The organism is Microbacterium sp. ARD31 (assembly GCF_031844425.1).
In genome coordinates, this window is record NZ_JAUZVE010000006.1 from 55,879 (window position 1) to 111,088 (window position 55,210).

The window sequence follows — 55,210 nt, forward strand, 5'->3', positions numbered from 1 at the left end:
CCTCCACCCTCCCCGCCGGCACGGTGGTCGCCGAGGTCACCACGGCCTGGGGCGCGAAGACCACGCTCGTCACCGACGAGGACGCCGAGCTGCACCTGTGGAACGGTGCGACGGCAACGGCCGAGGCATCCTTCGACATCGAGGCGGATGCCGCGGCCGGAGCGGATGCGGGCACGCTCGTCCTCTCGGGGCCGGCCGACCAGGTCGAGGTGCCGGTGAGCGTGAAGACCGCGATCTCCGGCCCCGACCCGTGGTGGCGCCTCACGCACCCGATGCAGCTCGTGCGCGGCGGCGACTGAGACTCAGGCGAAGCGGACGGTCTGCTGCAGTCGCGTCCGCACGTCGAAGAGCTCGTTGCCGCCGATGTCGCGCGCACCGCTGACGCCGCGGCGGAGGACCGTCGCGAGGACGCTGCGGGCGACGACGGCGACGGGCAGACCCTTCACCTTGCCGAGTTCCTCCACCGCCGTCGTGACGTCGTCGTCGGGGAGGACGACGAGCGCGGCGCTGAACCGCACCTTCGCCGCACGGCCGAGCGCGCGCGCCGCGAGCACGAGCTGCGCGACGGGAGCGCCGACGACCGCGTCGCCCTCGAGCTCGCCGCGGCGGGTGCGCACCGGCGCGCCGAAGTCCTCCGACAGCACGGCGTAGAGGCCGCTCGGCCCCAGCACGATGTGGTCGAGCTTCACGTCCGGGTTCCGCGCATCGGCCGCCACGTCGTGCCACACGGTGTACCCCATGCCGAGCTCGGCGACGATCCGCGCCGTCGCCTCCTCGGCGAGCGCATCCGCGAGCAGGCGTCGCACCTCGCGCGGCGCGCTGCGGACGAGGGCGCGATCGTACGGGTCGGCGAGGTCCACCCCGCGACCCGCCCACTCGCGGATCAGGTCGAGGTACCGCTCGCGACGCCAGCCGCCGGGCTGTCCGAACGAGCGGGCGCGCGGCCGGGTGTCGGCCTGCCGGGCAGGGGGCCGCCACATCGGGGCCGACGGATCCGGGCCGTACGAGGCGGTCTCGCCGAAGCCGTGGCCGCAGTCGTACGCCGCGCGGGCCTCGGCGGTCCCCACGAGCTCCCACGCGCGCTGCACCTGCACGAACTGCGCGGCGTCGCCGCCGGTGTCGGGATGCGTCTGCCGCAGACGCAACCGGTAGGCCTTGCGCAGGTCGTCGTCGCTCGCGTCGGCGGCCACGCCGAGGACCTCGTACGCCGACGCGGAGAGGGGACTGTCGAACACGTCAGCTCCAGAGGGGGACGCTCGGGCGGAACGCGAGCGCGGTGTCGGCGGTCTCAGCGGGGACCTCGTGCAGGCGGGCCGGCTGCCAGCGCGGCGCCCGGTCCTTGTCGACGAGTTGCGCGCGGATCCCCTCGACGAGGTCGGGCTGGGTGCGGCCGAACCATTCGACGAGCGCGTACTCCTGCGCCAGGGCCGCGCGCAGGTCCGGCAGCCCGCGCGCCGAGCGCACGGCGGCGAGGGTGACGGTCAGCGCGGTCGGAGCCTGGGTCTCGAGCAGGTCCGCCGTGGCCGCGGCATCCGCTTCGGGTCGCTCGCGAAGGCGGGCGATGATCTCGGCGACCGTGTCGGCGGCGAACGCATCGTCGATCCACGCGCGCGAGGCGGCGAGACGACCGGGTTCGGGGGTCTCGTCGAACAGCATCGCGATCTCGGTCGGTGTGTCGGGGTCGGCCCGCGTGACGAGGGCGTGCCGCACGTCGCCGAGGCGGTTGGCGGGCACGAGGTGGTCGGCGAATCCGGCGTGGATCGCGTCGGCGGCATCCATCGTCCCGCCCGTGAGGGCGAGGTACTCGCCGACCCGTCCCGGCGCGCGGCCGAGCAGCCACGACCCGCCCACGTCGGGGGTGAAGCCGATGCGGGTCTCGGGCATCGCGAGTCGGGAGCGCTCGGTGACCAGGCGCACCGAGGCGTGTCCCGCCAGGCCGATGCCGCCGCCCATCGTCACGCCGTCGGCGAAGACGACGACCTGCTTCGGGTACTCCGCGATCCTCGCGTTCAGCGCGTACTCGTCGCGGAAGAACGCCATCGCCGCCTCGGCCTCGCCCGCCAGGATCTGCTCGCGCAGCGCGCGCACGTCGCCGCCCGCGCAGAAGCCCCGCTCGCCCGCGCCGTCGAGCAGGATCAGGCGGATGTCGGGGTGATGCTCCCACGCGTCGAGCGCGTCGGCGATGCCGCGGATCATGCCGTGGTCGACGGCGTTGATCGCCTCGGGCCGGTTCAGCGTGATGCGTCCGACGCTCCCCTCCGCACGGACGAGCAGACGGGATGCCGCGGGTTCACTCACCCGGGCAACGTTACCGGCCGGATCCTTGGTGCCGGCCGAGCGCGTCAGGCCTGCGCGGGTCGTGGCGCCCGGCGACGCGGCGCCCGCACGGGCCCGTCCGCCGCGGCATCCGGTCGCTGCACCGGGATCTCCGTCGTCACGAGCTCGACGACGTCGACCGGCTCATCGTCGGCTTCGAGGCGCAGGGCCTGGACGAGGGCGAGCCCGTGTCGCGTGGTGATGACGAGGCGCTGGAACTCGGGGTCGCCGTCGAGGTCGATCACGACCGAGGGGCGCCGCCGCCGCACGAGCACGAAATCGTCGCCGCCGGCGGAGCGCCACCGCCCCATCGCGACGGTCCGCGGGATGACGGTGCCGGGGGTCGGCACCCCGCGCAGCCAGGTCCACGGGTCGTCGACGAGCTGCACCTTCGCGATGTGGGTGCGCTCGACGCGGACGGCGTCCTTGCGGAACGACAGCGCACGCTCGGTGGCCGAGAGCGCGACCTCCAGTCGCGACGAGTCGAGCAGCAGCGTCACCATGGGATCAGTCTGCCAAACGCGTCCCGTACGACGGATGCCGCATCCGCAACGATCCGGTCTCGGCCATCCGCTTCAGCCCTGGATGCGGGGGAACGAACCGGTCGGCGGGGCGAACTCGTCGATCGCGTGCGGCAACGGGAACTGGGCCACGGCGGCGATGAGCCCGGCGACCGTCTGCTCCTTGGCGATCACGCTGACCCCCAGCCCGGCGCGGCGGGCGTCCTTCGCCGTGCGGGGACCGATCGCGGCGATCACGGTGCCCGCCGGGATCTCGGGGAACTGCTCGTGGACCTGTTGGGCGACGGAGCCACTGGTGACGAGGATCGCGTTGATGCGCCCGGAACGGACGTCGGCGGCCACCTTCTCGGTGACCGGCACCCCGACGGTGCGGTACGCCACGACACTGCGGACGTCGTGCCCCGCCTCGACGAGCAGCCGCGTCAGGACCGGCTTGGCCAGTTCGCTGCGGAGCGTCAGCACCCGCATGGGCTTCGGCTCGAGGGCGATGAGCTGCGCCGCCATCCCCGCAGCCGAGTTGTCGTCGTCGGGGACCAGGTCGACGCGGTAGCCGACGGCGCCGAGCGCCGCGGCGGTCGTCTCACCCACGGCGGCGACGCGGGTGGTGGGAGGGATCACCGCACGGTAGGCGTGGAGGACGTCGACGGTCGTCGAACTCGTGAGGGTCACCCAGTCGAAGGCGCCCGACGCGAGGTCGCGGAGCGCCGACTCGAGGTCGGTGGGGTCCTCGGACGGGGCGAAGTTGATGAGCGGCGCGATCACGGGCGTCGCCCCCTGCGCGCGCAGCGCCGCGGCGACGCTGTCTCCCCAGGGACCCCCGCGCGGGACGAGCACCCGCCAGCCCTTGAGGGGCTTCGGTGCTGCCGCAGCAGGTGTGTTCATGGTTCGACTCTCGTGTCGGCGGTGGCCGCCCCCGAGCGAGACGGCCGACGCTCAGCGGAGGGATGCGCGCAGATGCGCACGTTCGGGACCCTGTCGTCGGCAGCATCTGCACCATCGCCGCTGCCTGCTCCGAGCATACCCCGGGTCGTCAGCGGCGACGCGGCGACGGGGTCCGCCGCACCGATCAGCGCGTGTACAGCCGGACGGCTCCCCAGACGACGAGCCCGATGGCGGCGGCGACACCGACCGCGGCGACGACGGCACCCGAGGGGTTGCGGTCCGCGAACTCGCGGGCCGAAACCTGGGCGCGCCGGGTGGCGCGGGCGGCCCGCTTGGGGACGTTCGCCTTCTCCTCGATCGCGGCGAGCGCGGCCTTCAGCTCGGCGCGCGCACGCTCGACGGGGTCCGTGATGCCGAGCGGAACGGCGGTGCGGGGCAGGTCAGAACTCATCGGCCACTTCCTTCACGATTCGGGCGTCGGTCGACAGGGCCTTCGCGGGGTTCTCACGGTTCTTCATGCGCTTGATCCGCAGCATCCCGAGGATCCCGAAGATCACCACGAGCAGCAGACCGAGCACGACGAGGATGAGCGCCGCCAGCCAGGGCGCCATCCACGAGGACAGACCGATGACCGTGAATGCACCGATCGCCGGGAGGGTCCAGAACAGGACGAACAGCGCCAGGACGAACCAGAGGCCGACGACGCCGGCATCCTTCCCGGTCCGCGTCGCCCAGGCCTTCGCGGCGTTGATCTCGGCGACGATGAGGTTCTTGACGAGCTCGGGGAGCTCACCGACGAGACCGAGGAGGCTGTCGTCACCCCGGTCGCGGAATCCGCGAGGCGTGCTCATGAGGCGGACGAGGACTTCTTGGTTCCGGTGCCGGAGGAACGCTTCGCGGTGCCCGAGCCGGTCGACCGCTTCGCGGAGCTCGACACGGCGTCGGCGGTCGTCTCGGCGGCGTCCTTCACGTCGTCCGCGGCGTCCTTCGACGCGTCGAGGGCGGCGTCGAGTTTGTCTCCCGCGGTGCCCTTCGTGGTGGCGGCGCGGGTGATCTTCACCGCGCTGCTCCACAGCACGCTCGGCAGGGCGAAGGCCGCCGACTTGCCGAACTCGCCGACCTTGTCGACCTGCTTCTGGACGGCGGGGGTGTTGTAGACCCGCAGGTACGCGTCCTTAATCTGCTCGTAGCGCTGGCGGCCCGCACGGGCCCCGAGCACGTAGCCGGCGGTGAGCCCGACGACGATTCCGATCTTGCCCTTCATGGCGATTCCTCACGTTCGAAGCGATGTGATGCCGAGGACCCAGCGTAACGGCGCATTCCGTTCGCGGCATCCACCCTTGACAGGCGGCTCAGGTGGAGGCAGCCTGCCCGCCCGCGTGCCACAGCAGGCCGGATCGGATGCGCTCCGCTTCGTCCTTCGCATCGGCGACGACGCGCGTGAGGCCGGTGCCGTCGACCCACGCGCCGACGACGCCGAGCCGATCGTCCTGCCGGACGGCGCGGCGGACCTCGTCCCGCGCGGGTGACAGGGCGGAGGACGGCAGCGACCGCGACCAGCGGGCGCGGTGCGTCCCGCGGACGGTGCCCAGGTCGACGCCGAGCAGCTCGGCGGCGGCGGCGGTGGACGCGGCGATCGCGTCGCCGTCGGCCAGGTCGCTCGCCGATGTCGTCACCCGGACGATGTGCGGCTCGCCCGCGCGGTGCGGCCAGGTCGCCGTCGCGTGCACGACCGCGATCGCCGCCGCGGCGCCCGGAGCCGCGTAGACGGCGTGACCGCGCGGGCGGGCGTCGAGGGCGGGGGCATCGAGGACGAGCGTCACGACGTCGACGTCGTCGGGCGAGAGGACGGCGCCGTCGAGGCCGGGCAGGTGGGGCGCGAGCAGTCGCCGCGCGGGCCCCTCCGGGGTCGCGACGATGACCGCGTCGACGTCGAGGGTCTGCTCCTCGTCCTCCGCCGTCCACGTCACGGTCCAGCCGTCGTCGGTGCGCCGCAGCCCGGTGGCCGCGGTTCCGGTGCGGACGTCGACCTCGAGGTCGGCGAGGCGTTGCGCGATGGCGTCGACGAAGACCGCCATGCCGCCCTCGATCGTGGCGCGCGAGGGGCCGGCGTCGCCGTCGGGCAGCTGCTGCGCGACGGCGCCCGAGAGCGAACCGGTGCGCGTGAGCGCGGCGTTGAGGCCGCGGGCTGCCCGGTCGACGTCGACCTCCTCGGGAGGGACGCCGTGGATGCCGAAGGTCAGCGGCGCGACCATCCGCTCGAGGACCCGCGGACCCATGCGGCTCTCGACGAGGGCCCCGAGGCTGCGCTGGGCGCCGATCGTCAGCGGCGGCCGCAGCCGGTCGACATAGGCCCGCCAGGTGCCCGACCATCCGATGATCCGGCGCACGCGGGCGTCGAAGGGGTTGGCCGGGATGCCGAGGATCGACGCATCCGGCAGCGGCGCGACCCCGTGAGGGCCGGCGACCCAGGTCTCGGCCTCGCGTGCGGGCACGACCGCGTCCCGGAGGCCGAGGTCGTCGAGGAGCTCCTGCAGGGCACCCGGGGCGACGCGGAAGCCGTCGGCGGCGACGTCGACCCGCTGGCCGTCGAGCTCGGCGGAGGCGACGATGCCGCCGAGTCGGTCCTCCGCCTCGAACAGGGTCACCCGGATGCCGAGCTTGGCGCACTCGAGCGCTGCGACGAGCCCGGCGACACCGCCTCCGACGACGGCGACGCGCGCACGTCGCGCCTGCGAGATGAGATCGGGGGCGGCCGCGGCATCCATGGTGTCCATCCTCCCCCACCGCGCGTGAGCCGAGAGTGGGAACATGGACGCATGGCCCTCCACATCACCGGCGACGAGGCCGCCGACGCGCTCCTCACCGACGAACCGCTTGCCCTCCTGATCGGCATGCTGCTCGACCAGCAGATCGCGATGGAGACGGCCTTCGCCGGGCCGCTGAAGATCCGCGATCGCACGGGCGGGCTCGACGCCGCCGGCATCGCCGCCGCAGACCCCGAGGAGTTCGCCGCCGCGTTCGGTCAGACCCCGGCCGTGCACCGCTTCCCCGGGTCGATGGCCGGTCGCGTGCAGGCGCTGTGCCAGGCACTCGTCGACGAGTGGGGCGGGGATGCCGCTGCGCTGTGGACCGAGGGCGACCCGGACGGCGCGACCGTGCTGAAGCGGCTGAAGGCGCTGCCGGGTTTCGGTGACCAGAAGGCGCGGATCTTCCTGGCGCTCCTGGGCAAGCAGTACGGTTTCACGGGAGCCGGCTGGCGCGACGCCGCCGGCGCCTACGGGGAGGAGGGCTCGTTCCGCTCCGTCGCCGACATCGTCTCGCCGGAGTCACTCGCGAAGGTCCGCGAGCACAAGCGCGCCGCCAAAGCCGCCGCGAAGGCCGCGAAGGGCTGAGCCGTGGAGCGCACGGGGCGGGACGTCGGCGAGTTCGTCGCGCAGGTCACGCCCGCGACGCGTCGCTCGGATGACGAGACCCTCGTCGCGCTGCTGCGGGAGCTCACCGGGCGCGAGCCGCAGATGTGGAGCGGGTCGATCATCGGCTTCGGCGCCTGCCGTTACCGCTACGCGACCGGCACCACGGGCGAGATGCCGCTGCTCGGCTTCTCGCCCCGCAAGGCCGCCACGACGATCTACCTCGACCGGACCGACGCGCACACGGAGGCGCTCGCGAGGCTCGGGCCGCACACGACGGGCGCCGGCTGCCTCTACGTGAAGCACCTCGCGGCGGTCGACGGGACCGTGCTGCGCGGCATCCTCTCCGACACCCTGCGCCGGGTCGTCGACGACGAGCTGCCGGGCGCGACGATCACCGTCCTCGACTGACAGGCCCTTCGCGGGACGGAACGCCTTTCAGCGCTTCCGCGCACCCGCCGAGCGTTCGACGAGCACCGCAACGATCCGCACCGCGCCGCGCCCGACTCAGGCGCCGCGGAGGCGCGGAGCGAGGTAGGCGTGCAGCTCGGTCAGGGCCACGCGCTCCTGCGCCATCGAGTCGCGGTCGCGGATGGTCACGGCGTCGTCGTCGAGCGAGTCGAAGTCGACCGTGACGCAGAACGGCGTGCCGATCTCGTCCTGGCGGCGGTAGCGGCGGCCGATCGCGCCGGCGTCGTCGAAGTCGACGTTCCAGCCGTTCGCGCGCAGGTCGTCGGCGACCTTGCGAGCCAGTGGCGACAGGCGCTCGTTGCGGCTGAGCGGCAGCACCGCCACCTTGACGGGCGCGAGGCGCGGGTCGAGGCCGAGCACCGTGCGGGTGTCAGTGCCGCCCTTCGCGTTCGGCACCTCCTCCTCGCGGTACGCGTCGACGAGGAAGGCCATCATGGCGCGGGTCAGACCGAACGACGGCTCGATGACGTACGGGACGTAGGTTTCGCCGGATGCCTGGTCGAAGTAGGTGAGCTTCTGCCCGGAGGCCTCGATGTGGCTCGACAGGTCGTAGTCGGTGCGGTTGGCGACACCCATCAGCTCGCCCCACTCCTTGCCCGCGAACCCGAAGCGGTACTCGACGTCGATCGTGCCGGCGGAGTAGTGCGCGCGGTCCTCCTCGGGCACGTCGAACTGGCGCATGTTCTCGGGGTCGATGCCGAGGTCGATGAACCAGTTCCAGCAGGCCTGCACCCAGTGGTCGAACCACTCGCCCGCCTCGGCCGGCGGCGTGAAGAACTCGATCTCCATCTGCTCGAACTCGCGCGTGCGGAAGATGAAGTTGCCGGGGGTGATCTCGTTGCGGAACGCCTTGCCGACCTGGCCGATGCCGAACGGCGGCTTCTTGCGGCTCGCGGTGAGGACGTTCGAGAAGTTCACGAAGATGCCCTGCGCCGTCTCGGGACGAAGGAAGTAGAGGCCGCTCTCGTCGTCGACGACACCGAGGTAGGTCTTCACGAGACCCGAGAACGACTTCGGCTCGGTGTACTGGCCCTTCGTGCCGCAGTTCGGGCAGGGCACGTCGCCGAGACCGTTCTCGGCCGTGCGTCCCTTGCGCGTCTCGAAGTCCTCGATGAGCGTGTCCTCGCGGAACCGCTTGTGGCACTGGAGGCACTCCACGAGCGGGTCGGTGAAGGTCGCGACGTGACCCGACGCCTCCCAGACGCGCTTGGGGAGGATGATCGACGAGTCGAGCCCGACCATGTCGCCGCGACCGCGGACGAAGGTCTGCCACCACTGCTGCCGGATGTTCTCCTTCAGCTCCGTGCCGAGGGGACCGTAGTCCCACGCCGACCGCGACCCGCCGTAGATCTCGCCCGCCTGGAAGACGAACCCGCGGTGACGGGCGAGGGCGATGACTTTGTCGAGGCGGGACTGCTCGGCCACGGTGGCTCCAATGGTCGTCGTGAAGAGGGTGCGCGAGGGCGCGGACGCCGCGACACGCGGCATCCCTCAGTCTATCCGGGCCCGTTCCGGCGCTCGACGAGGGTCAGGAGACGAAGCGGATGCTGAGGGGCGGCGTGTACCACTGCCCCTGGCTCGCCTTCACAGCCGCGACGATCTCGATCACGAGGGCGTAGACGCCCACCGCGAGCAGCAGCAGGAAACCGATTCCGATGAACGACAGCGGGATGCACACGAACGCGGCGATCAGCACCGTGAGCTGGAAGTTCAGGGCGGCGGCGCTGTGGGCGCGGATGAACGGCCCCCGGTCGCGCAGCACGAGGTAGATGACGAGCGCGCCCACGAACGAGAGGAAGATGCCGCTCAGATGGGTCAGCGTCGCCCACAGCTTCTCGTCCTCGGGACGCAGCGGCGGCGCGACCGGGTAGGGCTGCGCGGGCGGCGGGGGCGGCGGCATCGTCATGGCGTCAGCGTAGGGGCAGGGGCGGGATGCCGCGAACCTCGTCACGCGGCTGGAGTAACCGATACGTTCGACGTGGGCACGTTCGCCGTGCCGCACGAAGGACATCGAGACTCACGGGGGAACTCACTTATGGATGCACTCATCGCGGGAGGCGCGTTCGTGGTCGGCGGCATCATCGTCGTCGCCGTCATCGTCTTCATCGTCATCTTCATGGTGGTGCTGCGGGCCTGGTACAAGGTCGCGAAGGCCGACCAGGCGCTCGTCATCGTCGGTCGCAATCAGAAGAGCGCCTCGGGGGACTCCTCGCGCATCTCCGTCATCACCGGCGGCGGCGCCCTGGTCAACCCGCTCACGCAGCGCGCCGAGATGATCTCGCTGCGCGCGCGCCAGATCAAGATGGAGCCGACGGCACAGGCATCCAACGGCGTCACCGTCAACGTCAGCGGTGTCGCACTCGTCAAGATCGGCTCCGACCCCGAGTTCGTCCGTCGCGCCGCGGAGCGGTTCCTCTCGCAGGACGGCGCGATCGAGCAGTTCACCACCGAGCAGCTCGAGGGTGCGCTGCGCGGCGTGGTCGCAACCCTGACCGTCGAGCAGCTCATGAAGGACCGGCAGAAGCTGTCGGACCAGATCGCCGAGGGCATCAAGAGCGACCTGCTCGCGCAGGGCCTCATCCTCGACTCGTTCCAGATCCAGGGCGTCACCGACAAGAACGGCTACATCGACGCCCTCGGCGCCACCGAGGTCGAGCGCGTGCGCCGCGAGGCCGAGGTCGCCCGCATCAACGCGGCCCGCGAGGTCAAGGCGCGCCAGATCGCCACCGACGAGGCGAACCTCATCGAGCAGACCGCGTACGACCGCAACACCGCCCAGGCCTCCGCCGAGGTCGGTCGCGCCCGCGCCGAAGCCGAGCAGGCCGAGGCCCTCGCCCGCGCCGAGCGCGAGCAGGCCGTCCTCCTGCAGCAGGCCGAGAACCGTCAGGCCCAGCTCGACGCCGACGTCAAGAAGGTCGCCGACGCGTCGCTCTACGAGCGCCAGCGCTCGGCGGACGCCGACGCGTACACGCAGGTCAAGGCCGCCGAGGCCCGCGCGCAGATCGCGGCCCAGGAAGCCGAGGCGACGCGCCTTCGCGCCCAGGCCGAGGCCGACGCGATCCGGCTCGAGGGTGAGGCCCGCGCCGAGGCGATCAAGGCCGAAGCCGCGGCCATCGCGCAGAACCAGGAGGCGCTGCTCGCACAGCGAGCGATCGAGGCCCTCGTGCCGCTCATGACCGAGTTCGCCCGCGGCTTCGACAAGGTCGGGTCGATCACGGTCCTCGGCGGCGAGGGCGCGTCGAGCCACATCGCCGGCGAGAGCGCCTCGAGCATGCGCGCCACGTTCGACGCCGTTCAGGCGGCGACGGGCATCGACCTGCGCGGCATCATCCAGGGCCAGGCCACCGGCCGCGGCATCGCCCAGGGGCTGCAGCAGGAGCAGGACGCGCAGGCTTCCGCCCCGCTGCGCCGCCGTGCGTCGGCGGAGCCCGCGGCGCCGGTCGCCGAGTCCGCGACCGCCCCGGCCGCGCCTGCCGCGCCCGCCGCGCCGTCCCCGGACGCCGTGTGACCTCAGCCGAGGGGGGCAGGTCACTCGTCGTCGACGAGCACCTGGCCCCCCGACTGGCGCGCGGGTTCCTGCGCTGGCAGCTTCGTCGCCCGTCGTGGATCCTGCTCCTGAGCGTGACCGCCGTCGTCGTGGCGCTGAGCGTGTTCCTCACCGCGACCGGCAGCGACGGTGCCGCGTGGGTGGGCGTCGCGCTCGTCGTCCTCACCAGCGCGACGGTCATCGTGTCGTGGCTGGCGGTGCGATCCTCCATCCTCCGGGCGTACCCGGTCGGCTCCGTCGCCACCGCGACCCTCACCGACGACGCCCTGCACGCCACGTCGGCGCTGGGGACGAGCGAGATCCGGTTGGCGGCGTTCCGCCGGGTGGACGCGGTCGGCGACGCGCTCCTGCTGAAGGTCGGCTCGTGGGCCGGCGGGGTCGCGGTCATGCCGCGTGCACTGCTGTCCGAGGACGAGGTCGCGCGCCTGCAGGCGGCTGCGAGGAGCTGACGCGGACGCGCGTTGCGGGGCGGCCCGCCGCTGTCAACCCCGCCCCCTGTCCGCGGCGCGGTCCGTAGCGTCGGCCGCATGACCTTCACCCCTCGCCGTGCCATCGTGACCGCTTCCGACTCCGGCATCGGCCGGGCGACCGCCCTCGCCCTCGCCGACGCCGGCATGGACGTCGGGGTCACGTGGCACTCCGACCAGGAGGGCGCCGAAGAGACCGCCGCCGAGGTGCGCCGCCGCGGCCGGAACGCCGTCGTCGCCCAGTTCGACGCGACCGACCTCGACTCGGTGCCCGGCGTCATCCGCGGCCTCGCCGCCGAGCTCGGCGGGCTCGACGTCTTCGTCAACAACGCCGGCGGCGGGACCGGCGGCCCCTTCCTCGAGATGGACATCGAGGGCTGGCGTCAGGTCGTCGGCCTCAACCTCGACGGCGCGTTCGTCGGGATGCACACGGCGGCGACGCTGATGGCGGATGCCGGTCAGGAGGGACGCATCATCGCGGTGACGAGCGTGCACGGCTCGCAGCCGCGGGTCGGGTCGGCCGCGTACGTCGCGTCGAAGCACGGCCTCGAGGGTCTCGTGAAGACGATGGCGCAAGAGCTCGGCGCGAAGGGCATCACGGTCAACTCGGTCGCCCCCGGCGAGATCGCCACACCGATCAACGACATGGATGCCGAAGACGCCGAGAACACGCATCGCCCCGGCATCCCGATCCCGCGTCCGGGTAAGCCGGAGGAGATCGCGGACGTGATCGCCTTCCTGGCATCGCCGGCGTCGTCGTACGTCACCGGGGCGACGTGGGTCGTCGACGGCGGGATGCTGCAGATGGGGCCGCAGGCCGGGTCGCACCTCGAGTCCGACGCCTGGCGCAGCGCGGGCTGAGCGCCTCCGGCAGCGCGCGCCGGGGATAGCGTGGAGGGATGGCCCCGGACGACAGACGCGGACTGACCCGGATGCCACGACAGGGCGCGATCGTCGCGGTCCTGGCGATCGCGGGTCTCGCGTCGTCGTTCATGTTCACCCTCGTGGTGCCGATCCAGTCGAAGCTGCCCGAGCTGCTGAACGCGAGCCGCGAGGACACGGCGTGGGTGGTGACGGCGACCCTGCTGGCCGCGGCGGTCTTCACCCCGATCGCGGGGCGCCTCGGCGACATGTACGGCAAGCGCCGCATCGTGCTGGTGCTGCTCGGCCTGCTCATCGTGGGATCCGTGATCGCCGCCCTCTCCCCCGGGATCGGCGGCGTGATCGTCGGTCGTGCCCTCCAGGGTGCCGTCACGGGTGTCGTGCCGCTCGGGATCTCGATCATGCGCGACGTGCTGCACGAGGACCGGGTGGATGCCGCGATCGCCCTCATGTCGGCGACGCTCGGTGTCGGCGGCGCGGTCGGCATGCCGGTCAGCGCGATCATCACCGAGACGAGCGACTGGCACGTGCTGTTCTGGATGGCTGCGGGGCTCGGCGCGGTGGTGTTCGTGCTCGTCGCCCTCATCGTGCCGCCGAGCGTCCTGCGCACGGCGGGGCGCTTCGACTTCGCCGGCACCGCCGGGCTCGCCGTCGGCCTCACCGGTGTGCTGCTCGCCGTCTCGCGCGGCAACGAGTGGGGCTGGACGTCGCCCGCGACCCTCGCGCTCGGCCTCGGCGGGCTCGCGGTCCTGCTGCTGTGGGGCTGGTTCGAGCTGCGCATCCGCGAACCGCTCCTCGACCTGCGGGTCGCAGCCCGGCCGGCCGTCCTGCTCACGAACCTCGCCTCGGTGGCGATGGGCTTCTCGCTGTTCGGCTCGAACGTGTCGTATCCGCAGATGCTCGAACTGCCGGCATCCGTCGGCGGATTCGGGCTCACCCTCTTCCAGGCCAGCCTCATCGTCATGCCCGCGGGGCTCGTGATGATGGTGCTGTCGCCGTTCTCAGGACGCCTCGCCCGCGCGATCGGACCGCGCGTGCTGCTCATCATGGGCGCGAGCGCGCTGATCGTCGCCTACGCGTACTCGTTGCTGTGGGCGTCGGAGGTGTGGCACATCCTCGTTGCGAACCTGCTCATCGGCGTGGGCATCGGGTTCGGGTACGCCGGCATGCCGATGCTCATCATGCGCTCGGTGCCGCAGAGCGAGACGGGTGCCTCGAACGGGCTGAATGCGCTGTTCCGCTCGCTCGGCACGTCGATCGCGGCGGCCGTCGTCGGCGCCGTCCTCGCAGGACTGTCGACCGTGCAGAACGGGGTCGCCGTACCGACCCCCGCCGCCTTCCAGGTCTCCTTCGCGCTGGGACTCGGCGCCGCCGTCGTCGCGCTCGGCGTCGCCCTGTTCATCCCGCAGCGACGCGACCCGCACGAAGCGCACCCCTCGCTGCCGCGCTGACGGGACGGTTCGGGGCGCGCGGCGTCGGGCGCGGACGATGGGCGTCACGGGATGCAATGGATCTCGCGCGACGCGCCGCGGCATCCGCTCGGTGGACGGCATGTCGGGACGGATCTCTCGCATCCGTTGACGCCGGCTGGGTGAGGCGGGGTCGCGGGCTTCAGACGACGGGCCGCGCGCCGGGCTGGTGGCGAGTGTCAACGGATGCAACGGATCTCGCGCGACGCGCCGCGGCATCCGCTCGGTGGACGGCGTGTCGGGACGGATCTCTCGCATCCGTTGGCGCCGGCGCTCAGGCGGCGCGGCGGCGGGTGCCGGTGAGGAGCGCGGCGACGACGAGCGCGAGGGCGATCAGGACCGCGCCGGCCGAGAGCGCGGTGGCTCCCGTCGGGTGAGCGGCGCCGCCGACGAGGTCGCCGAGCCACGGACCGGCGGCGATGCCGACGTTGAAGGTGACGACGGTGCCGGCGCTGGCGAGGGTCCGCGTGCGATCGGTCGCGATGCGCATCAGCATCGACTGCTGCAGCGGGAAGTAGGCGCCGATCGTGAGACCCCACACCGCGAGCGCGATGTACATGAGCGGGGTGTCGGCCGCGATGCTCAGGATGCCGAAGGCCGCCGCCAGGCCCACGAGGGCGACCACGAGTGACGCCTGGGGCCACCGGTCGGCCAACGGGCCCGCCGCGACGACACCGACGAGTCCGGCGGCGCCGTACCCGAACAGCAGCACGGGGATCTGGGCGGCCGGAGCCCCCGCCGCCACCTCGAGCAGCGGGCGCACGTAGGTGAAGGTCCCAAACTGGGCGAGGGCGAACACGAGCGCGGCGGCCGCGAAGAGCACGATGGGGAGGAGCGAGGCATCCGCTCCGGTCGGACGGTGCGCCTTCGGCAGCGCCGGCTCGGGCGTCCGCCGCGGCAGCCGGATCGCGATCACCGCGGCGAGGGCGAACGCGACGAGCGCGAGCACGCCGAACGACCAGCGCCACGACAGCAGCTGCGCGATGAGCGCACCGGCGGGAAGGCCCGCGAGCGTCGCGACCGTGCCGCCCGCCGTCACCAGGGCGAGCCCGCGCCCCAGGTGCGAAGGCGCCAGCAGCGACGTCGCGTAGACGATGACGATCGCCCAGAAGAGGCCGTGCGCGACACCCGCCGCGATGCGTGTCGCGACGGCGACCTCGTACGTCGGGGCGAGCGCGGTCGCGGCGTTCGCGACCGCGAAGGCGGCGAGGGATCCCGCGGCGACGAGCCGCCGGTCGAACCGCGCCGTCAGACGGGCGAGCGGGATGCTTGTGACGATCACCGTCAGCGCCCACACCGAGATCAGCAGACCCACGCCGAGCGGGTCGGTCTGCAGCCCCGCGACCATTTCGGGCAGGAGGCCCGCGGGGAGCGACTCCGCCGTCACGGTCACGAAGACGGCGAGGCTGAGCAGCAGCAGCGCTCCGAGCGGGAACCGCGGCGCACTGGTGGCCGTGGTGGGGACCGAAGCGGTGGACGTGCTCATGCCTCGAGCGTAGAGTCTCACATCAATGTGAAGGTCAAGCGGCGATCGGGGACGGGATGAGGATCGGCGAGGTCACGGCGCGCACCGGCATCCCGCAGCGGATGCTGCGCTACTACGAGGAGCAGGGCCTGCTCGCCTCGGAACGCGCGGACAACGGCTACCGCGAGTACGACGAGGACGCGGTGGAACGCGCGCAGCGGGTGCGCGGCCTGATCCAGGCAGGGCTCTCTACGCGCATGGTGAAGGTCGTCCTCGACCTCGAGGCGGACTGCCGCGCCACCCGGCCCCCGTCGTGCACCCGCGCCCTCGCCGAGGAGCTCGCGGCCGAACTGCAGGCACTCGACGACCGCCTCGCCTGCCTCACCAAGAGCCGCGACGCCGTCGCGCTGTACCTCGGCCGGTCCGCGCACGCCGACCTGCTCGCGCACTAGCACGCCCGATCCTTCGGGACAGCCCCATCGCGGCATCCGACGCCTCAGGGGAGGATGGGTCCATGTCCTACGCCACCGAACGCCGCTCGAACCCGACCGCCTGGGCCGCCTTCTGGGTGGGGCTCCTCGGCCTCATCCTCATGCCGATTCCGGCCTTCATCGGGCTGATCCTCGGCGGCGGACTGTCGCTCATCGCGGCCGTGCTCGTCGTCATCGCTCTGCTGAAGGGTCTCGCCCGGCGAGGGAAGGGCATCGCGCCCGTCGTCTTCGCGGGCATCTTCGTCCTGCTCACCTGGGGTGGGATCTCGCTCGGCGGCGGCATCTGGTGGTGACGCCCGCCTGAGCGCCCTCAGCGCCGCAGCGTCTCGCGCGCCACGGTGAATCGCTCGAGCGCGTCGAGGTCGACCTCGACGCCCAACCCGGGACCGGTCGGTACCCGCACGTGCCCGTCCTCGAGCACGGCCGGCTCCGTCACGATGTCCTCCGTGTAGAACCGAGCGGATGCCGAGACGTCACCGGGCAGCGTGAACGCAGGGTGCGCGGCGAGCGCCGCGTTCGCGGCACGTCCGATGCCGGTTTCGAGCATGCCGCCGCACCACACCGGGACGCCCGCCGCCTCGCAGAGGTCGGCGATGCGGAGCGCCTCGAGGTAGCCGCCGACGCGGCCCGCCTTGACGTTGATCACGGTCGTCGCGCCGAGGGCCAGGGCGTCGCGCGCGGCCTTCACCGAGGTGATCGACTCGTCGAGGCAGATCGGGGTCTTCAGCTGCTGGGCGAGGGCGGCGTGGTCGACGATGTCGTCCTCCTGCAGCGGCTGCTCGATGAGCAGCAGACCGAAGCGGTCGAGCTGCGCCAGGGTGTCGGCGTCGGCGAGGGTGTAGGCGGAGTTCGCGTCGACCTGCAGCGGGATCTCGGGGAACGCGCAACGCACGGCATCCGTCTCGGCGATGTCGCGACCGGGCTTGATCTTGATCTTGATGCGGACGTACCCCTCATCGAGGTAGCCGCGGACGGTCTCGACGAGCGCCACCGGGTCGGATTGGATGCCGACGCTCACCCCCGACGGGATCGTCGCCGCCGTGGCGCCGAGGTACGACGCGAACGAGCGTCCCTCGGAGCGCAGCGCCGCGTCGAGGACGGCGAGCTCGAGACCCGCCTTCGCCATGCGGTGGCCGACGAACGGATCGAGCGTCGGGGCGACCTGCTCGGGCGCGAGCTCACCGCGCTGCAGCAGGGCCGGGCCGAGCCAGCGGGTCGCGACGTCCCACGCGCCCTGCGTGTACTCGCTCGAGTAGACCGGCGCGCTCTGCGTGACGATCTCGCCCCAGCCGTCGCCCGCGTCGGTCCGCGCGCGCACGACGATGACCTCGCGGTCGGTCATGGTCCCGAACGACGTCGTGAACGGCGCGACGAGCGGAATGCGCAGGATCCGCAACTCGACTCGGTCGAGGCGGACGGATGCGGCGGGCTGGGCGAGCGGCATGGGCTCAGGCTACGCGCGGCGTCACGGCCGGACGAAGAGGTAGCCCTCGCCGGTGCGGAACCCGCCCACGACGAGACCCGCGTCGAGCTGCGCCCGGAACGCGGCGCGCACCTCGTGGCGCGCCCGGGCCGCGGCATCCGGATCCGTCCGACGGAGCGCCTCGACGTCGGTCGGGATCGCGACGGTGGCGACCACCTCGGCCTCGTCGGGCGTGGGCACCGGCGAGGCCAGGTGCCACGCGACGTGCAGCCGGTCGCTCTCGTCGCCGCTGTTGATCGCGTCGCCCATGTCGCCGTAGTGGTCGACGAGGTAGTCGGTGACCCGCGCGCCGAGGACCGCGAGGTTGAAGTGCGCGTTGCGGGCGATGAGCGGGTCGAAGGTCCAGGTGATCGTGCCGATCTCGCGCGCGAACGCCCACTCGCGCTGGTGCGCCTTCAACGCCCGCCCGATCCCCCGCGCCTGCGCATCGGGGAGCACACCCGTGACGTGGGAGTGCATGCTGCGGGATGCCGGGGGCCCGAAGAACGCCGCCGACGCCGCGATCATGCGGTCGCCGTCGTACACGCCGACGACGTAGTTGCCGGAGTGCTCGAGCGCGCGCAGCAGGTTGGGCGGCATCCCGCCGTCGGGCGAACCCCAGACCGCTTCGAACACGCCGCTCGCGGCGACCATCTCGTCGATCGTGTGCAGTTCGCGGATGTCGAGCCCGTCAGCCATGCCGCCACGCTACGCCGATCAGCGGCGCCAGCGCTCCAGGGTGGGCCGCAGCCGGTCGACCGCGCCGCAGACGAACTGCGGGTGGTCCCGGTACCAGGCGAGGTGCGCGTCGCGGACCTCGGCAGGGTCGACGCGTCGCCCGTCGACCGTCCAGTCCGGGACCGCGTGGGCGTCGAGACCCCACGCGTCGACCACCCAGTCCTCGCGCGGCGCGTGGACCGCGTTCAGGAGGGGTCGACCCGGGTCGCGCGCGGCACCGTCGCGGCCGAGCGCACGCAGGATCCGGTCGCCGAGCGCGAGGATCACCTCGTTGCCCGGATGGTTCACCGTGCGGACGAGGTCGAACCGGGGCTCGGCGAACAGATCCGACGCCGCGACGTCGAGGGTCTCCTCGCGCCGGCGGAGTTCGGCGAGCGAGGCGGCGGCCTCGGCGCGCACGCCGTCGGGGTCGAGCCGCTCCCGCACCGGCGCCCCGGCCGCCAGCGCGAGCGTGCGGACGTCGTGGTACGCGACGAGCGGCGGCGTCTCCTCGACGCCCGGCACGTGCAGCGCGGCCTGGAAGGGGTGCAGGCCGGTGAAGCGGACGATCGGGAACGTGACTGCCCGGCCCGACGGCGGGAGGGATGCCGCGAGCTGCCGCGTCCCCAGGGGAAGCCCGTGGTAGTCGTCCTTCACCGGCTGCGCGATGAGCGCCGCGGCGCCCGCGACCACCTCGTGCAGGCGGCGGGTCGCGGCGGCATCCAGCAGGTACACGGGAGGGACGCGCACGAGCGGCAGCTCGTCGGAATCGAGGACGAGGCGCACCGATTCGGCCTGGCAGTTGCCGACGACGACCCCGTAGTCCGTACGGGGCAGGTCGCCGAAGAAGCCGGCGTCGTGGTCCCGCGGGGCGGGCTGCGCATCGGTGATCATCGCTCGAGCATCGCAGGCCGCATCCGTCGCCGCGAACGCTTGCGCGCGTGCCCCTCGCGAGCAAGAGGCACGCGCGCGACACCTCCGCTGCTTAGGATCGTCGCCGTGCACCTGAACGAGACCCGCGCCTGGAACCGCTTCTACGCCGCCGGCACGCCGGTCGACATCGAACCCGTCACGGGCTCGCTCGTCGATCTGCTCGAGCAGCGCGTCGCCCAATACGGCGAGCGCGACGCGATCGCGTTCTTCGGCCGGATCGTGACCTACGACGAGCTCGGGGCGCGGGTCGCGCGCGTCGCCGAGGGCCTGCGGAAGCTCGGCGTCGGCGCCGGCGACCGCGTCGCGCTGATCATGCCCAACGCCCCGCAGCACGTCATCGCCTTCTACGCGGTGCTGCGGCTCGGTGCCGTCGTCGTCGAGCACAACCCGCTCTACACGCGGGACGAGCACGAGGTGCAGTTCCGCGACCACGGCGCGCGCACCGTCATCGCGTGGGACAAGGTGGCGCCGCTCGTGCAGTCGCTGCCGGCCGAGCTCGGCATCCGCGACGTCGTCTCGGTCGACGTGACCACCGCGATGCCGCTGACGACGCGGATGCTGCTGCGGCTCCCCGTCGCGAAGGCCCGGGAGTCGCGCGCCAAGCTCACGGGTGCTGCACCCGGGACGATCCCGTTCGGGCGGCTCGAGAACTCTCCCGCCCTGGCCGCGAGCCATCCGCGGCCGAGCCGCGACGACCTCGCCTGCCTGCAGTACACCTCGGGGACCACCGGAGCGCCGAAGGGCGCCATGATCACGCACGGCAACCTGTGGGCCAACGCTCGCATGGGCGCCGCGTGGATGCCCGACTTCCGACACGGCGAGGGCAGCATCTACGGGCTGCTTCCCATGTTCCACTCGTTCGGGCTGCTGCTGTCGGTCATCTACTCCGTCGAGACCGGGTCGCGCGCCGTCCTGTTCCCGACGTTCGACCCCGAACTGGTGGTGGATGCCGCGAAGCGGTTCCCCCCGACGTTCATCCCCGCCGTCCCGCCGATGTTCGACCGGCTGGCCCGGGTCGCCCGCGACGGCGACCTCGACCTGAGCCGCGTCGTGTATTCGATCTCGGGTGCGATGACCCTCACGCACGCCGTCGTCTCGCGGTGGGAGAAGCTCGCCGGCAGCATGCTCAACGAGGGGTACGGCCTCACCGAGACGAGTCCCATCGCCCTGGCCAACCCGTTCGACGAGTCGCGCCGCATCGGGGCCATCGGCATCCCGTTCCCCTCCACCGACATCAAGGTCGTCGACCCGGAGGAACCGACCCGCGAGGTGGCGCAGGGAGAGACCGGCGAACTGCTCATCCACGGGCCGCAGGTGTTCGCCGGCTACTGGAACCGCCCCGAGGAGACGGCGGCGACACTGCTCGAAGGCGGTTGGGTGCGCACCGGCGATCTCGTGCAGCAGGACGAGGACGGCTTCGTCACGGTCGTCGACCGCACGAAGGAGCTCATCATCACGGGCGGCTTCAACGTCGCCCCGTCGGAGGTCGAGCAGGTCGTGACCGGGACGCCGGGCGTCGCCGAGACGGCGGTCGTCGGCATCCCCCGCGGCGGTGGCGCCGAGGTCGTCACGGCGGTCGTCGTCCTGGAGGACGGTGCCGCCTTCGACGAGGCCGCCGCACGCGAGCTGGCTCGTGAGCGGCTCGCGGAGTACAAGCGGCCGACGACCTACGTCGTCTGGGAGGAGCTGCCGAAATCCCTCATCGGCAAGGTGCTCCGTCGTCGCGTGCGCGACACCCTTGTCGCCGACCGGCACGCGACGCGCGCCGCCGACGCGGACTGACACACCCGCGCGGAGTGCGACACAACCTCGGGTGCAGTCGATCAACCCGGTGTTCATCATCCTGCTGGCGGGCGTGTTCACGGCCGTCTGGTCGAAGCTCGGCTCGCGTCAGCCCTCGACCCCGGTGAAATTCGCGCTGGGCGTCGCCGTCATGGGTGTCGCGTTCCTGCTCTTCCTGCCGTTCGCCGGTGGCGGGGCGAACTCGACGCCGCTGCTGGCGATCGTCGGCATCCTGCTCGTCTTCACGATCGCGGAGCTGATGCTCTCGCCGGTCGGCTTGTCGGCGGCGACGAAGCTCGCGCCGGAGCGGTTCCAGACGCAGATGGTCGCGCTGTTCTTCCTCTCGGTGTCGCTCGGCACCGCGATCGCCGGTCAGCTCGCGACGCTGTACGACCCGACGAACGAGGTGCCGTACTTCGCGACGCTCGGCGGGATCTCGATCGCGATGGGCGTGCTGCTGCTCGTCTGCGTGAAGCCGGTGCTGTCGCTCATGAAGGGCGTGCGCTGACGGATGCCGCGCGTCACGCGGTCGGCATCCGTCATCTCACAGGGCAGAATCGAGGGATGACGTCGCCCGCCCCGCAGCTCCACCCCGACCACGCCTGCCTCATCGTGCACGGCAAGGACAGCCCGGGGATCATCGCCGCCGTCTCGGCGATGATCACGCGGATCGGCGGCAACATCGTGCAGTTCGACCAGTACTCCGACGATCCCCGGGGCGGGGCGTACTTCCAGCGCGTCGTGTTCCACCGGCCCGGCTTCGGTGCGCAGCGCCCCGCGATCGAGGCGGAGATCGCCGAGACCCTCGCCCCGTTCGAGCTCGAGTGGTCGCTGACGGACCAGTCGGTGCCCAAGCGCATGGCGATCCTGTCGTCGAAGCAGGACCACTGCCTGCTCGACCTGCTGTGGCGCAACCGTCGCGGCGAGCTGCCCACCAGCATCCCGATGGTCATCTCCAACCACACGTCGTCGGCCGAGGACGTCCGCTCGTTCGGGGTGCCGTTCTTCCACGTGCCGTCGACGCCCGGCCCCGACAAGTCGGCGTCCGAGGCGAAGATCCTCGAGCTGCTGAAGGGCAACGTCGACTTCGTCGTGCTGGCGCGGTACATGCAGATCCTGTCGCCGGAGTTCCTCGAGGAGCTCGCGGTGCCGGTCATCAACATCCACCATTCGTTCCTGCCCGCCTTCATCGGCGCCGAGCCGTACCGCAAGGCCAAGGAGCGCGGCGTGAAGCTCATCGGCGCGACGAGCCACTACGTCACCGGCGACCTCGACGAGGGCCCGATCATCGAGCAGGACACGATCCGCGTCACGCACGCCGACACGACCGCCGAGCTCGTCCGCCGCGGCGCCGACGTCGAGCGCCAGGTGCTGTCCCGCGCGGTGCGCTGGCACTCCGAGGACCGCGTCATCCGCCACGGGAACCACACGATCGTCTTCTGACGCGGGGCGCGGGGGCCGTTCCGGGGACGCGATTCGTCGCTCGGACGGCGTGCACGCGACAGTTCGCGTCCCTGGAACGTGCGCTGCCCGAGTTCCGGGACGCGATTCGTCGCGCGGGCGACAGCGAGGCGTCACTTCGCGTCCCGGGAACGCCGGCATCACAGCATCCCGGTCAGCACCCCGCCGTCGGCGCGGAGCGCGGCGCCGTTGATCGCCGACGCACGCGGACTCGCCAGGAACGCGACGAGCGCCGCGATCTCCTCGGGTCGGATGAAGCGCTGCAGCAGCGTCGTCGTGTTCCGACCGATGACGGATGCCGCGACCGCGTCGGCCGGCACGCCCTGCGCCGTGGCGATCGACTCGATCACGGTCGCGACGCCGTCGGAGTAGGTCGGCCCGCCGAGCACGGTGTTGACGGTGACCTGCGTGCCCCGCGTGAGTTTCGCGAGGCCGTTGCCGAGCGCGATCGTCGCCGCCTTCGAGACGCCGTACGGGATCATGTCGGCCGGGACGTTCACCCCCGACTCGCTCGCGATGAAGAGGATGCGGCCCCACCCGCGCTCGAGCATGCCCGGCAGCACGCGGCGCGAGAGGCGGACGCCGGCGGTCAGGTTCACGTCGAGGTAACGCTGCCACTCCGCGTCGTCGGCGTCGGCGAACTCGTTCAGCCCGAACGCGCCGGCGTTGTTGACGAGGATGTCGAGCTCGGGAAGGCCCGTGAGCGCAGCCGGGTCGGCGACGTCCCCGGGCGCGACGTCGACGTCCGCTCCGGGGACGAGCGCGCGGAGCCGCTCCGCCGCCGTTTGGGTGCGGGCGGCATCCCGTCCGTTGAGGAGGACAGCGGCGCCTTCGAAGGCGAGGGCTTCGGCGATCGCGAAGCCGATGCCTTGCGTCGAACCGGTGATGAGAGCGCGCGTGTCACGCAGCTGGAAGTCCATCGATGATGCCTTTCACTTGACTGAGCAAGTGACGGTAGTCCGGATCACTTGACTGAGCAAGTCATGACATAGGCTCGGAAGGTGACTGCGGACGACGACCTCTCCCCCGACGACCTCGAGACCTGGTCGTCGCTGGCGACGCTGCTCGAGTGGCTGCCCGCGGCGCTGGACGCTCAGCTGCAGAGGGATGCCGCACTCACGCACTTCGAGTACGGCATCCTCTACGCCCTGTCCCGCGCCGAGGACGGGCGGCTGCGGATGAGCACGCTCGCCGGGTACGCCCACAGCTCGCTCTCGCGCCTGTCCCGCGCGGCGACCCGCCTCGAATCGCGCGGATACCTCCGCCGTGAGACCGACCCGGCGGACGGCCGGTACACCCTCGCGATCCTCACGGATGCGGGGGCCGAGGCCCGTCGTGCGGCGGGCCCCGGCCACGTCGATCTGGTGAAGCGTGCGGTGCTCGACCGGCTCAACCCCGCGCAGCAGAAGCAACTGCGGACGATCACCTCCCGCATCCTCACCGGCCTCGGCGATGAGCCCGGGTGGAGGGCGTGACGCAGGCTCAGGCCACGGGCTGCTGCAGATCGACGATCCAGCGCGAGCCGGGACCGTCGTAGGGCGTCTGCTCGTAGATCTCGCGTGCCGGGCCGTCGAACCGCAGCCCGCGGCGCTCGATCTCGGCGACGAGCGCCTGCCACGCGGCCTGAATGCCGCTGAGGTCGGCCGCGTCGAAGCGGGTGGAGACGGCACGCGGATGCCGCGGCACCACCGCGCGCTCGAGTCCATCGGGCACGGGCGCATCGCCGATCTGCTCCGCCGCCGCGGCGATCATGCCGTCGTCGACCGTCGTGTAGACGGCGACGCCCGGACCGACGCGCGTCGCACCCGACGCCTCAATCAGCGCGCCGACTTGCTGGAACATTCCGCTGATCTCGCCTTCGATCTGGGACATCTCGTCGACCTTCGCCGACAGCTGCACGATCGTCAGCTCGGGCAGCGCAGTCTCGGTGTACTCGGACATGGGATTCTCCCTCTCGATCGATCGGAGCCTCGTCTCGACCTCGTGCAGGCGCTGCCGGTCCGCGTCGATCTGGGCCGCGAGCTCGACCCGCCGCTCGCGCAGGAGCGCGGCGACCTCGCTCGACGACATCCCGTCGTCGAGCATGACGCCGACCTGCTCCAGCGTGAAGCCGAGGTCCTTCAGCGCGACCAGTCGATTGGCGCGGTCCAACTGCGACGCGGCGTAGGAGCGGTATCCCGAGAAGGGATCGACCCGCTGCGGGCGCAGCAGACCGAGCTGGTCGTAGTGACGCAGCATCCGCACCGAGACGCCGGCGAGGCGGGCGAACTCTCCGATACTCAACATGGTGATCCCAGGCCACAGTCTGACACCGTGAGAGGGTCAAGCCCCGCCGGGTTCAGCCTCGTGGGCCGCGCTCGTCGTGCGCCTCTTTCGTCGTGGCGATCTGAGAACCTCGTGCAGAGGCTGCCACCGAAACCTGCTCTTGCGGCCGCCGACGAACTGCCTGGCCGCGCAGAGCCTAAAACGATCGTTTCCGGCAGTGTTGCGGACAAGGCGCTGAGATGCCGACCGGAAACATGGTTCACAACCTGGTTTTGGCGGGCGCTTTCGGCGATCTGGTGGCTGCCTCGAAGATCGCGCGCCCGGGGGTGCTCGCGATGAGCGCGTATCCGAAAGTTCGACCTCGCGATCGCGCTGCGCTGAGTTCTCTGCGGGCCCCGCCCGAGCGGGTCGTTTCGGCGGGGGCAATCGTCAGATGCGGGAGCGAACGCACTTGCCGCTCGCTCACCCGAACGATCTGCATTGGCGTGTTTCGCGCGATGACGCGCTCATCACTCTGAGCCACGCGTCTGGGTGAGCATGAGCGCACGCGTCATGGAGGCGCTTCACAATCGAGGGGTACGAGGATGTCGAAAAGCACACGTGGAACACCACGTCAGCTGATCAAGGCGCTGGTCGGGGGCGCGGTGGCGGTGGGACTGCTGGTTCCGGGGGCCGCTGCACATGCAGCGTGGAGTCAGGTGTACTCCAACAGCAGCGCGAAACAGGAGACCTGGTACGGACCGACCCTTGCCGGATCGATAACCGGAACGCGCACATCGATCTCTGGGTATATCCCAGGCAAGAACGCCATCACCTGGGCTCGAACAGGTACTGGCACCTCGGCGTACACCGGTTCCTCGAGTGGACTCGTGTCCCAAATTGACCATCCCGCTCGAAGCGCCCGCAGTACCGGCAAATGGCGTCTTGTGATCGACCCCACCGACCCGGGCACGATCAAGCTCGACATTTCCCGAAATGGCACCGGCACGGGCCCAATGCGCACCGCCGACACGTCGTCGGATGACCTGCGCATGCTCGACACGCTCCCGACGAGCCGGGATACGCGACCTGCTGGTGAAGCTGACGGGCTGAGCGAGACGGTCGACCTGGATTCACTGAGGGTCCTGGGGAAGGTCGGGTCGGCGACTTACGCGGCTGGATCATCTCTTGACGGAGGTGTTGCGCTCGTCGCCGTCCTCCCGGGTGGGGTTTCGGCGGTTGCGGTCGCAACTCCGGAGCAATTCGCCGCTCAGGGGCTCGGCATCAGCGTCAGCACCCCGGCGGTCGACGCCGCACCCGTCTATCTCATCCCGGACTTCGCGGCGGCAGGTGATCGCGGGAGCGTCGAGAAGGTCGGCACGAACCTTGTCGTGGAAGCCCCGAAGGGGCAGAGCCGACGGGCTGCGGAACTTACATCAGCCTGGGAGACGAGTTCGCGTTGCTCCGGGTACCGGACGCTGGACTCGAATGACTCGTTCAGTGAGAGGTCATCGCCGGGGCTCCCCCTGGCGGTGGCCTCTCGGTCTGGGACTCCTGCTGATCGCGCTGACGAGGTGCACTGCCTCGGACCTGCCGAGCAGCCCTCCCCATACCCCCGTCGCCTCACCAGCAGCCGTCGCCGCCAACGAACTGTTCTCCGTTCTGGACTCGCCGCAAGAGCCGATGGATACGTACGTCCCCAGTGCGGCCCCCTTCGCTGTTCGCTTAGACGCAAGCTCCGCGCGATGGCTTTTCGACCACGGTGAGACACGTGGATGGATTGTTGCCGGGGAGAAGGGCACCAGTGATGAGCGGCTCATCTGTCTCGCCTTGCAAAGGCTCGACTCTCCCGGGGTCGGCTTCGTTGCCTGCACTGAGCCGGCCCAGATCGTCGACCAGGGCTACTTGTGGTCAGGAACGAAGTTAGGGGAGGGCGCGGAGAATTTGTCGTTGTATCTCGTCGCGGACGGGGACGACTTTGCCGGGGGCGGTAAGTCTCTGTCGAGCAGAGCTCAAGTCTTCATCGCTCCCGCGCCAGAAGGAGCCCAAACTGACGCCGGCGAACCCTGAAACGCGGCTGTGGTGGTGCTGCCGGAAACGATCGTTTGCGGCGCGGTGAGTGAAGGCACACCAGATCGAATGCCAGAAACGTGCGCCGTAAGCGGGTTTCGGTAGGCGTATTCGGTGGGGTGTGAGCCGGATGTACTTACACCCAGCCCCAGAGATGTCGCCTGGGGTGAAGCCGTTCCAATAGGTCATCAATCACTGTATAGTTCAGTGTGTGCTGACTATTTCCTCACGCCTCGATGTCATGAACCGGCTCGGCCGGGCCATGGCCGATCCCACGCGTTCCCGAATCCTAATGTCTCTGCTCGGTGGACCGAGCTACCCGGCTGTGCTCTCTCGTGAGCTGGAGCTGACGCGTTCGAACGTGTCGAACCATCTCACCTGCCTGCGTGACTGCGGGATTGTCGTTGCCGAGCCGGAGGGTCGCCAGACTCGTTACGAGATCGCCGACCCGCATCTTACGGCTGCGCTCGTCGCGCTCGTGGACGTGACGCTGGCGGTCGATGAGCACGCGCCGTGCGTGGACTCTGCGTGCACGGTGGCTGGCTGCTGTGGGACGGGGGCGGACGCGTGAGCGCGGCGTGTGGCTGCGAGCACGAGCCTGCCCAGCCTGCCACTGCGGCGGAGGATGAGACCGAAGAGGTTGTGCGGCCCTGGTGGAGGGACCGTGGGATCATGGTGCCGGTCTTCTCCGGTGTCGCATTCCTGGCCGGTCTGATCCTTGAATGGTCCGGCCTCGAGATCCCGGCGCTGGTGTTGTTCTGGGCCGGTCTGCTCCTCGGTGCGTCGACGTTCACGCCCGGCGCGATCCGGAAACTGTTCAAGGGCAAGCTCGGTATCGGGCTGCTGATGACGATCAGCGCGATCGGCGCGGTCATCCTCGGCTACGTGGAGGAGGCTGCGGCTCTGGCGTTCTTGTACTCGATTGCTGAGGCGCTCGAGGACAAGGCGATGGACCGTGCCCGGGGCGGGCTGAGGGCGCTGCTGAAGCTCGTGCCGGAGACAGCGACCGTGCTGCAGAACGGCGTCTCTGCGCAGGTGCCCGCGAGAGAGCTGACGGTCGGCCAGGTCATGGTGGTCCGTCCCGGCGAGCGGATCGCAACCGACGGGATCGTCCGTTCTGGCCGCTCCAGCCTGGACACCTCGGCGATCACCGGGGAGTCGATCCCCGTCGAGGTCGAGCCCGGCGATGCGGTGTCGGCCGGTGCGATCAACAGCGCCGGCGCGCTGGAGGTCGAAACGACCGCTGCGGGCACCGACAACTCGCTCACCACGATCGTGGAGCTGGTCGAGAAGGCGCAGACCGAGAAGGGCGAGCGTGCACGTCTCGCGGACAGGATCGCCCGCCCGCTCGTACCCGGCGTTCTGATCCTCGCAGCGCTCGTCGCGATCATCGGGTCGCTGCTGGGCGATCCAGAGGTGTGGATCACCCGCGCGCTTGTCGTGCTGGTCGCCGCTTCTCCGTGTGCGCTGGCGATCTCGGTGCCGCTGACGGTCGTCGCCGCGATCGGCGCAGCAAGCAAGTTCGGCGTGATCATCAAGTCCGGCGCCGTCTTCGAGCGCTTCGGCACGGTCCGCCACGTCGCGGTCGACAAGACCGGCACCCTCACCCGCAACGAACCTGCGGTCACCGCGGTGCTCACTGCGAACGGCGTGACCGAGACACAGGCGCTGGCCTGGGCGGCCGCACTGGAGCAGCACAGCACGCATCCCCTTGCCTCTGCGATCACCGCCGCGGCCCCGGGCACACCGGCAGCTGCAGATGTGACCGAGCAGGCCGGGCACGGCATCGACGGCACTGTCGGCGGATCGAGAATCACCGTCGGCAGTCCTCGCTGGCTGGACGCGGGCGACCTCGGGAAGCAGGTCGCGGAGTTGGAGGAGCAGGGCATGACCGTCGTGATCGTCCACCGCGACGGAACCCCCGTCGCCGCGATCGGCGTCCGCGACGAACTGCGCCCTGAGGTCCCCGAGGTAGTCCGGACGCTCACCAACCAAGGCGTCGGCGTGACGATGCTCACCGGAGACAACGCCCGCACCGCTCGTGCACTGGCCGCGCAGGCCGGGATCAGCAACGTGCGCGCGGAACTGCGTCCCGAGGATAAGGCAACCGCGATCGGCGAGCTGTCAAAGGCGGGGCCGGTCGCGATGATCGGCGACGGAATCAACGACGCACCGGCCCTCGCTGGCGCAGACATCGGTATCGCGATGGGCGCCACCGGCTCCGACGCGGCAATCGAATCCGCCGACGTGGCCTTCACCGGCCATGATCTGCGCCTCATCCCGCGAGCGTTCGATCACGCCCGCCGCGGTCGACGGATCATCAACCAGAACATCATCCTGTCGCTGCTGATCATCACTGCACTGCTCCCGCTCGCGCTCTTCGGCGTCCTGGGGCTCGCGGCCGTCGTCCTGGTCCACGAGGTCGCGGAGGTCATCGTGATCCTCAACGGTCTGCGCGCCGCACGCACCCGCACGCCACGACTGGAAAGCTGATGCTCGCAACTATCGGTTCAGCGATCGGCCTGTTCGCGGCAACCAACATCGACGACATTGTCGTGCTCACCGTGCTGTTCCTGGCTTCCAGTCGAGGGAAGCCCCGGCCGTGGCAGATCGTCGCGGGCCAGTATCTCGGGTTCATCACCCTCGTCGTGATCAGCGTGATCGCCGCTCTCGGTCTCACCATCGTTCCGGACGAATGGGTCGGTTTCCTGGGTCTGATCCCGCTCGGCATCGGCATCTGGACGCTCATTCGCGGCCTGCGCCGTAACAGCGATGACGATGATGACGACTCCAAGCTCACCGCGGTCGGACTATGGGGCGTCGCAGGGATCACGATCGCCAACGGGGCCGACAACATCTCCCTCTACACGCCGATCTTCCGCACCAGCGCCCCCAGCGACGTCGCGATCATGATCGTCGTATTCCTGATCCTCGTCGCGGTCTGGTGCGCGGCCGGCCGGCTGATCGGCACCAACAAGGCTGTTACCGAGGGGCTGGAGCGCGTCGAGCACTGGCTCGTACCGGCCGTGTTCATCGGCCTGGGCCTGTTCATCCTGATCGAATCTGGGGTCATCGTCCGTCTGATCGAGGTGCTCGCATGACCTCCTCCCAGTCAGAGGCTCATCCGCCCGCTGCGCGCAAGCTGTCGTCGACCCGGCGGCGGCAGCTCACTGGTGGAGCGCTCTTGATCGCAGTGGTCGTCGTGCTGATCGATCAGGGAACCAAGGTGTGGGCCGAAGCGACCCTCACCGACCGTGAGCGCATCCCGCTGATCGGTGACCTGCTGGGTTTGCAGCTCGCCTATAACCCCGGAGCGGCATTCTCCTTCGGGGAAGGCTTCACCTGGGTGTTCGCGCTGCTCGCTGTCGCCGCCACGGTCACAGCGATCGTGTTCGCGTTCCGAGTGCAACGCGCGAGATGGGCGATCGTCATCGGCGCGCTCGGCGGCGCTTCCGCCTCACACGCAGGCGACCGCCTTTTCCGGGACCCCGGATTCGCCCGTGGTCACGTCGTGGACTTCCTCGCCTACGGAAACTGGTTCATCGGCAACATCGCCGACATCGTAATCTTCGCCGCAGCGATCACCGGAGCAGTTTTCATGATCCGCGCCGGGGATGAGAGCACCGAGTGAGATCCGTTGTGCGGTGGTGGGACACCCATCAACTCGCCCTCTACATCGGCGCGATCGCCGTGGGCAGCCGTTGAGTGAGTTCACGCTTAGGCAGGCGGGCGGTCGCGATGTAGGCGCAGAGCCACCCACCAGCCGCATCGTCGACAGATGAAAGCGCGATCGTCTCCGAGTGCGTGCAGCTTCTTGCGTGGCAGATGTCGCCCGCAGCACGTGCACGCAACGTCCTCGTCAGTCGCCATGAGCGGAGAGCGCCTCTCGAATCTGTTCAACCGTTGGCATCCCGGCCAGCCCAGCAGGGGTGCTGTAAATACGGCAGGCGAGGTCATTGCTTCGCCCCGACCCCGGAAAGAGATCGTTGCCATCCAGGGTGATCGTGGGGGAGCCCGCGAACGAGACTGCGCCCGCGTCCTCCTCCGTCCGGATGAGTCGGTAGTGAACCTCCGATTCGTCGTGGCCTGTTTCTCGTAGCGCCTTAGAAACACGACGGCCAGCCTCAACCCAGCTGGGGCAACCGGCGATATAAAGCAGCTCAATCTCCACGACTCAATCATCCTCGACTTCGCTGTTGATGTCGTGCCCGGGCTACCGCCGAAAACGATCGTTTTCGGCCGATGCACCCGAGATGCTGAACTCGGCGCGCCACAAACGGCACCCGTTACGGGGTTTTGGCAGACGATTCTGGCGCGGCTGCGACAGTGCGGACTAGTGAAAGCCGGCCAGCTGTGCTGCTTACCTTTTGCGACGAGCGAGGAGGAGCAGTCCCGCGTGAACAGCGGCGATGCTCACCCAACCAATCCCGCTGTTGCGGATCCGAGAAGCAGGCCGATCAGCGCGAAGAGAATCCCCAACCCCTAACCGCCCCACCTCTGTGAACTTGTCACGGGCCGTCGCGGACTGTTTGCCCGCATAGCCGGCAGAGCACGGTCCTGGACGTGGTGAAGTCTTGCCGCGCTCCGACGTGGGAGACGAGTGAGCAAGGCGAGCGAACGAGCACTGACCACCGTGCCCTTCCAGCGCGAGAAGTGCTAGTTCCGTGACGATCCGCGAGCGTCTTGTTGGGCTGGAGCTGTTTGGCTCTCGAGTCTTCCGAGTTTCGCGGATCTCGCTGCGGATGCAGCGCCTAGGAACGCCGCCGCGCCAATCACAAATGGGCTGCGTCCTCCGTGTAGCAGGAGGGTTTGGAAGTCGAACGGCAGGGGCGAGGCCCAATCGTACAGACTCGATCCCAACACGAACCCCGTAGCTGCCAACAGAACGAGGACCGTCGTGGCGACTACTGGGACCATTAGTCGTAGCGTCGATGCGAACCCGAGCAGCGCAGATGCAATGCCGGACACGACCACGGCCCACGCAACGAAAGGCGGTTCTAGCCTGGAAGTCCACAGCGCGGAAGCCAGGCTTAGCAGATAGTAGGCCGCCAGACCGATCAGCAGCCCAACACCAAGATCTACCTTATTGAACGAACCTCGCCCTGATCTGCTCATCCCCAAAACCCGTAACCGCACGTCAGGCTCTTAGATTGACTAGTCGCCGACCCTCCTGAAGACCAGTTCACGAGTGTGTAATGCGATGTGGAATCGGCGTTTCCGCAGGTCTTTGCGACAGTGCCTGACCAGATCGACCCATTATTCGGCACAGTGAGCTTTCTGCTCGCCTTGACTTCGATCCCCGAGTAGAGATAGATCCCCAATGTGCTCCCGCTCCCGCATCCGCTACTGATCGAGCCTCGTTCAACCGCCCTCGCTTGGGGGTAAGACGATTTAGTGGGCACCTCGGCGGTCAAGGACTTAGTACAGCCCGCCAGCGCGGCAGCCGTACTGGTGTCTTCCGGGCTCGACCAGACATCGACAGGTTCCGTGGTGATCTCTGTGACTGCATCGGTATAAACAAGGCGGATGGTCTCGCCCGGCTCAGGAACAACCGGGAGGTCTTCCGGCTCGGTCACGACGACCGTCGCATTCGGGTCCGACTGCACCACTACAGCCGAGTCATCGAGTTCAGGGATTGGCTCATTGATGTAGATGATCTGGTCAGGTTCCCCGTCCAGCGTCGTCAGCCGCCCACCGTCCGAGGCCGCGTATGCGGGAGGTGTCACGAGGCTGATCGCCAGCGCAGACACTCCGACCATGAACAGGGTGTTCCTGCTTATTCCACGCATGATGCTCCCTTTGGCTATGGCCGGGAAATCGGTGCTCCAGCCCCCGGACAGTGCCCAGTGTGGAGGGCACTAATTCTCTTTGTCTAGAGAAATGAATTTATGTCCAGCTGGTCCTCCCCGGAGAGCGCCCCCGTCTCCCTGCGGTTCTCTGCCTGTTCGTCTTCTAGTTGTGATTCCGACGGATCCGTTGGACATCGGGACGGCTTACGGTTCCACCGCGGCGAGGGTCGCCCAGGCACTGGCAAGGGTGTCGTCATGCGACTCGATTTCGACGGACACGACTTCCGAGGCGGTGCCGAACATAAGCCCGGTCACCTCGCTAGGACTCGCACAACCTTCCGAACTTGCCACCACCCCGCTTGCAGAACCTGTGGCCTTGAAGGTGACTCTCGCTTCCGCCGGCGTGCAGTCGAACCGCAGCGTATACGGAACGCCGCTATCAGCTTCGCCCGTCGACATGATGGAGCGAGATGCACCGTCTTCGCCGCCCTGCGTGACCGTCCGCGCTATCTCGTTCGACTCCATCTCGGGCACCGCATAATCAGGGTCGATGATCTCAAGGCCGGTGAACGGAGAGACGTTGATGCCCGCTTCGGTCGCGGCGGGGCTCGGGGAGGGGGTGCGCTCGAGCCCGCCCGTCGAAACACATCCAGACAACAGCAGCGCCGCGGAGACGAGAATTAGGAAGCCCGGTGCGCGCCGCATCCATAAAGCCTAAAGCCCGCCGAAATCGATCGTTTTCGGCGCGTTGGGATGAGCCGACTTAGCCGCCCGCGACGAGCCCTCTGGCGGGCGATGCCGCCACTCGATACCCTTCCGGCATGACTGGCGATCGAGAACAAGAACGTGCTCGCCGCGACATTTTGACGGCGTACATCGCCGTGATGAATCGACCCGAAGAACTCTTGGCAATCTGCACAGATGCCTCGGGCGACGCGGATCAGGTTCGGGGTGCGATTCAGGACGCCTTCGGGATCTCGGCGCTTGCAGCCGATGCAGTCCTGTCGATGCAGGTGCGACGCTTTACGCCCGCAGAGCGAGAACGGGTGCAGAGCGAGCTCACGGCGCTGAACGAAAGCTTGACGTAGCTGACCTCTCGAAAGAATCGACGTTGGAACTCATCACATAGGAGTGAATGATGGCAAAAAGTAAGCGCATCGGTGTCGCCGCGGTCCTCGCCGCCGCCTCCCTATTGGTCGGCGGCGTCGCACATGCCTCCCCTGTAACAGCGGCCACAGTCTCGCCCAGCGCCGTGACCAGTGCGTCGGGTTCACTTTTCTGCCCCCAGGGCAAAGAACTCTACGTCCGGACCACCCTGGCTTTCGTTGGCAACTTGAAGTACTACAAGGGAACCCAGCTCGTCCACACCGCTCACGGAAACTTCCACTTCTGGACCTACCCGAACTCGGGTGGAAAGACGACGTCCTGGCGAGTCCAGGCGGACACGAACATCGATGAAGTCGGCGACGGGTGCGTTTGATCGACAACTCTGATCAGCAAACTCGTCCCCACGTGGGCGCCTGACTGCGGAGTGATTCGGATGCTCAATCACTGCGTACCTAAGCTTCCGGCCATAAGCCCGCCGTTCTTCTGTCCTGCGCGCGGATAGCTGTGCGCGTCTAGTTCGCGGCAATCGGCGACGTCAACCCGAGCAACTTCCTACCAAAACCCTCACCGAAACCAGCTTCTGGCCTGCCTTTTCGGCGGGCCGCATCGCACCGTCGGCTCGACGTAGCCAGAAACGATCGTTTTAGGTTAGCTAGGCGCGGAGAGGCCGGATGGGTCCCAGACAGGTAGGCCGGAACTGGGTTCTGGCGGACGTTCTTGGCGGCGGGTTAGAGTCATTGCCACCCAGTCGAAGCTGAGCCACACCCCAGTCACCCGCAGCAACTGTGCAGCCATCGACAGAAGCAGTGAGCAACGCCACTTCATCGGCGCCGCTAACGAGTCACCTCAGTTCAGGCGCTCCACTAGGCTGACCCTCCACGGTCTAGCGTGGTCTTGGAAGTGGTGTTCGATGCCCACTCGTAGTCAGCTCGCGGACTTCACCCGCGGGATCGTCGGACGATTCATCAGCCGGAACAACGACATCGGCGGGCTGTGGGGCATTGGGGTGCTCGTCGAGGCGATCCACGAGGCTGGGGAGACGGAGGCGCTCTACGATCTGGCCTCGTCGGCGGAGCCATGGGTTCGAGACCAAGCAGACTGGCTCCGAGCCAGGGTGAGCGTTGAGCGCATCCCCGAAGCGTGGATCGAGTCCTGCATTCTTCACGTCTCGGTGACGCGCGACGTCATACCGCCGGCCGGAAGCCACACGCACGAAGCCTGGGAGGCTGGTACGTCGATCTCCGAGGTCGTCGTACGTGCAACGATCATCGACGACCGCGAACGAGAATGGTCAGCGTCCGACACTGCGTGGTGCTGGGACGCAAGCGTTCATGAGCTGCAGTCGACATACCGGCGTGCCGACTCAGGTTGGCTCAGTCGGGTGTTTGCAGCAATCAAGGCGGCCTCGCCGCCATTGTGAATCCAGACCTGATTGCTGCGGCCGCTCCAAGGCGATGGCACAACCGGCCGAAAACGATCGTTTTCGGCGGTTTCATGAGGGAGCCCGGATATGGCGTGCCGCAAACGGCGTCCATTACCGGGTTTTGGCTGACGTTTTCGGCTGGCTCGCGATCGAGCCGACCGGAGGAGCTGTTGACTGGCGGGGGCGTCGGGGCACGGTTGTCGCGTCGTGTAGGTTCTGGCTCGCGTCAGATTGGCGTGAACTCATTCGGTCGGATCGAGCAATACGAACGTGAGCCCCGATAACGAGGTGATAGCTAGGTCGGCGTCCGAGCCGGCAGCGTTCTCCGTCCTCTACGACCGACACGCGACGACCGTGTTCAGGTATGCAGCGCAACGCCTGAACGATGATGCGGCCGACGACATCATGTCCGAGACGTTCCTCGTCGCGTTCGAGCGCCGTGGCACGTTCGATGAGTCCTTCTCCGATGCCCGCCCGTGGCTGTTGGGCATCGCGACGCGTCTCATTCGGAAGCATGCGCGGTTGGAGGCGACGGCGTGGAAAGGGTTGTCAGCTGACCTAGCCGCACAGGTGGCCCCGGACTTCATCGATCAGGCCGGGGCGCGGATCGACGCGCAACGACTGACGGCACGTCTCGGGAAGGCAATCCGCCGGCTGACCGACGCCGATCGGGACACGTTGCTGCTGTACGCCTGGGGTGACCTGGACTACGCCGCAATCGCGTCAGCGCTCGAAATCCCCGTCGGGACTGTCCGCTCACGACTGAACCGGGTGCGCCGCCAGTTGCGTCGCGCCGCAGGAATCGACACCACCGAACAGGAGACGGATCATGGACGAGTTGACACTGCTCCGCAGCACGCGTGACGACGAGCGAGCCCCCACGCAGGAGGCGCTTACGAAGGGGCGCGCGGCGCTCTGGGCGCGCATCGACCAGGAAGCGACAGGAGCGCTCGTCCCCGCGGCTCCCCGTCGTTCGAAGGCTCGACCTCGGTCGACCTGGGCGGCAGCGGGCGTCGCGACCGCTCTCACCGGTGTCCTGATCGCCGGCAACGTCACCATGAGCGCCGAATCGGCCCACGCCAGCGAGCTCCTTCAGTCCGCTGCGATCGCGACCGCCGGGTACGCCAATCTCGTCGCCGGTTCCGGGCAGTACCTTCACGCTCACACCCACGCCAGTTGGGGTGACTGTGACGACAACGGCTGTGAGCCGAACGAGCAGACCATCGACGTCTACATGCCCGGGGACTCCTCCGCCGAATGGGTGCTCCGCCGCGACTGGGGACGGATGGTCGGAGTGACAGGTGAAAGCGTCGAGACACTGCGAGCCAAGAACGGTGCGTTCTACGGCGAAGAAGGCCCGTGGGTGGGCGTCGATTTCGGGGACATTCCCCTCTCGGGCGCAGCCGCCTACGACTGGATCGATGCGCAGTACAGCGGCGGGTCCGCATCGCGCGACGAAGACAACTTCGGGCGCATCACGAGCATCCTCCGGTCCGGTCTCGTTCCCGCACCCCAGCGGGCCGCGCTCCTCGACGCTCTCGCACGGGTGCCCGGAGTGACTGCTACGGAAGGAGTCGCGAACTTCGACGGTGTGACTGGAATCGCGATCGGACGCAATGAAACACTTCGCGCGGGCGAGCGGCGAGAGATCATCATCGACCCCGCCACCGGGCTCGTCATCGGAGAGCGCGAGACCTCGGGCACAACTGTCTTCGGCTGGGGTGCCGAGGAGCAGACGTCAGTGACTGCGATCGAGACGACCGTCGTGGACAGCGCACCGTGACCAAGCCGGAGACGATCACCCCGGCGACGATCGTCCTACCCGCGACGTTCTCTATCCCGGTACCTACGTCAGACAAACCAGCGCAACGATGACGACGAACGCGCAGCCCCGCCGAAATGTTCAGGGCTGCGCGTTCGCTCGGAATGTCGGGTAGCTATCCGTCTGCCGAAAACGATCGTTTTCGGCACGCCCGGCCGAGGCACCGCAGACGAACGCGACACGCCGAAGATGTATCCACCGAAAACCCCCGCCGAAACCTGATCGCGCCGAAACCCCCTGCGGCACGTTTTCGGTGCGGTCCTCAATCAGCGTGCTAACACCCCGAGCTCGGTGACGGTGGCGGATGCCGCATCCCACCGCCTGAGCCCGCGAGCGACACCGACGATCGGCTCACCGAGCAGCGGCAGCGCGCGCTCGAGGTCCGTGACCTTGATGCGGCGCGCGAGGGTGACGTGCGGCATCCACTCGCCCGGAGCGGTGTGCGGAGCGTCGTCGCCGGGACCGGCGGCCTCGTGCACGGCGGCGTGCAGCGACAGCAGCTCGGCCGACGGCACGATCGAGCGTGCGAGCACCCGCCGCTCCCCCGCGCCGAACAGCACCAGCGCACCGAGAGTCACGGCGAAGGCAGCCGGCAACGGCACCGACGCCAGCGACACCGACGGGCGCACGAGCAGCGTCACATGCGGCGCGTTCGGGGGCGACGTGTGCGCGGCGAGACTCGACAACCCGGCGTCGGCGAGCGCCTGCCACTCCGCACGCACGGCGCGCTCGGTCGCCGCATCGAACTCGAGCTCGATGCTGACCACCGGCGCGCCGCGCATCGCGGTCACCAGATCGTGACGCGCTTGTCCTCGTCGAGCCAGAGCTCGTCCGACGGGGTCACGTCGAACGCGGCGTAGAACTCGTCGATGTTGCGGACGATCTGGTTGCAGCGGAACTCGTTGGGCGAGTGCGGGTCGATCGTCAGCAGACGGATCGTCTCGGCATCCCGCCCCTTCTGCTGCCAGATCTGCCCCCAGCTCAGCAGCAGACGCTGGATGCCGGTGAGCCCGTCGATCACGGGACCGTCGGCATCCGTCGAGCCCGAGGACTTCAGGTGCAGCCGGTACGCCTTGATCGCGATGCCGAGGCCGCCGAGGTCGCCGATGTTCTCGCCGATCGTCAGGGCACCGTTGACGGTGTGATCCGCCGACAGGCCCTGCGGCACGAGCGCGTTGTACTGCTCGATCAGCGTCTTGGTGCGCTCCGTGAAGGACGCGCGGTCCTCATCCGTCCACCAGTCGTTGAGCGCACCGGTGCCGTCGAAGGCGCTCCCCTGGTCGTCGAAGCCGTGACCGATCTCGTGACCGATGACGGCGCCGATACCGCCGTAGTTCGCGGCCGGGTCGCGCTCCATGTCGAAGAACGGGTGCTGCAGGATCGCCGCCGGGAAGACGATCTCGTTCATCAGCGGGTTGTAGTACGCGTTGACCGTCTGCGGCGTCATGAACCACTCGTCGCGATCGATCGGCGCGCCGAGCTTCGCCAACTGCTGGTCGTGCTGCCACGCGTTCGAGCGGCGCACGTTGCCGATGAGGTCGGATGCCTCGATCTCGAGGTCCGAGTAGTCCTTCCACTTCACGGGGTAGCCGACCTTCGGCGTGAACGCCTCGAGCTTCTCGAGCGCGCGCTCGCGCGTGGCGGGCGTCATCCACTCGAGCGACGAGATCGACTGCCGGTACGCCTCGATGAGGTTGTCGACGAGGACGTCCATCTCCTCCTTGGCGCGCGGCGGGAAGTGACGCTCGACGTACACCTTGCCGACCGCCTCGCCGAGAGCGGCCTCGACGAGCGAGACGCCGCGCTTCCAGCGCTCGCGGTTGACGGGTACACCGGTCATCTCGGTGCCGTAGAACGCGAAGTTCGCGTCGACGAACGCCTGCGACAGGAACGGCGCCGACGCGCGGATGACCTGCAGGCGCAGCCACGCCTTCCAGTCCTCGAGCCGGTCCTCGACGAGCAGCGTGCCGACGCCCTCGAAGAAGCTCGGCTGGTTGACGTCAACCTCTTCGATGACGCCCGCCTTGCCGGGAGCGACGGCGTCGCGCCACGGGGCCAGGTCGACGCCGGTGAGCTGCACCGCGGCATCCCAGCTCATCAGGTTGTAGGTCGCGACCGCGTCGCGGCTGCGGACGTTGTCCCAGTGGTGCGACGCGATCTCGGTCTCGAGCGCGAGCACACGGTCGGCCTGCCCCTCGGCGTCGGCGACACCCGCGAGGCCGAAGACGGTCGCGACGTACGCACGGAAGGCGGCGCGGGTCTTCTCGAAGGTGTCGAGGCGGTAGTAGCTCTCGTCGGGCAGTGACAGGCCACCCTGCACGAGGAAGAGGATGTACCGCTGCGGGTTGCCGGGGTCGGGCTCGATGTAGGTGCTGAAGATCCCCGCGACGCCCTCGCGTTCGAGCGATCCGGCGGTCTGCAGCAGGCTCGGGATGCCGGTGACCTGGTCGACGTAGGTCAGCTGCGGCGCGATCGCCTCGGCGCCCTTCGCCTCGATGGCGGCGGTGTCCATGAAGCTCGTGTACAGATCGCCGATCTTGCGGGTCTCGGTGCCGGGCTCGGCATCCGTCGACTCCTCGATGATCGTGCGGACGTCCTTCTCGGCCTGCTCGGCGATGAGGTGGAACGACCCCCAGCGCGCCTTGTCCTCGGGGATCTCGGTGCGCTCGAGCCACGCGCCGTTGACGTGGCGGAACAGGTCGTCCTGCGGCCGGATGTCGGCACTCAGTTCGTCGAGCTGGATGCCGGAGGGAAGGGTGTTCTCGGTCATGCGTCCCACCCTATGGGCGCTCTCCGACCCGGGGCTCATTCCCTCGTGGTCGAGCACTCCTCGGGCACGGGGTCACCCGCGAACCTCGCCGCGGTCCACTCGATGAGCTCGTCGAGCAGCGGCGACGGGCGCTCGACGACGGCCGCATGCTCGTACCCGTCGTAGATGCGGTAGTCGACGACCTGTCCGGCCGTGCACATCCGCTCGACGTACGCGGTCTGCGTCGTGACCGGGATGACGCTGTCCGCCCCGCCGTGGGCGATGAGCAGCGGCGCGTTCTGCCGCAGTGGCGCCGCGTTTGCCCGCAGATGGATGCCGAGAGGGCCGGTCGCCGGCGGCGTCGAAAACAGCCGCGGATCGCCGCTCATCCCCAGCGCCGCCGCGACCGACACGACGATCGCCGGGTCGGACAGGCAGCGCTCGGACATCTGCCGGAGCACCGTGTCGGCGCCCGGCCGCACGTAGTCGTCGTACGAGACGTCGTCGTAGATCGACGAGAACGAGGCGAAGGCGTAGGACGCGAAGATGCTGCCGCCCGTGACGCTCGAGATGTTCTGCACGAGCGCGGGCGGGTCACTGGCCGGCGCGAGCGCCGCGACCCCCTGCACGTACAGCTCGGGCGCGTACTCCCGCGCCCGCGCGCCCGCCCACAGCGCGGCGCCACCGCCCTGCGAGTGCCCCCAGATGACCGTGCGGACGCCGAGGTCGGCATCCTGCAACTCCCGTGCGGCGCGCACCGCGTCGAGCGACGCCGTCGCGCTGGGCGGCCCGATCAGATACGGATGCGGACCCTCGGTCCCCAGCCCGATGTAGTCCGTCGCGACCACTGCCCACCCCTGCCGGATGATCGTCGGCAGGTTGTAGAGCGCGCCCGACCAGAGCCCGCGCGGCTGCAGCGACGGTGCGCAGTGCTCGGAGTAGCCGGTCGTGCCGTGGTTCCAGTCGATGATCGGCCACTGCCCGTCACCCTCCTTCGGGACCACCACGACACCGCTCGCGACCCGGACCTCGCCGTCGACGCCGGTGGTCGTGTAGAGGATGCGCCAGGCCGTCGCCGACACCGGGATGCCGTTCGTGAACGGCTCCGCACGAATGAGGCGCCCCGGCTCGCCCGGCATGTCGCGAGGGGCCGCATAGAAGTCGTCCACGACGGTCGACCCCTCGCGGAGCGGCACGGTGGCGAGCGCGGTCGTGACGGCGAGCGCGACGGAGACGAGGGCCGTGACCGTGCGCCCCCAACGGCGCAGGCGCTGCGGCTGGTGGCGGCGCTCCCGCTCGGTGTCGCGGCGCCGTCGCACGCGCGTCCACAGATCGGCGACCCCGCTCATGATGAGACGCGCGCCGAAGACGACCGCGACGACGAGCAGGGTGATGTCGGGCCAGAACAGCGCCAGCACGCCGAAGATCACGCCCGAGACCGAGAAAGCGGCATCCGCGATGCGCGCATCGATCGTTCGCCCCTTCGCGAAGACCGCGATCACGCCGAGCGCACCCGCGACGAGCAGCAGGATGCCGACGAGGGTCGCCACGACGCGCACGGTGAGTCCCGGGGTCAGCAGGACGACGAGCCCGCCGACGAGCCACGCACCGCCCGTCAGCGTGCGCCAGCGCGGACGCGCCCCCTCCATGTCGCGCCCCGTCAGCTCGATGACGCCTGTGAGGACCATGCCGCCGCCGATCAGCCAGGCGAGGACGCCCAGCGCCGTCGTCGGCCGGATGACGATGACCACGCCGAGCACGACCGCCGAGGCCGCGACGACCAGGCGCACCCACTCGGGCAGGCGCGCGTAGAAGCGTCCGAGCGCGAGGCGCTGCAGCAGCCGCATTCGGTCCCTCCTCCGTGCGTCGGCGTCGATCCTCCACGTTAACCGCGCGGGCCGGATGCGCCCGAGTGCTCGACAGCGGGCGCATCGACGTGAGATGGCGCCCGCTACAGTGAGCGCCATGGGACGGGCCGGGACGACACGCGCCGGCGTGCGCGACGTCGCCGCGCGGGCGGGGGTGTCGACGCAGACCGTGTCGCGCGTCATCAACAACAGCCCGAACCTGCGCCCCGAGACCCGGGCCCGCGTCGAGGCCGCGATGGCCGAGCTCGGCTACCGCATCAACAACGCCGCCCGCGCCCTCGGCACCTCGACGACCCGCACCGTCGGCGTCGTCGCCTCGGACGCGACCCTGTGGGGCCCCGGCGCCGGCATCGCCGCGCTCGACGCGGCGGCTCGCGAGGCGGACCGCTGGTTGGCGACGGCCTACGCGGATGCCGCGGACCCGGCATCCGTCACCGATGCCGCCCAGCGCCTGCTGTCGCAAGGGGTCGACGCGCTGATCGTCGTCGCCGCGCACACCGCGACGCTGCCCGCGCTGCGCGAGGTGGCGGGCGGGACACCGCTCGCCGCGCTGCACACCGGCGCGGGCGCCGAGCGGCAGCGCGCCGGCGCGGCGCTCGCGATCGAGCACCTCGTCGCGCTCGGCCACCGCCGCATCGCGCTGCTGGCGGGACCGGCGGACTGGCTCGAGGCGACGGCCCGCGACGAGGGTGCCGCGGCGGCGCTGGCGACCGCCGGCATCCGTCCCGCGGCGATGTGGCGCGGGGACTGGAGCGCGGCAACGGGCGCGGCTCTCGCGGGCGAGGTGGCCGAGGCGGTGCGCCGCGAGGACGGGCCGACCGCGGTCGCGGCGGCGAACGACCAGATGGCGCTCGGACTCATCGCGGGCCTCGTCGCCGAGGGGCTGCGGGTGCCGCAGGACGTCTCGGTCACCGGATTCGACGACAACGCGGATGCCGCCTTCTACACACCCGCCCTCACCACGGTGCACGTCGACACGGCCGGCGAGGCACGGCGCGTGCTCGCCGAGGCGCTGGGCCTGCCGGCGACGGCGGAGGTCGCCGAACCCGTGCTCGTCGCGCGCGCGTCGACCGCCGCGCCGCGCGGCTGAGGCCGGCGGGGGTCGGGGCTCGGGCTCGGGGCTCGGGCTCGGGCCCGGGGCTCGCCCCGCAAGAACCGCGGAGATTCGGCCGCCATCTGCCCGCCGGGGGCGATCCGGTGCGGCTGCGTGCGTTTTCTCCGCGGTTGGTGCCGGACCGGCGGCGAGAACCCGTCATCAGAGCGTGGCGGAATCGGGATGTTACCGATAACATCGACCCCATGACCGATCTCGATGAGGCGATCGCCGCCGTCCGCGCGGACGTCGCCGCCCTCCACGCCGAACTCGTCCGCTACGGCCTCGTCATCTGGACCGGAGGCAACGTCTCGGGCCGCGTCCCGGGCGCCGACCTCTTCGTCATCAAGCCGTCCGGCGTCTCGTACGACGACCTCGCGCCCGAGAACATGATTCTCTGCGACCTCGACGGCAACGTCGTGCCCGGCAGCCCCGGCAGCGACCGCTCGCCCTCGAGCGACACCGCCGCGCACGCCTACGTCTACCGCAACATGCCCGAGGTCGGCGGCGTCGTGCACACGCACTCCCCCTACGCCGTGGCCTGGGCCGCGCGCGGCGAGGAGATCCCCTGCGTCATCACCGGCATGGCCGACGAGTTCGGCGGCCCGATCCCGGTCGGACCGTTCGCGATCATCGGCGACGACTCGATCGGCCGCGGCATCGTCGAGACACTGAAGGGCCACCGCTCGCGCGCCGTCCTGATGCAGAACCACGGTCCGTTCACGATCGGCGTCAGCGCGAAGGATGCCGTCAAGGCCGCCGTCATGTGCGAGGACGCCGCCCGCACCGTGCACTTCGCCCGGCAGGGCGGGGAGCTGATCCCGATCCCGCAGGACAAGATCGACGCCCTCTACAACCGCTACCAGAACGTGTACGGCCAGAGCTCGGACGACCGCCGATGAGCGCCATCGCTGCCGGCCGCGGAGTGCTGGGCATCGAGCTCGGCTCGACCCGCATCAAGGCGTGCCTCGTCGATGCGAGCGACCCGACCACCGTGCTCGCCGTCGGCAGCCACGAGTGGGAGAACGCGCTCGAGGACGGCGTCTGGACCTACGCCGAGGACGCGATCTGGTCGGGTCTGCAGGCGGCCTACGCCGACCTCGTGACCGACGTCCGCCGCCAGGGCGCCGAGCTGACCGACCTCGCCGGCATCGGCGTCTCGGCGATGATGCACGGCTACCTCGCCTTAGACGAGGACGGCACCCTGCTCGTCCCGTTCCGCACGTGGCGAAACACCTCCACCGGCGCCGCCGCGGCGGAGCTGACCGACCTCTTGGGCGTCAACATCCCGCTGCGCTGGTCGATCGCCCACCTGCATCAGGCGATCCTCGACGACGAGGCGCACCTCGCCTCGCTCGCGAAGATCAACACCCTCGCCGGCTGGGTGCACGAGAAGCTCACCGGCCGCTTCGCGCTGGGTGTCGGCGACGCGTCGGGCATGTTCCCGATCGGCACCGACGGGCAGTACGACCGCGACCGCGTCGCCGCGTACGACGCGCACGCCGCCGCGTTCCTCGCCGGCCGCAGCCTCACGGACCTGCTGCCCGAGGTGCTCCCCGCGGGAGCGGATGCCGGGGCGCTCACTGCCGCAGGCGCCGCCCTGCTCGACCCGACCGGCACGCTCCGGCCCGGCGCGGTCGCTGCGCCCGCCGAGGGCGACGCCGGCACCGGCATGGTCGCCACGCACGCGGTCTCGCCGCGGACGGGCAACGTCAGCGCCGGCACGAGCATCTTTGCGATGGTGGTCCTCGAACGCCCGCTGGAGCGGGTCCACACCGAGATCGACCTCGTCACGACGCCCGCCGGCGACCCGGTCGCGATGGTGCACTGCAACAACGGCGCGAGCGAGCTGGCGTCGTTCGCGTCGCTGTTCGCGCGGTTCGCCGCGGCATCCGGTCAGGCGATGACGACGGATGCCGTCTACGAGACGCTCCTGCGCGAAGCGCTGACCGGCGCCGCGGATGCCGGTGGGGTGCTCGCGTACAACCTCCTGAGCGGCGAGCCGATCGCCGGGCTCGCCGAGGGTCGCCCGCTCGTGGTGCGCACCCCGGACGCGGACTTCTCGCTCGCCAACGTCATGCGCGCGCAGGTCTACGGCGTCTTCGCGACGCTCGCGATCGGCATGCAGACGCTCGCCGAGGAGGGTGTCGGGCTCGACGCGATGTTCGCGCACGGTGGCGTGTTCCGCACCGCCGGGGTCGCCCAGCGCTTCCTCGCCGGCGCGCTCGACGCGCCCGTCACGGTCGGCGACACGGCGGCCGAGGGCGGCGCGTGGGGCATGGCCGTGCTCGCCGCGTACGCCTCCGCGAAGACCGGCTCCGACCTGTCGACGTACCTCACCGACCACGTGTTCGCGGGGGCGGCATCCGTCACCGCCGACCCCGTCCCGGCCGACGTCGCCGGGTTCGCCGACTACCTCACCCGCTACCGCGCCGGACTCGCTGCCGAGGCCGCCGCCGTCACCGCACTGCCGCTGCGCGGCATCCGCTCATCGAACGAAGGAACAGCATGACCCTCTCCACCAGCCTCGAGCAGTACACCGTCTGGTTCGTCACCGGCAGCCAGAACCTCTACGGCGAGGAGACGCTGCGCCAGGTCGCCGAGCAGTCGCAGGCCGTCGCCGCGGGCCTCGCCGGCCTTCCGGTCACCGTCGAGTGGAGGCCCGTCCTGAAGGACTCGGACTCGATCAAGCGCCTCGCGCTCGACGCGAACGCCGACGACTCGGTCATCGGCGTCATCGCGTGGATGCACACGTTCAGCCCCGCGAAGATGTGGATCTCGGGCCTCGATGCGCTCCGCAAGCCGCTGCTGCACCTGCACACGCAGGCGAACGTCGAGCTGCCGTGGAACGACATCGACTTCGACTTCATGAACCTCAACCAGGCCGCCCACGGCGACCGCGAGTTCGGGTACATCCAGACGCGCCTGGGCGTGCCGCGCAAGACCGTCGTCGGCCACGTCTCGAACCCCATGGTCGTGCAGCAGATCGAGGACTGGCAGCGCGCCGCCGCGGGGTGGCAGGCCGTCAAGACCCTCAAGCTCGCCCGCTTCGGCGACAACATGCGCTACGTCGCCGTCACCGAGGGCGACAAGACCGAGGCCGAGCTGCAGTTCGGCGTGCAGGTCAACACGTGGGGTGTGAACGAGTTGGCGGATGCCGTGGCCCAGGCATCCGAGGCGCAGATCGACGCCCTCGTCGAGGAGTACGTCTCCTCGTACGACGTGGCCGACGAGCTGCTGCCGGGCGCGGAGCGGCACCAGTCGCTGCGCGACGGCGCCGCGATCGAGATCGGGCTGCGCTCGTTCCTCGAGGCCGGTGGCTTCGGCGCGTTCACGACGTCGTTCGAGGACCTCGGCGCACTGACGCAGCTGCCCGGTCTCGCCGTGCAGCGCCTCATGGCCGAGGGCTACGGCTTCGGCGCCGAGGGCGACTGGAAGACCGCGATCCTCGTGCGCGTCGCGAACGTCATGGGCTCAGGGCTGCCCGGCGGGGCGAGCCTTATGGAGGACTACACCTACGACCTGGTGCCCGGCAACGAGAGGATCCTCGGCGCGCACATGCTGGAGGTCTCGCCGTCGCTCACGACGTCGAAGCCGCGCCTCGAGGTGCACGAGCTCGGCATCGGCGGCAAGGCCGACCCCGTGCGCCTGGTCTTCACGGCGGACGCCGGACCCGCCCTCGTCGTGGCGATGAGCGACATGCGCGACCGGTTCCGACTCGTCGCGAACGTCGTCGAGAACGTCGACGCCCCCGACCTGCCCAAGCTGCCGGTCGGCCGCGCCGTGTGGAAGCCGGCGCCGGACTTCGCGACCTCGGCCTCGTGCTGGCTCGCGGCCGGTGCCGCGCACCATACCGTCATGACGACGGCCGTGGGCATCGAGGTCTTCCGGGACTTCGCCGAGATCGCCGGCACTGAACTGCTCGTCATCGACGAGGACACGACGGTGCGCGGCTTCCAGAAGGAGCTCCGCTGGAACCAGGCGTACTACCGCCTCGCCCGCGGGCTGTAACCCGCACGCGACGAGCGCCCCGGTGCCGTTGGCGCCGGGGCGTTTCGCGTGCGGCGGGTGTCACGCGATGCAATGGATGCTGCGCGACACGCCGCGGCATCCGCTCGGGCACCGGCGTGTCGCCGCGGATCTCTTGCATCCGCGAACGCGAGGGGTGGGTCGGGCGCGGCGGGGTGTCACGGGATGCAATGGATGCTGCGCGACACGCCGCGGCATCCGCTCAGGCACCGGCGTGTCACCGCGGATCTCTTGCATCCGTGAACGCGAGGGGTGGGTCGGGCGCGGCGGGGTGTCACGGGATGCAATGGATGCCGGGCGACACGCCGCGGCATCCGCTCAGGCACCGGCGTGTCGCGGCGGATCTCTTGCATCCGAGAACGGCGAGACTCAGTGCCCGCCGTGTCCGTGTAGGAAGACCTCGTTGACCTCGGCGCCGGGCGCATCGCTGCCGATGGGCGTCGCTGCGAGCGCGGGGGTCACGAGCCCTGCCAGCAGGAAGGCACCGACGATCAGGCCACCGACGCTCGTGCGGGCGGCGGTGCGAGCAGCGGGGTGCGACGGCCGTCGACCTGCGCGACGCATCGCGATCGCCGAGACGACGCCGACGGAAAGACCCAGCGCTGTGGAGACGACGACGGGATAGATGCTGGTCTGCGGGGGACCGATCACGAGCAGCGCGGTCACTGCGACGAGACCGGCGAGCGAGACTCCGACGCCCGCGGGCGGCGCAACCACGCGCCCCCGCATCAGCGCCGCGACGCCCCAGGCGATGGTCGCCGCCCCGACGGCGGCGAGCAGGACGCCGATGCCGCGGTCCGCGGCATCGGCGCCCTTCACGATCGCGCCCGCTCCCAGTCCGAGCTGCAAGAGCCCTGCGCCCCACGCGGCGAGCGCGGGCCACGAGCGGACCAGGCCGGACGGCGACATCAGACGGCCGCGCGAGGGGAGACCTGCTTGTCGGCGGCGATGCCGACGCCGAGCAGCACGAGCGCGCTCGCGAGGTGCAGGAAGTGGTCGGCCGTGTTCAGCGCCAGGATGTTCGCGGCGGTGCCCACGAGGAAGAAGCCGACGACGCCGAGCAGCAGGTAGGCGGCACCGACGACGATGTTCACGCCCTTGGCGGCGCGGACGTTCGACAGGCCGCCGATCAGCAGCGCCGCACCGATCAGGAGGTGCGCGACGTTGTGCAGCGGGTTCACCATGAAGATGCCGAGCAGCAGGCCACCATCGGTGGCGATGAAGTCGACGCCGCCGGTCACAGCGAAGCCGAGCAGCCCGACGAGGATGTAGACGGCGCCGAAGATGACGGCGACGAGGCGGTTGGGTGAGCTGGTCATGCGAGTGTCCCTCCGTTGGTGCGACGGATGCCGCGGCCCTGCAGACATGTGGTGCTGCAGATCATTCGGTGCGACGCCCCGAACGGATTGCGCACGGAGCGTCGCCGCCGACTGTAGGGACGGCGGACGAGGCCCCCGCAGGGGTTGTGAGCGACCTGAGCGACTGCTATGAGCGGGCTGAGAGGCGGTGAGACGTCCGCACCCCGTCCGCCCACACGACCTCGACCGCGTCATCCTCCACGCGGACGGACACCTCCGTCCGGACGGGCAGCCCGGCTCCCCGCAGGTCGAGGTCGACGACGGGCACCGCACTGCAGGCGCCGAGCGGCGTACGCGATCCAGTCCTCGCGGGACCACGCCCGCCGCCCCTGCTCCGCGTCGGCTGCCATGCGTGTGCCCCGTTCAGGCGCTCCGTGCCGCGAGGCGGCGCCCGGCCTCGGCCAGCCAGCGCGCCGGATCGGCCATCGACGCTGCCGCGCCACCGGCGAGGTCGGTGAGCGAGATCGTGCGCGCGAAACCGGTGGTGTCGGCGTCGGCGGCGATCCGCCCGGCGACGACCGCGACGGGCACCCCGTGCGCCACCGCGAGCCCCTGCACGAACGCGGGCACCTTGCCGGCGGCGGACTGCCCGTCGAACGAGCCCTCCCCCGTGACGACGAGGGATGCCGCGGCCACCGCACCGGCCAGGTCCACGAGGTCCGCGATGCGCTGCGCGCCGGGCACGAGGTCGGCACCCCACGCGGCGAGCGCGAACCCGGTGCCGCCCGCGGCCCCCGCTCCCGGCAGGAGCGGGTCGGCGGCCGGCACGCGCCGGGCGATGCAGGCTGCGTACCGCTCGAGCACGCCGTCGACGACCTCGACGTCGGCGGCGGTCAGCCCCTTCTGCGGTCCGAACACGGCCGCGGCGCCCGCGGGCCCGGTCAGCGGGTTCGTCACGTCGCTGAGCACCGTCACGCCACCGGGTGGCGGAGTGCGCAGGTGCGAGAAGTCGATCGCCGACACGGCCGCGAGCCCGCGCGCCCCGGCGGGGACATCGCGCCCGTCGGCGTCGACCATGCGCGCGCCGAGAGCGCGCAGCATCCCGCTCCCCCCGTCGGTCGAGGCGGACGAGCCGATGCCGAGGACGAGCCGCTCGACGCCCGCATCGAGGGCGGCGGCGATCGCCTGCCCGAACCCGGTCGTGTCCGCGTCCCACGGCAGGCGGACCTCGCCGAGGAGTTCGATGCCGCTCGTCGAGGCGAGCTCGACGACACCCGTGCCGTCCGGCAGCAGCAGCCACGCCGCGTCGACGAGCGTGCCGCGCGGGCCGCGCACGCGCACCGGGCGGCGCTGCGCTCCGGGCACGGCGGCGGCGAAGGCGTCGAGAGTCCCCTCGCCCCCGTCGGCCATGGGGCGCAGCACGATCTCGGCCGCGGGATCGACCTCGCGCCACCCGTCCGCGAGGGCGGCGGCTGCCGCGGCGGCGGGCAGCGAGCCCTTGAGACTGTCGAGGGCGACGACGACGCTCATGCGCGCGGCGGGGTGCTCTCGCGCAGCAGCACGTCGAGTCGCAGGTCGTCGGGATGCGGCTCCCACTCGGCGTCGGTCGCGGCGCGGAACGCCTGGTAGCCGACCTCTTCGAGGGGCACGTGCACCGTGGTGAGGGCGGGGGTCACGTCGCGTCCCGTCGGGATGTCGTCGAACCCCGCGAGGGCGATGTCGGCGCCCGCCGTGCGTCCCGCCGCGCGGATCGCCGTGAGGGCGCCGATCGCCACGACGTCGCTGATGCCGAACACGACCGTGCCGGTCTCGACGCCGTCCGCGAGCGCCCGGGTCATCGCCTCGTCACCCGCTTCGCGCGTGAAGCCGCCGCGGTACACGCGGGGTTCCTCGCCCCCGGCCGACGTGAAGCCGGCGCGGAAGCCGTCGAGGCGCGAATCGCTCGTGGCCGTGCCCTCTTCGGCCGCCAGGACGACGGCCCGGCGGTAGCCGCGCTCGACGAGCGCCCGCCCGAGGGCCTCGGCGCCCGCGCGGTTGTCGAAAATGAGCGAACGCACGCCGCCGGCCCCCGGACCGAGGGCGACGACCTGGCCGCCCATCGCGCCGAGCAGGTCCAGTTCGCGGGTGAGCTCGGGCGCCGGGCCCGCCGAGGTCCGGGACGCGGCGAGGATGAGCCCGCGGGGCCGCTGCCCGCGGAGCGCCCGCACGAGCCGCACCTCGCGCTCGGGGTCGCGCGCGGTGATCGCGACCGTCACCACGAGCCCGGCCTCGTCGGCACCGCGCGCGACGCCCGAGGCGATGAGCCCGAAGTAGGGGTCGGCGATGTCGGCGACGACCAGCGCGAGGATCGCCGACGTCCCCCGCGCGGTCGCCTGCGCCGAGAGGTTCGCGGTGTAGCCCAGCCGCGCCGCGGCGGCCTCGACGCGCTCGCGATAGGAGTCCGCGACCTTGCGCGTCGAGCCGTTGAGGGCGCGCGACGCCGTCGCGAGCGAGACGCCCGCCTCGCGCGCGACGTCGTCGAGGGTCACCGCGCCCGAGGGCCCGGGCCGACGCGGGGTGCGGTCGGTCATGGTGCGAAGTCTACGGGCGGCCGTCGGCCTGCTCGGCGCGGCCCGTCATCGACCACTGAGGGACGGTGAGACGGATGCCGGGACTATCGTGGACGCGATGATCACGCCCGGCCCCGCGCCCGATCCGCACGGCGAACTCCCGATGGACGGCGACATCGCCGGTGCCGCGCGACCGGTTCACCTCGCGTGGTCGTCGATCCTGCTCGTGCTCGTCGGCGGGACCGTCGGCACGGCGGCCCGCGAGGGACTGTCGCTCGCGATCCCCTCGGTCGGCGGCATCCCCGTCGCGATCCTCGCGATCAACATCGTCGGCGCACTCTTCCTCGGCGCACTCCTCGAGGCCCTCGCGCGACGCGGGCCCGACCTCGGTCGCCGCCGCGCGCTGCGCCTGCTCCTCGGCACGGGATTCGCGGGCGGATTCACGACGTACAGTGCGCTCGCCGTCGACAGCGGCCTGCTGCTGACCGGTGGCGACCCGACTGCCGGCATCCTGTACGCGCTCGGCACCGTCGTCGTCGGTGCGCTCGCGACCGTGGCCGGCATCGCGCTCGGCGCGGCCCGGCACCGCAGGGCCGTGACCCGATGACGCCACTCCTGTTCCTCGCAGTGTCTCTCGCCGGCGGTGTCGGCGCGGCTCTGCGCCTCGTGGTCGACGGCGCCGTGAAGGCGCGTGTTCGCACGGCGCTGCCCGTCGGCACGCTCCTCATCAACGTGGCCGGCTCGCTCGTGCTCGGCTTCGTGACCGAGCTCGCGCTGGCCGGCGTCGTCGACGACGTGTGGCGGCTCGTCATCGGCACCGGCCTGTGCGGCGGGTTCACGACGTTCAGTACGGCGAGCTTCGAGACGGTGCGCCTCGTGCAGGAGCGCCGGTACGCGCTCGGCGCGATGAACGCGGTCGGGATGCTGGTGCTCGCCGTCGGAGCGGGGCTGCTCGGCATCGCGCTCGGCCGACTCCTGATCGGCTGACGACCGCGATTCTGGCTGAGGGCGGGCTGCGTCGCCGCCCACCCCTAGGCTGAAAATCATGGCCGCGCAGACCCTGAACCGCGAGATCCTGCGCCTGGCCGTCCCCGCGCTGGGGGCGCTCGTGGCCGAGCCGATGTTCCTCATCGTGGATGCCGCCCTGATCGGCCACCTGGGTGTCGTGCCGCTCGCGGGGCTCGGGATCGCGAGCGCCGTGCTGCAGACGATCGTCGGACTGATGATCTTCCTCGCCTACTCGACGACGCCCGCCGTCGCGAGACGCTTCGGCGCGGGCGACAGTCGCAGCGCCGTCAGCGTCGGGATCGACGGGCTGTGGCTCGCCCTCGGGCTCGGGGCGCTGCTCGCCCTCGCCGGCTCGCTCGCGACACCGTGGCTCGTCGACCTCTTCGGTCCGACGCGCGACGTCGCCGAGCAGGCGGTGACCTACCTCGCCCTGTCGATGTGGGGCCTGCCCGCCATGCTCATCGTCTTCGCCGCGACGGGGCTGCTCCGCGGCATGCAGGACACGGTCACCCCGCTGTGGATCGCGGGCCTCGGGTTCGGCGCCAACGCGCTCCTGAACTGGCTGTTCATCTACGGGTTCGGGTGGGGCATCGCGGGGTCGGCCGCCGGCACGGTCGCCGCGCAGTGGGGCATGGTCGCCGCGTACGCCGTGGTCATCGGACGCCTCGCGCGGCGGCACTCGGCATCCGTCCTCCCTCAGCGTGAGGGCGTGCGCGGGTCGGCGCGGTCGGGCGGGTGGCTGTTCCTGCGGACGGTGTCGCTGCGTGCGGCGCTGCTCGCGACCGTCGGCGTCGCGACGGGTCTCGGCACCGACGAGCTGGCCGGGTGGCAGGTCGCGTTCACGATCTTCTCGACGGCGGCCTTCACCCTCGACGCGCTCGCGATCGCGGCGCAGGCGCTGATCGGCCGCGGGCTCGGTGCGCAGGACGAACCGTTCGTGCGCCGCGTGCTCGGCCGCACGGTCGCGTGGGGCGCCTGGTTCGGGGTCATCGTCGGCGCACTGATCGCGGGCCTGTCGGGGGTCATCGGTCTCGCGTTCACCGGCGATCCGGAGCTCGCCGCCCTCATCCAGCCGGCGCTCCTGGTCCTCGCCCTCGCGCAGCCGATCTGCGGCGTGGTCTTCGTGCTCGACGGCGTGCTCATGGGAGCCGGCGACGCGAAGTACCTCGCGATCGCCGGCGGCCTGAACCTCGTGCCGTACCTGCCGGTGCTGGTGATCCTGATCGCCGTGCACCCGGCCGGATCGGGCGGGCTCGCGTGGCTCGCGGTCTGCTTCTTCGGCGTCTACATGCTCGCGCGCCTCGTGACGCTGGGCTGGCGGGTGCGGCGGGCCGAATGGCTGACCGTCGCGGTGTGACGTCACCGCCGTCCCCTAGAGTGCGGGCATGGACCCGCGCGACGACGACTTCTTGAAGGACCTGCACCGCCTGGTGCAGCGGTTGAACCGGATGCCGGAGGCCGAGGACGCCCCGCTGACCCCGCTCGGCGAGCGGGTAGCCGACCACCTCGGCGCCGACCCGACCGCGCTCCCGATGGTGTCGGAGTCGGTTCCGCCGCACCGGCTCGTCGACCTCGACCTCGCCCTCGATGCCCTCGCCGGCGACGACGCGGAGGTGCTCGGCCTGCGCGGCGGGCAGCACCTGCGCCACGAGGAGTTCGCCGGTCTGCTCGCCTCGCCGTACGCCCGCATCCAGCCGGGACCGGTCGAGTACGTGTCGGTCCCGACCGGCCCCGACACGAGCCGGCAGACCAAGTCGACGGCGCTCCGCCTCTTCCGTGTCGACGGGATGCCGGTGGCCGCCCTGCAGCGCGCGGCCGACCCGCAGACAGGTCGCGAGACCGCGTCGCTCGACGTCGTGGCGGCGTCGCCCGCGGTCGGGTCGGGCCTGCTCGCGGAGGTGCGCCGACTGATGGCCGAGCTCAGTGTCGTCCGCGGCAACGTGGTGAGCTTCGCGCGCGGCGAGTTCGGGCACCACGGCATCGGCAAGATGACGTTCCTCGAGCGACCGACCGTCACCGCCGATCAGGTGATCCTGCCCGACGGGCTGCTCGACCGCATCCGTGCGCACGTCGTCGACATCGGCGGCAGGGCAGGCGACCTGCGTGCGCGAGGACAGCACCTCAAGCGCGGCGTGCTGCTGTACGGCCCTCCCGGCACGGGCAAGACCCTGACCATTCGCCACCTCATCCACGAGACGCCGGGCACGACGGTCGTGCTGCTGCAGGGCGCGGCGCTCGGACTGATCGGCGAGGCGGCGGCGCTCGCCCGGGCGATGAGCCCCGCGCTCGTCGTGCTCGAGGACGTCGACCTCGTCGCCGCCGACCGCGGCGACTTCGGTCTGCAGCCGCTGCTGTTCGAGGTGCTCGACGCACTCGACGGCCTCGACGGCGACGCCGATGTCGCATTCGTCCTCACCACGAACAGGGCCGAGATCCTCGAGCCGGCGCTGGCCGCCCGCCCCGGCCGCGTGGACCTCGCGCTCGAGATCCCCCTGCCCGACCTGCCCGCACGGCAGCAGCTGTTCCAGGTCTACGGCGGCGGCCTGCCGCTGTCGGCTGAGGCGCTCGCGACGGCCGCCGAGCGCGCCGAGGGGGTCACGGCATCCTTCGTCAAGGAGGTCATCCGCCGGGCGGTGCTGCGCGCCGTCAGCGACGACCGCGACGTGACCGACGACGACCTCGCCGTGGCGCTCGACGCGATGCTCGAGGACACCCGCGGCATCTCGCGCGTGCTGTTCGGCGGCGACGCGGCGGCCGACGCGCAGGCCACCGGCGGGCACGGGTCCGCGGAGTTCGGGATGTTCGGCTGATGCGCCGGCGGGGGTCGGTGCTCGCGGCGACCATCGTCGCCGTCGCCCTCGCCGGCTGCAGCGGCGGCGGCATCCTGGCAGGGGGCACGGCGCAAGGGGCGTGCGAGGCGCCGACGCTGACGGTGTCACCCGAGACGGCGGCGCCCGGCGAGACCGTCGCCGTGACCGGCGCGGGGTGGACCGTCTGCAACGACACTCCGAACGACCCCTCGGGGGAGGCGCCCTGGCGGGAGGTGACCGTCGAGCTGCGCCAGGACGGCGCATCCCGTGTGCTCGGCACCGCGCCGATCGAGGACGGCCGCCTCGACACGGAGGTCACCGTCCCCGCCGATGCACGACCCGGGTTCGCCCTGCTGGTCGTCGGCCGAACCGACGCCACCTACACCGTCGGCCTCACGATCGAGGACTGACCTGGCCGAGTATCAGGCGTAGCGCCGGCACCACTCGTACATGACGACCGCCGCGGCGGCCGAGGCGTTGATCGACCGGGTCGACCCGTACTGGGTGATCTCGACGACACCGGATGCCGCGGCGAGCGCCTCGGGCGACAGCCCAGGCCCCTCCTGGCCGAACAGCAGGACGCAGCGCTCGGGCAGGTCCGCGCGGTCGACCGGCACCGAGCCGTCGACGTTGTCGATCGCGAGGATCGGGAGCCCGGCGGCATCCGCCCAGGCGGCGAAGGCCGCGACGTCTTCGTGATGGCGGACGTGCTGATACCGGTCGGTCACCATGGCCCCGCGACGGTTCCAGCGCCGCTTGCCGATGATGTGCACCTCGGCCGCTCCGAACGCGTTGGCGCTGCGCACGATCGAGCCGATGTTCATGTCGTGCTGCCAGTTCTCGATCGCGACGTGGAACGGATGCCGCTTCTCGTCGAGGTCCGCCACGATCGCCGCCATGGTCCAGTAGCGGTAGCGGTCGATCACGTTGCGGCGGTCGCCGCCCGCGAGCAGGTCGCGGTCGTACCGCGGGTCGTCGGGCCAGGCGCCCGGGCCGCCCGGCCACGGACCGACGCCGACGGGGAGCTGCGCTTCCGCGTCTGACGGATCGGTCTGCTCGGGCACCGGTCCAG

The 55,210-nt window shown here is 70.6% G+C and carries 57 protein-coding genes and 1 pseudogene (1 of these 58 cut by a window edge); 31 read left to right on the forward strand and 27 right to left on the reverse strand.

From position 1 onward, the window contains the following. Positions 1–299, forward strand: the end of a protein-coding gene (locus Q9S36_RS17425) for a serine hydrolase (RefSeq protein ID WP_311286222.1). It extends 1,087 nt beyond the left edge of the window; 299 of the gene's 1,386 nt are visible here — the last part of the coding sequence; its start codon lies beyond the left edge, outside the window; it ends in the stop codon at positions 297–299. Positions 300–302: 3 nt separating this feature from the next. On the opposite strand, the gene Q9S36_RS17430 is transcribed toward Q9S36_RS17425, so the two are convergent. From Q9S36_RS17430 to Q9S36_RS17465, 8 genes are all read right to left on the reverse strand, one after another. Further along, a complete protein-coding gene (locus Q9S36_RS17430; RefSeq protein WP_311286223.1) occupies positions 303–1,235 on the reverse strand; it encodes a DnaJ domain-containing protein in 933 nt (310 codons plus the stop codon). Between the two features lies 1 nt (position 1,236). After that, positions 1,237–2,298: an enoyl-CoA hydratase/isomerase family protein gene (locus Q9S36_RS17435; protein WP_311286224.1), complete on the reverse strand. Its 1,062-nt coding sequence runs from the start codon at positions 2,296–2,298 to the stop codon at positions 1,237–1,239. 44 nt (positions 2,299–2,342) lie between these two features. Further along, positions 2,343–2,819, reverse strand: coding sequence for a hypothetical protein (locus Q9S36_RS17440; RefSeq protein WP_253035249.1), 477 nt, complete (start codon positions 2,817–2,819; stop codon positions 2,343–2,345). 72 nt (positions 2,820–2,891) lie between these two features. Beyond that, on the reverse strand, positions 2,892–3,719 hold the full coding sequence (locus Q9S36_RS17445) for a uroporphyrinogen-III synthase (RefSeq protein WP_311286225.1): 828 nt from the start codon (positions 3,717–3,719) through the stop codon (positions 2,892–2,894). Between the two features lie 184 nt (positions 3,720–3,903). Further along, positions 3,904–4,170, reverse strand: a complete 267-nt coding sequence (locus tag Q9S36_RS17450) for a hypothetical protein (RefSeq protein ID WP_064003416.1) — start codon at positions 4,168–4,170, stop codon at positions 3,904–3,906. Next, positions 4,160–4,570, reverse strand: a complete 411-nt coding sequence (locus tag Q9S36_RS17455) for a phage holin family protein (protein ID WP_064003417.1) — start codon at positions 4,568–4,570, stop codon at positions 4,160–4,162. Before Q9S36_RS17455 ends, Q9S36_RS17450 begins: the two co-directional genes overlap by 11 nt. After that, entirely contained in the window at positions 4,567–4,983 is a 417-nt protein-coding gene (locus tag Q9S36_RS17460) for a hypothetical protein (protein ID WP_064003418.1), read from the reverse strand. Before Q9S36_RS17460 ends, Q9S36_RS17455 begins: the two co-directional genes overlap by 4 nt. Positions 4,984–5,071: 88 nt before the next feature. Then, positions 5,072–6,487, reverse strand: a complete 1,416-nt coding sequence (locus Q9S36_RS17465) for an FAD-dependent oxidoreductase (RefSeq protein WP_311286226.1) — start codon at positions 6,485–6,487, stop codon at positions 5,072–5,074. Between the two features lie 51 nt (positions 6,488–6,538). On the opposite strand from Q9S36_RS17465, the gene Q9S36_RS17470 reads away from it, so the two are divergent. Both Q9S36_RS17470 and Q9S36_RS17475 read left to right on the forward strand, forming a co-directional pair. Further along, positions 6,539–7,114, forward strand: coding sequence for an HhH-GPD-type base excision DNA repair protein (locus tag Q9S36_RS17470; protein WP_311286227.1), 576 nt, complete (start codon positions 6,539–6,541; stop codon positions 7,112–7,114). Between the two features lie 3 nt (positions 7,115–7,117). Then, positions 7,118–7,543, forward strand: a complete 426-nt coding sequence (locus tag Q9S36_RS17475) for a DUF1801 domain-containing protein (protein WP_311286228.1) — start codon at positions 7,118–7,120, stop codon at positions 7,541–7,543. Between the two features lie 96 nt (positions 7,544–7,639). Here Q9S36_RS17475 and Q9S36_RS17480 read toward each other — a convergent pair whose 3' ends face one another. Both Q9S36_RS17480 and Q9S36_RS17485 read right to left on the reverse strand, forming a co-directional pair. Further along, positions 7,640–9,028, reverse strand: coding sequence for a glycine--tRNA ligase (locus tag Q9S36_RS17480; protein WP_311286460.1), 1,389 nt, complete (start codon positions 9,026–9,028; stop codon positions 7,640–7,642). Between the two features lie 103 nt (positions 9,029–9,131). Continuing rightward, entirely contained in the window at positions 9,132–9,509 is a 378-nt protein-coding gene (locus tag Q9S36_RS17485) for a DUF4870 domain-containing protein (RefSeq protein ID WP_311286229.1), read from the reverse strand. 129 nt (positions 9,510–9,638) lie between these two features. Between Q9S36_RS17485 and Q9S36_RS17490 the strand changes: the two genes are divergently transcribed. The 4 genes from Q9S36_RS17490 (at position 9,639) to Q9S36_RS17505 (ending at position 13,950) form a co-directional block, all read left to right on the forward strand. Next, positions 9,639–11,111 carry an SPFH domain-containing protein gene (locus tag Q9S36_RS17490; RefSeq protein ID WP_311286230.1) on the forward strand — a complete coding sequence of 491 codons (1,473 nt, stop codon included), beginning with the start codon at positions 9,639–9,641 and terminating at the stop codon, positions 11,109–11,111. Then, positions 11,108–11,599 carry a hypothetical protein gene (locus tag Q9S36_RS17495; RefSeq protein WP_311286231.1) on the forward strand — a complete coding sequence of 164 codons (492 nt, stop codon included), beginning with the start codon at positions 11,108–11,110 and terminating at the stop codon, positions 11,597–11,599. Before Q9S36_RS17490 ends, Q9S36_RS17495 begins: the two co-directional genes overlap by 4 nt. A 78-nt stretch (positions 11,600–11,677) precedes the next feature. Then, the gene (locus Q9S36_RS17500) at positions 11,678–12,478 is read left to right on the forward strand and encodes an SDR family oxidoreductase (RefSeq protein ID WP_253036028.1); all 801 of its coding nucleotides are present in this window, start codon (positions 11,678–11,680) and stop codon (positions 12,476–12,478) included. Positions 12,479–12,549: 71 nt separating this feature from the next. Next, complete coding sequence (locus Q9S36_RS17505) at positions 12,550–13,950, forward strand: MFS transporter (protein WP_311286461.1); 1,401 nt, start codon at positions 12,550–12,552, stop codon at positions 13,948–13,950. A gap of 292 nt (positions 13,951–14,242) precedes the next feature. Here Q9S36_RS17505 and Q9S36_RS17510 read toward each other — a convergent pair whose 3' ends face one another. Then, positions 14,243–15,454 (reverse strand): MFS transporter, encoded by a 1,212-nt coding sequence (locus Q9S36_RS17510; RefSeq protein ID WP_311286232.1) that lies wholly within the window; start codon positions 15,452–15,454, stop codon positions 14,243–14,245. A 56-nt stretch (positions 15,455–15,510) separates the two neighbouring features. Here Q9S36_RS17510 and Q9S36_RS17515 point away from each other — a divergent pair, with 56 nt between their 5' ends. After that, positions 15,511–15,885 (forward strand): MerR family transcriptional regulator, encoded by a 375-nt coding sequence (locus tag Q9S36_RS17515; protein ID WP_311286233.1) that lies wholly within the window; start codon positions 15,511–15,513, stop codon positions 15,883–15,885. Positions 15,886–15,947: 62 nt separating this feature from the next. After that, complete coding sequence (locus tag Q9S36_RS17520; RefSeq protein ID WP_064003430.1) at positions 15,948–16,217, forward strand: hypothetical protein; 270 nt, start codon at positions 15,948–15,950, stop codon at positions 16,215–16,217. A gap of 17 nt (positions 16,218–16,234) precedes the next feature. On the opposite strand, the gene menC is transcribed toward Q9S36_RS17520, so the two are convergent. Genes menC through Q9S36_RS17535 form a run of 3 tightly spaced genes read right to left on the reverse strand, consistent with a single transcriptional unit; the run spans position 16,235 to position 18,997 of the window. After that, positions 16,235–17,368 (reverse strand): o-succinylbenzoate synthase, encoded by a 1,134-nt coding sequence (menC, locus tag Q9S36_RS17525; protein ID WP_311286234.1) that lies wholly within the window; start codon positions 17,366–17,368, stop codon positions 16,235–16,237. 21 nt (positions 17,369–17,389) lie between these two features. Then, a complete protein-coding gene (locus tag Q9S36_RS17530; protein WP_311286235.1) occupies positions 17,390–18,085 on the reverse strand; it encodes a GNAT family N-acetyltransferase in 696 nt (231 codons plus the stop codon). Between the two features lie 18 nt (positions 18,086–18,103). Then, the gene (locus tag Q9S36_RS17535) at positions 18,104–18,997 is read right to left on the reverse strand and encodes a WcbI family polysaccharide biosynthesis putative acetyltransferase (protein ID WP_311286236.1); all 894 of its coding nucleotides are present in this window, start codon (positions 18,995–18,997) and stop codon (positions 18,104–18,106) included. Between the two features lie 105 nt (positions 18,998–19,102). Between Q9S36_RS17535 and Q9S36_RS17540 the strand changes: the two genes are divergently transcribed. The 3 genes and pseudogenes from Q9S36_RS17540 to purU all read left to right on the forward strand — a co-directional run bounded on the left by Q9S36_RS17540 (position 19,103) and on the right by purU (position 22,261). Continuing rightward, a complete protein-coding gene (locus Q9S36_RS17540; protein WP_311286237.1) occupies positions 19,103–20,818 on the forward strand; it encodes a long-chain-fatty-acid--CoA ligase in 1,716 nt (571 codons plus the stop codon). A 31-nt stretch (positions 20,819–20,849) separates the two neighbouring features. Next, positions 20,850–21,326 (forward strand): annotated as a pseudogene (locus Q9S36_RS17545) (MFS transporter); the annotation flags it as partial. 56 nt (positions 21,327–21,382) lie between these two features. After that, on the forward strand, positions 21,383–22,261 hold the full coding sequence (purU, locus tag Q9S36_RS17550) for a formyltetrahydrofolate deformylase (RefSeq protein ID WP_064003436.1): 879 nt from the start codon (positions 21,383–21,385) through the stop codon (positions 22,259–22,261). Positions 22,262–22,419: 158 nt separating this feature from the next. Here purU and Q9S36_RS17555 read toward each other — a convergent pair whose 3' ends face one another. Further along, on the reverse strand, positions 22,420–23,199 hold the full coding sequence (locus Q9S36_RS17555; protein WP_311286239.1) for an SDR family NAD(P)-dependent oxidoreductase: 780 nt from the start codon (positions 23,197–23,199) through the stop codon (positions 22,420–22,422). Between the two features lie 81 nt (positions 23,200–23,280). Here Q9S36_RS17555 and Q9S36_RS17560 point away from each other — a divergent pair, with 81 nt between their 5' ends. Then, entirely contained in the window at positions 23,281–23,754 is a 474-nt protein-coding gene (locus Q9S36_RS17560; protein ID WP_311286240.1) for a MarR family transcriptional regulator, read from the forward strand. Between the two features lie 7 nt (positions 23,755–23,761). Here the strand turns inward: Q9S36_RS17560 and Q9S36_RS17565 are convergent, their stop codons facing one another. Further along, a complete protein-coding gene (locus tag Q9S36_RS17565; RefSeq protein WP_253036037.1) occupies positions 23,762–24,565 on the reverse strand; it encodes a MerR family transcriptional regulator in 804 nt (267 codons plus the stop codon). Between the two features lie 2,239 nt (positions 24,566–26,804). Between Q9S36_RS17565 and Q9S36_RS17570 the strand changes: the two genes are divergently transcribed. Genes Q9S36_RS17570 through Q9S36_RS17585 form a run of 4 tightly spaced genes read left to right on the forward strand, consistent with a single transcriptional unit; the run spans position 26,805 to position 30,224 of the window. Next, entirely contained in the window at positions 26,805–27,164 is a 360-nt protein-coding gene (locus tag Q9S36_RS17570; RefSeq protein WP_036275916.1) for a helix-turn-helix transcriptional regulator, read from the forward strand. Then, a complete protein-coding gene (locus tag Q9S36_RS17575; RefSeq protein WP_197491836.1) occupies positions 27,161–29,086 on the forward strand; it encodes a cation-translocating P-type ATPase in 1,926 nt (641 codons plus the stop codon). Before Q9S36_RS17570 ends, Q9S36_RS17575 begins: the two co-directional genes overlap by 4 nt. Next, entirely contained in the window at positions 29,086–29,694 is a 609-nt protein-coding gene (locus tag Q9S36_RS17580) for a cadmium resistance transporter (protein ID WP_311286242.1), read from the forward strand. The genes Q9S36_RS17575 and Q9S36_RS17580 overlap by 1 nt, the downstream gene beginning before the upstream one ends. After that, complete coding sequence (locus tag Q9S36_RS17585) at positions 29,691–30,224, forward strand: signal peptidase II (protein ID WP_253036208.1); 534 nt, start codon at positions 29,691–29,693, stop codon at positions 30,222–30,224. Before Q9S36_RS17580 ends, Q9S36_RS17585 begins: the two co-directional genes overlap by 4 nt. A gap of 228 nt (positions 30,225–30,452) precedes the next feature. Here the strand turns inward: Q9S36_RS17585 and Q9S36_RS17590 are convergent, their stop codons facing one another. The 3 genes from Q9S36_RS17590 to Q9S36_RS17600 form a co-directional block, all read right to left on the reverse strand. Further along, positions 30,453–30,764 (reverse strand): thioredoxin family protein, encoded by a 312-nt coding sequence (locus Q9S36_RS17590; RefSeq protein WP_311286243.1) that lies wholly within the window; start codon positions 30,762–30,764, stop codon positions 30,453–30,455. Positions 30,765–31,704: 940 nt separating this feature from the next. Continuing rightward, the gene (locus tag Q9S36_RS17595) at positions 31,705–32,382 is read right to left on the reverse strand and encodes a hypothetical protein (RefSeq protein ID WP_311286244.1); all 678 of its coding nucleotides are present in this window, start codon (positions 32,380–32,382) and stop codon (positions 31,705–31,707) included. Between the two features lie 204 nt (positions 32,383–32,586). After that, positions 32,587–33,087 (reverse strand): hypothetical protein, encoded by a 501-nt coding sequence (locus tag Q9S36_RS17600; RefSeq protein ID WP_311286245.1) that lies wholly within the window; start codon positions 33,085–33,087, stop codon positions 32,587–32,589. A 116-nt stretch (positions 33,088–33,203) separates the two neighbouring features. Between Q9S36_RS17600 and Q9S36_RS17605 the strand changes: the two genes are divergently transcribed. The 5 genes from Q9S36_RS17605 to Q9S36_RS17625 all read left to right on the forward strand — a co-directional run bounded on the left by Q9S36_RS17605 (position 33,204) and on the right by Q9S36_RS17625 (position 36,695). Continuing rightward, positions 33,204–33,470 (forward strand): hypothetical protein, encoded by a 267-nt coding sequence (locus tag Q9S36_RS17605; protein WP_311286246.1) that lies wholly within the window; start codon positions 33,204–33,206, stop codon positions 33,468–33,470. A gap of 50 nt (positions 33,471–33,520) precedes the next feature. After that, a complete protein-coding gene (locus Q9S36_RS17610; protein WP_311286247.1) occupies positions 33,521–33,862 on the forward strand; it encodes a hypothetical protein in 342 nt (113 codons plus the stop codon). A 537-nt stretch (positions 33,863–34,399) separates the two neighbouring features. After that, entirely contained in the window at positions 34,400–34,909 is a 510-nt protein-coding gene (locus Q9S36_RS17615) for a hypothetical protein (RefSeq protein ID WP_311286248.1), read from the forward strand. A 273-nt stretch (positions 34,910–35,182) separates the two neighbouring features. Then, the gene (locus Q9S36_RS17620; RefSeq protein ID WP_311286249.1) at positions 35,183–35,776 is read left to right on the forward strand and encodes a sigma-70 family RNA polymerase sigma factor; all 594 of its coding nucleotides are present in this window, start codon (positions 35,183–35,185) and stop codon (positions 35,774–35,776) included. Continuing rightward, complete coding sequence (locus Q9S36_RS17625; RefSeq protein WP_311286250.1) at positions 35,742–36,695, forward strand: hypothetical protein; 954 nt, start codon at positions 35,742–35,744, stop codon at positions 36,693–36,695. The genes Q9S36_RS17620 and Q9S36_RS17625 overlap by 35 nt, the downstream gene beginning before the upstream one ends. 305 nt (positions 36,696–37,000) lie before the next feature. On the opposite strand, the gene Q9S36_RS17630 is transcribed toward Q9S36_RS17625, so the two are convergent. Genes Q9S36_RS17630 through Q9S36_RS17640 form a run of 3 tightly spaced genes read right to left on the reverse strand, consistent with a single transcriptional unit; the run spans position 37,001 to position 41,330 of the window. Continuing rightward, positions 37,001–37,516: a 2'-5' RNA ligase family protein gene (locus Q9S36_RS17630; protein WP_311286462.1), complete on the reverse strand. Its 516-nt coding sequence runs from the start codon at positions 37,514–37,516 to the stop codon at positions 37,001–37,003. A gap of 5 nt (positions 37,517–37,521) precedes the next feature. Next, positions 37,522–39,504 carry a M13-type metalloendopeptidase gene (locus Q9S36_RS17635; protein WP_311286251.1) on the reverse strand — a complete coding sequence of 661 codons (1,983 nt, stop codon included), beginning with the start codon at positions 39,502–39,504 and terminating at the stop codon, positions 37,522–37,524. Between the two features lie 35 nt (positions 39,505–39,539). Continuing rightward, positions 39,540–41,330 (reverse strand): alpha/beta fold hydrolase, encoded by a 1,791-nt coding sequence (locus Q9S36_RS17640; RefSeq protein WP_311286252.1) that lies wholly within the window; start codon positions 41,328–41,330, stop codon positions 39,540–39,542. Between the two features lie 118 nt (positions 41,331–41,448). Here Q9S36_RS17640 and Q9S36_RS17645 point away from each other — a divergent pair, with 118 nt between their 5' ends. The 4 genes from Q9S36_RS17645 to araA all read left to right on the forward strand — a co-directional run bounded on the left by Q9S36_RS17645 (position 41,449) and on the right by araA (position 46,455). Further along, positions 41,449–42,441, forward strand: a complete 993-nt coding sequence (locus tag Q9S36_RS17645) for a substrate-binding domain-containing protein (RefSeq protein WP_311286253.1) — start codon at positions 41,449–41,451, stop codon at positions 42,439–42,441. A 209-nt stretch (positions 42,442–42,650) separates the two neighbouring features. Then, on the forward strand, positions 42,651–43,346 hold the full coding sequence (locus tag Q9S36_RS17650; protein WP_064002525.1) for an L-ribulose-5-phosphate 4-epimerase: 696 nt from the start codon (positions 42,651–42,653) through the stop codon (positions 43,344–43,346). Further along, a complete protein-coding gene (locus Q9S36_RS17655; RefSeq protein ID WP_311286254.1) occupies positions 43,343–44,956 on the forward strand; it encodes an FGGY-family carbohydrate kinase in 1,614 nt (537 codons plus the stop codon). The genes Q9S36_RS17650 and Q9S36_RS17655 overlap by 4 nt, the downstream gene beginning before the upstream one ends. Then, positions 44,953–46,455: an L-arabinose isomerase gene (gene araA / locus Q9S36_RS17660; RefSeq protein WP_311286255.1), complete on the forward strand. Its 1,503-nt coding sequence runs from the start codon at positions 44,953–44,955 to the stop codon at positions 46,453–46,455. The genes Q9S36_RS17655 and araA overlap by 4 nt, the downstream gene beginning before the upstream one ends. 387 nt (positions 46,456–46,842) lie before the next feature. Here araA and Q9S36_RS17665 read toward each other — a convergent pair whose 3' ends face one another. From Q9S36_RS17665 to Q9S36_RS17680, 4 genes are all read right to left on the reverse strand, one after another. After that, positions 46,843–47,382: a hypothetical protein gene (locus Q9S36_RS17665; protein ID WP_311286256.1), complete on the reverse strand. Its 540-nt coding sequence runs from the start codon at positions 47,380–47,382 to the stop codon at positions 46,843–46,845. Beyond that, positions 47,382–47,792, reverse strand: a complete 411-nt coding sequence (locus Q9S36_RS17670) for a DUF4383 domain-containing protein (RefSeq protein WP_064002529.1) — start codon at positions 47,790–47,792, stop codon at positions 47,382–47,384. Before Q9S36_RS17670 ends, Q9S36_RS17665 begins: the two co-directional genes overlap by 1 nt. 402 nt (positions 47,793–48,194) lie before the next feature. Then, positions 48,195–49,301 (reverse strand): glycerate kinase, encoded by a 1,107-nt coding sequence (locus Q9S36_RS17675; RefSeq protein WP_311286257.1) that lies wholly within the window; start codon positions 49,299–49,301, stop codon positions 48,195–48,197. Next, positions 49,298–50,341, reverse strand: coding sequence for a LacI family DNA-binding transcriptional regulator (locus Q9S36_RS17680; RefSeq protein WP_311286258.1), 1,044 nt, complete (start codon positions 50,339–50,341; stop codon positions 49,298–49,300). The genes Q9S36_RS17675 and Q9S36_RS17680 overlap by 4 nt, the downstream gene beginning before the upstream one ends. Positions 50,342–50,483: 142 nt before the next feature. On the opposite strand from Q9S36_RS17680, the gene Q9S36_RS17685 reads away from it, so the two are divergent. Genes Q9S36_RS17685 through Q9S36_RS17705 form a run of 5 tightly spaced genes read left to right on the forward strand, consistent with a single transcriptional unit; the run spans position 50,484 to position 54,548 of the window. After that, the gene (locus Q9S36_RS17685; protein WP_311286463.1) at positions 50,484–50,927 is read left to right on the forward strand and encodes a CrcB family protein; all 444 of its coding nucleotides are present in this window, start codon (positions 50,484–50,486) and stop codon (positions 50,925–50,927) included. Continuing rightward, positions 50,924–51,307 (forward strand): fluoride efflux transporter CrcB, encoded by a 384-nt coding sequence (gene crcB, locus Q9S36_RS17690; protein ID WP_217532190.1) that lies wholly within the window; start codon positions 50,924–50,926, stop codon positions 51,305–51,307. The genes Q9S36_RS17685 and crcB overlap by 4 nt, the downstream gene beginning before the upstream one ends. Before the next feature lie 58 nt (positions 51,308–51,365). Further along, positions 51,366–52,685, forward strand: coding sequence for an MATE family efflux transporter (locus Q9S36_RS17695; RefSeq protein WP_311286259.1), 1,320 nt, complete (start codon positions 51,366–51,368; stop codon positions 52,683–52,685). A 28-nt stretch (positions 52,686–52,713) separates the two neighbouring features. Further along, positions 52,714–54,138, forward strand: coding sequence for an ATP-binding protein (locus Q9S36_RS17700; protein WP_311286260.1), 1,425 nt, complete (start codon positions 52,714–52,716; stop codon positions 54,136–54,138). Next, the gene (locus Q9S36_RS17705) at positions 54,138–54,548 is read left to right on the forward strand and encodes a hypothetical protein (protein ID WP_311286261.1); all 411 of its coding nucleotides are present in this window, start codon (positions 54,138–54,140) and stop codon (positions 54,546–54,548) included. Before Q9S36_RS17700 ends, Q9S36_RS17705 begins: the two co-directional genes overlap by 1 nt. Positions 54,549–54,560: 12 nt before the next feature. On the opposite strand, the gene Q9S36_RS17710 is transcribed toward Q9S36_RS17705, so the two are convergent. Continuing rightward, on the reverse strand, positions 54,561–55,202 hold the full coding sequence (locus Q9S36_RS17710; protein WP_311286262.1) for an RNA methyltransferase: 642 nt from the start codon (positions 55,200–55,202) through the stop codon (positions 54,561–54,563). Positions 55,203–55,210 lie beyond the last annotated feature (8 nt).

Bases quoted from the DNA above. Each gene is read 5' to 3' on its own strand.
- Q9S36_RS17680 (WP_311286258.1), bottom strand. From the start codon at position 50,341: ATGACCGACCGCACCCCGCGTCGGCCCGGGCCCTCGGGCGCGGTGACC.
- menC (WP_311286234.1), bottom strand. From the start codon at position 17,368: ATGCCGCTCGCCCAGCCCGCCGCATCCGTCCGCCTCGACCGAGTCGAG.
- Q9S36_RS17635 (WP_311286251.1), bottom strand. From the start codon at position 39,504: ATGACCGAGAACACCCTTCCCTCCGGCATCCAGCTCGACGAACTGAGT.
- Q9S36_RS17470 (WP_311286227.1), top strand. From the start codon at position 6,539: ATGGCCCTCCACATCACCGGCGACGAGGCCGCCGACGCGCTCCTCACC.
- Q9S36_RS17485 (WP_311286229.1), bottom strand. From the start codon at position 9,509: ATGACGATGCCGCCGCCCCCGCCGCCCGCGCAGCCCTACCCGGTCGCG.
- Q9S36_RS17510 (WP_311286232.1), bottom strand. From the start codon at position 15,454: ATGAGCACGTCCACCGCTTCGGTCCCCACCACGGCCACCAGTGCGCCG.
- Q9S36_RS17675 (WP_311286257.1), bottom strand. From the start codon at position 49,301: ATGAGCGTCGTCGTCGCCCTCGACAGTCTCAAGGGCTCGCTGCCCGCC.
- Q9S36_RS17465 (WP_311286226.1), bottom strand. From the start codon at position 6,487: ATGGATGCCGCGGCCGCCCCCGATCTCATCTCGCAGGCGCGACGTGCG.
- Q9S36_RS17530 (WP_311286235.1), bottom strand. From the start codon at position 18,085: ATGGCTGACGGGCTCGACATCCGCGAACTGCACACGATCGACGAGATG.
- Q9S36_RS17670 (WP_064002529.1), bottom strand. From the start codon at position 47,792: ATGACCAGCTCACCCAACCGCCTCGTCGCCGTCATCTTCGGCGCCGTC.
- Q9S36_RS17555 (WP_311286239.1), bottom strand. From the start codon at position 23,199: ATGGACTTCCAGCTGCGTGACACGCGCGCTCTCATCACCGGTTCGACG.
- Q9S36_RS17655 (WP_311286254.1), top strand. From the start codon at position 43,343: ATGAGCGCCATCGCTGCCGGCCGCGGAGTGCTGGGCATCGAGCTCGGC.
- Q9S36_RS17515 (WP_311286233.1), top strand. From the start codon at position 15,511: ATGAGGATCGGCGAGGTCACGGCGCGCACCGGCATCCCGCAGCGGATG.
- purU (WP_064003436.1), top strand. From the start codon at position 21,383: ATGACGTCGCCCGCCCCGCAGCTCCACCCCGACCACGCCTGCCTCATC.
- Q9S36_RS17615 (WP_311286248.1), top strand. From the start codon at position 34,400: ATGCCCACTCGTAGTCAGCTCGCGGACTTCACCCGCGGGATCGTCGGA.
- Q9S36_RS17700 (WP_311286260.1), top strand. From the start codon at position 52,714: ATGGACCCGCGCGACGACGACTTCTTGAAGGACCTGCACCGCCTGGTG.
- Q9S36_RS17440 (WP_253035249.1), bottom strand. From the start codon at position 2,819: ATGGTGACGCTGCTGCTCGACTCGTCGCGACTGGAGGTCGCGCTCTCG.
- Q9S36_RS17595 (WP_311286244.1), bottom strand. From the start codon at position 32,382: ATGCGTGGAATAAGCAGGAACACCCTGTTCATGGTCGGAGTGTCTGCG.
- Q9S36_RS17695 (WP_311286259.1), top strand. From the start codon at position 51,366: ATGGCCGCGCAGACCCTGAACCGCGAGATCCTGCGCCTGGCCGTCCCC.
- Q9S36_RS17500 (WP_253036028.1), top strand. From the start codon at position 11,678: ATGACCTTCACCCCTCGCCGTGCCATCGTGACCGCTTCCGACTCCGGC.
- Q9S36_RS17505 (WP_311286461.1), top strand. From the start codon at position 12,550: ATGCCACGACAGGGCGCGATCGTCGCGGTCCTGGCGATCGCGGGTCTC.
- Q9S36_RS17705 (WP_311286261.1), top strand. From the start codon at position 54,138: ATGCGCCGGCGGGGGTCGGTGCTCGCGGCGACCATCGTCGCCGTCGCC.
- Q9S36_RS17665 (WP_311286256.1), bottom strand. From the start codon at position 47,382: ATGTCGCCGTCCGGCCTGGTCCGCTCGTGGCCCGCGCTCGCCGCGTGG.
- Q9S36_RS17460 (WP_064003418.1), bottom strand. From the start codon at position 4,983: ATGAAGGGCAAGATCGGAATCGTCGTCGGGCTCACCGCCGGCTACGTG.
- Q9S36_RS17565 (WP_253036037.1), bottom strand. From the start codon at position 24,565: ATGTTGAGTATCGGAGAGTTCGCCCGCCTCGCCGGCGTCTCGGTGCGG.
- araA (WP_311286255.1), top strand. From the start codon at position 44,953: ATGACCCTCTCCACCAGCCTCGAGCAGTACACCGTCTGGTTCGTCACC.
- Q9S36_RS17685 (WP_311286463.1), top strand. From the start codon at position 50,484: ATGGACGGCGACATCGCCGGTGCCGCGCGACCGGTTCACCTCGCGTGG.
- Q9S36_RS17490 (WP_311286230.1), top strand. From the start codon at position 9,639: ATGGATGCACTCATCGCGGGAGGCGCGTTCGTGGTCGGCGGCATCATC.
- Q9S36_RS17610 (WP_311286247.1), top strand. From the start codon at position 33,521: ATGGCAAAAAGTAAGCGCATCGGTGTCGCCGCGGTCCTCGCCGCCGCC.
- Q9S36_RS17605 (WP_311286246.1), top strand. From the start codon at position 33,204: ATGACTGGCGATCGAGAACAAGAACGTGCTCGCCGCGACATTTTGACG.
- Q9S36_RS17450 (WP_064003416.1), bottom strand. From the start codon at position 4,170: ATGAGTTCTGACCTGCCCCGCACCGCCGTTCCGCTCGGCATCACGGAC.
- Q9S36_RS17445 (WP_311286225.1), bottom strand. From the start codon at position 3,719: ATGAACACACCTGCTGCGGCAGCACCGAAGCCCCTCAAGGGCTGGCGG.
- Q9S36_RS17630 (WP_311286462.1), bottom strand. From the start codon at position 37,516: ATGCGCGGCGCGCCGGTGGTCAGCATCGAGCTCGAGTTCGATGCGGCG.
- Q9S36_RS17645 (WP_311286253.1), top strand. From the start codon at position 41,449: ATGGGACGGGCCGGGACGACACGCGCCGGCGTGCGCGACGTCGCCGCG.
- Q9S36_RS17650 (WP_064002525.1), top strand. From the start codon at position 42,651: ATGACCGATCTCGATGAGGCGATCGCCGCCGTCCGCGCGGACGTCGCC.
- Q9S36_RS17640 (WP_311286252.1), bottom strand. From the start codon at position 41,330: ATGCGGCTGCTGCAGCGCCTCGCGCTCGGACGCTTCTACGCGCGCCTG.
- Q9S36_RS17585 (WP_253036208.1), top strand. From the start codon at position 29,691: ATGACCTCCTCCCAGTCAGAGGCTCATCCGCCCGCTGCGCGCAAGCTG.
- crcB (WP_217532190.1), top strand. From the start codon at position 50,924: ATGACGCCACTCCTGTTCCTCGCAGTGTCTCTCGCCGGCGGTGTCGGC.
- Q9S36_RS17455 (WP_064003417.1), bottom strand. From the start codon at position 4,570: ATGAGCACGCCTCGCGGATTCCGCGACCGGGGTGACGACAGCCTCCTC.
- Q9S36_RS17625 (WP_311286250.1), top strand. From the start codon at position 35,742: ATGGACGAGTTGACACTGCTCCGCAGCACGCGTGACGACGAGCGAGCC.
- Q9S36_RS17580 (WP_311286242.1), top strand. From the start codon at position 29,086: ATGCTCGCAACTATCGGTTCAGCGATCGGCCTGTTCGCGGCAACCAAC.
- Q9S36_RS17520 (WP_064003430.1), top strand. From the start codon at position 15,948: ATGTCCTACGCCACCGAACGCCGCTCGAACCCGACCGCCTGGGCCGCC.
- Q9S36_RS17535 (WP_311286236.1), bottom strand. From the start codon at position 18,997: ATGATCACCGATGCGCAGCCCGCCCCGCGGGACCACGACGCCGGCTTC.
- Q9S36_RS17600 (WP_311286245.1), bottom strand. From the start codon at position 33,087: ATGCGGCGCGCACCGGGCTTCCTAATTCTCGTCTCCGCGGCGCTGCTG.